Origin of the sequence: Dokdonia sp. 4H-3-7-5, assembly GCF_000212355.1 — a bacterium.
Lineage (GTDB): Bacteria > Bacteroidota > Bacteroidia > Flavobacteriales > Flavobacteriaceae > Dokdonia.
Window position 1 is genome coordinate 230,687 of sequence record NC_015496.1, and the last position, 57,671, is coordinate 288,357.

The window sequence follows — 57,671 nt, forward strand, 5'->3', positions numbered from 1 at the left end:
CCCAAATAACATCGCTTGGATCTCTGGCTATTGCGTCAAAAACGAGTACGTCTAATGGACCTTCTAAAATTTTTCCGTTACCATGTGCTGTGCCTTTTCCCCAAAAAAGTAAGTCGCCTTTTCCTGCAACAACAGGACCTTGATCTGCAACATAAAATTCTGCTTTGCCGTTTAAAATGTAGAGGTAGGCATCAGATTTTGCGTGGTAGTGCATAGGCACTTCGTCATATAATCGAAAGATTCTAACACCTGCGTGCTCGCGGTCTATTAATCTGATGTCTTTGATGATACCGTTGTGTTCTTTTGGTAGTAAATCAACATATTCATCTATGTTAATTACACCATAAGAATTGCCAGAAGAAAGTCCCTTACCATCTTGTGCAAATGATGTAAATCCAAATGAAATTATTGCTAATACTAAGAGTAGTGTCCTTGATGTTTTCATAATAATTTGTTTTTAATTGTTGGATACAAAATTCTATGAAAACAAAGGGGTGTGCGAGGACATACCTCACAGTTTTAATGTGAGGTAGATCAATATAAAAATGTGATTTAGATCACTTTTAGCTATTAAAACGACTTAAAGTCTCTCTAGAAACGCCTAAATAGGAAGCTATTAATTTTTTAGGCACGCGCTGTATTAAAGCAGGTAGTTTAGTAACTAGGTATTGATACCTATCTTCTGCAGTCATTGTAAGTAATGACAACACTCTTTTTTGCAGGTTTATATAACCGTGGTTTGATTTAACTCTAAAGAAATTAGCAACAGCTGGCACTGCAAGACAAATCTTCTCCCTATCTTCTAATGACAAGCAGAAAAATTCAGAATCTTCTAGACAATCTACAAATATAGTTCCTGGTTCTTGATGCTGAAAAGCACAGTGATCACTCACCCAGTATTTCTCCATTGCAAACTGGAGAATGTGCTCTTTACCTTTATCATCTATGTGATAGGCTTTCACAAGGCCATTGATAATCCAGTATTCAAAATTGACAGCCTGCCCTGCTTGAATTAAAAATTGATGCTTTTTTAATGTTTTAAAATGAAAGTGTGGCTCAATAAAATTCCACTCTTCATCTGTCAACGAGTATAACTCTTCAAAATGTTGCCTTAGTGAATGAAACTTGTTTTCCATAGTTCAAAATTACACTATTTACTAGAATCTTAATTAAAGATAAATGCTCATTTGCTATAGATTAACACGCCTCCATCCCAGGAAAGGCAAGCATTTGCCCCATCCCAACTGTAAAAAGCCAGTTACCATACAGTGCATGTTCTATAAACACCAGCGTGGTAGATCTTGTTTTCTTAAAGGTATAAGCAAATAATAGTCCTCCTAAAAATGTAAGCACAATCACTAAGGTGTTACGCAAGAATAAATGCGCCATTGCGAACATAATCGCATTTACTACAATAAGCAATCGCTTGTCTTTAAAGAAACTGCCATAACGATTAAAGAAAAAGGTTCTATAAATCAATTCTTGTGGCCATACTGACAGAAAAGTATAAAACAATAATATCATCACCCACAATCCTGGATTGCTTAATGGCACGCAGAATAAACTTGAAGGCTGCACCACATAAACATATATGGTTGTAATAATTGCTATAGCAATAAGTTTCACGGTAGTCTTCTTTATAAAAGAGTGCCAATTTATAGAGCGCTCCAGTTTGAAACTTACAGAACCACTCTTAAAAAGCATTACAAGTAAATAGGTGAAACCTATGAGTACACTAGCTACTTTTATTTTGAAATCATAAGGCAGCAAGAGGCTTAATGGTAATAACACAAAGAGTACAAAAAACTCCGAAAGCACGTAGTATTTACCGTTCATTATACGGAGATTGTTGTGGTATTCTTCACCTCACTTATCGTAAAGGAACTCTGCGTGCTGCCTATATACTTAAGCGTAGTAAGCTTGGTTACCATAAAATTACGAAAGTGCTCCATATCTCTCACAAGCACCTTGAGTAGATAATCATAATCGCCACTTACGTGAAAACACTCTAGCACCTCATCTAATGCTCTTACTTCTTTCTCAAAAGAATCTATAGCATCTTTCGCATGTTTTTCTAGTTTCACATGACAAAACACTTGAAAACCAAGTCCTACTATCTCCTTATTAATGAGTGTGATATATTGTGAAATAACACCAGAGCGCTCCATCTTTTTTACACGCTCATAAATAGCAGTTACAGAAAGGTTCAACTTTGCAGAGAGTTCTTTATTTGTGATTTTGGCATCATGTTGAAGGTAACCTAGTATCTTTTTGTCTATCTCGTCTAGTTTCATGGTAGAAAAATTATCAGTGAGGATTATTATTTTACGCTTTCGCGAAAGCTAAATTCTATTTTTTATCAAAAATACAGTTTTAAAATCTATAATTAACCCCTTACGTTGACTATAAATCTACAATCACATAAATTTACTAAACACAATCACAAGATCCCCAGCTTAATAACTAAAAGACAATTACTTTGATCCTGTAACACTAACAACAAATGTAATAGAACACCTCAACAGGTCTCTATTACAAAAACCGATATCAACCATGAAATTTAAACCAGCGAACGAGATTCAAGATTTACAATATTTTGGAGAATTTGGAGGAGTAAACCCTTCTATTTCAGACAGCTCTACTTACACATTCCTTTCGGCAAAAACAATGTTTGACACCTTTGAAGGAAATGCAGATGGATGTTATTTATACTCTAGACACAGCACTCCATCAAACTTATATCTAGGTGCAGCTCTTGCCGCAATGGAAGGAACAGAAACGGCAAACGTTGCCGCCAGTGGAATGGGTGCTATCACACCTGTGCTGTTACAATTATGCCAAGCAGGCGATCACGTAGTTTCTAGTCGTACTATTTACGGAGGAACGTATGCATTTTTAAAGAATTTTGCACCAAGACTTAATATTACAACGAGCTTTGTGGATATCACAAACCTTGAGGTTGTTGAGGCGGCAATTACAAAAGATACAAAAGTATTATACTGTGAGTCTGTGAGCAATCCGCTTTTAGAAATTGCAGATATCGCTGCTTTATCAGTAATTGCAAAAAAACACAATCTTACATTAGTGGTAGATAATACGTTCTCTCCACTTTCTATTTCTCCTGTACAACACGGAGCAGATGTGGTGATACACAGTCTTACTAAATTTATAAATGGATCCTCAGACACTGTAGGAGGTGTGGTTTGCGGTACTCAAGAATTTATCGATGCACTACGCAATGTAAATGATGGAGCAAGTATGCTACTAGGTCCTACAATGGATAGCTTGAGAGCTGCTTCTGTTCTTAAAAACTTACGTACACTTCATATACGTATGATGCAACACAGTCACAATGCTATGTATCTGGCAGAGCGTTTTGAAAAGTTAGGGTTAAGAACTGTATATCCGGGGCTTACATCACACCCAAGTCATGAGGTTTTTAATAGACACATGAACGAAAAATATGGTTACGGAGGAATGCTCACAGTAGATGTGGGCTCTCTAGACAAAGCAAATGCATTAATGGAATTAATGCAGGAAAAGAATCTTGGATACCTAGCGGTGAGCTTAGGTTTTTATAAAACACTTTTTAGCGCACCAGGAACCTCAACTTCGTCAGAAATCCCAGAAGATGAGCAAGCAGCTATGGGACTTACAGATGGCCTTATACGATTCTCAATAGGTCTTGATGCAGATATAGAGCGCACTTTTGAGATGATGAAGTCTTGCATGGAAGAAGTAGGAGTTTTGCAAACTGTCGTGGCTTAATTTTTTTCAATTTTATTGATATGCGAGGATAAAGCATAACTGCTTTGTCCTCGCTTTTTTTTTGAATGTATCTATTTTAGACACTTTAAAGACTAGTGATTTGAAACAACTCAATAAGATAGCGCTTTGAGTTATTTTTATTTAAAATACTATGTAATCTTACATTGCTGGTTTTTGAGCATACACCTTGCAGAATACCTCCTATTATTGTAACATTACGGATAGAAACCGCACAGTCTTATGAACAACGAATTGGAAGATCAAAAAAACCATCATACTGTTGAAAATCGTGAATTAAATATTTGGGAAGCACTCATACCTATCATTGTTCTTGTTGCGATGCTAGCATTTAATGTGTACGTTTTTGGTGATGATGCATTGAGTGGTTCTAATCAATTTATACTAATTATAGGTGCAGCTGTAGCTGCGATTGTGGGTTACTTTAACAAAGTGGGCTATGAGACAATGGTTGAGGAAGTCTCTCAAAATCTAAAATCTACAACTGGAGCTATACTCATATTATTAATGGTAGGTGCTCTAGCAGGTACTTGGCTTGTAAGTGGTATTATACCGACAATGATATACTATGGGCTTCAAATACTAAATCCAACCATATTTCTACCTGCTTGTGTAATAATTTGTGCAGTTATCTCAATTGCAACAGGGAGTAGCTGGACCACCTCTGCAACAGTAGGTATAGCTCTCATTGGTATTGCAGAGGCTTTGGGGATTTCTCTAGGTATGACAGCCGGGGCAGTACTATCTGGAGCTTATTTTGGGGACAAGCTTTCACCTATGAGTGACACCACAAATCTAGCACCAGCAATGTCAGGGACAGATCTTTTTACTCATATAAGATATATGACACTCACTACAGTTCCCACTATAGTTGTTACGCTTATTGTATTTATTATTTTAGGCCTTACCCTCGATACATCAGGACCTACTGATACCTCAGCAATTCTGAGCGATATAAGAACTTCTTTTAATATAACACCGTGGCTGTTTACAGTTCCAGTGCTAGTGATATTTCTAATTATCAAAAAAACTCCACCACTTATTGCACTTCTAGTAGGAACTATACTTGCAGCTCTTGCAGCACTTATTTTTCAACCGGATGTCATCATTTCGGTTTCTGGCGGTAATGAACTTAACTTTACTAACGGATACAAAGGGGTTCTCAATGCAATTACTGTAGATACAAGTGTAGCTACTGATAATACAATTCTCAAAGACCTATTCTCTTCAGGGGGTATGGCTGGAATGCTCGGGACTATATGGCTAATAATATGTGCTATGGTTTTTGGTGGAATTATGGACGCAATAGGTGCACTTGCTACCATAAGTAAAGCCCTGTTAAAGCTGTTTAGTACTACTTTTGGACTTTTTGCTAGTACTGTAGCAAGTTGTCTAGCTCTTAATTTAACAGCTAGTGACCAATACCTTGCTATTGTCGTTCCTGGTAAAATGTATAGTAAAGCTTTTCAAGATAAAGGTCTAGCGCCAGAAAATCTTTCCAGAACCTTGGAAGATTCTGGGACTGTCACTTCTGTGCTTGTACCTTGGAATACTTGTGGAGCATATCAAAGTGGTGTACTTGGGGTCTCTGTGTATGATTACTTTGTATATGCCATCTTTAACTGGCTTTCTCCATTTATGACTTTACTATTTGCTGCTTTTAATATTAAAATTAGACAACTTAAAGATGCTCGTTCGGCGGCTTAATGGTCTTAAAATTACGCTTTCGCGAAAGCGTAACTACAACATTTACAATACCTAAAGCACAAGCATAAGTGAAATCAATACTACTATAAGATTATCCCATTTTCAAACATCTTAATTCACTCTTTTTCTAGGTACTTTTGCACCCGAATTAAAAAACCTAGAAAAATGACTTTAGTCGGTAAAAAATTTCCAAACCTTGCTGTTGACGCAATGGATGAAATGGGAGATACTTTTAAATTAAACATCTTAGAAAAAGCTAAGGAAGAAGGAAAGAAAATCATTCTTTTCTGGTACCCAAAAGATTTTACATTTGTTTGTCCTACTGAGCTTCATGCTTTCGAGGCAGCTAAACAAGCATTTGCAGATCGCAATACGCTAGTAATAGGAGCTTCATGTGATACTCCAGAAGTACACTTTGCGTGGTTAAACACTGCGAAAGATAATGGAGGTATAGAAGGTGTAACATACCCTATTCTTGCAGATACTAACCGTAACCTTGCAAACCAACTTGGAATTCTTGACGTGACAAACGAGCGTTTTGATGAAGAGACTGGAACTGTAATGGTAGATGGTGACAATGTTACTTATAGAGCGACTTACCTTATTGATGAGGAAGGAACTGTTTTTCACGAAGGTGTAAACCATATGCCTCTTGGTCGTAATGTAGCTGAGTTCTTGAGACTCGTAGATGCTTACACGCACGTACAAGAAAAAGGAGAAGTTTGTCCTGCAAACTGGGAAGATGGAAAAGATGCAATGAACGCAAACCGTGATGGTGTTGCCAGCTACCTTGCTGCACACGCAAACTAAATAATAAAGAAGCTATGATTCAAGAATTAAATCAAGATAACCTTAACCAGATTGTTGCAGATAATAATACTGTTATTGTACAGTATAGTGCAACATGGTGTGGTAACTGTCGCATTATGAAGCCTAAGTTCAAGAAACTAGCTTCAGAAAATGAAAATGTAAAATTTGTAATAGTAGATGCAGAGAAGAATCCAGAGTCACGTAAAATGGCAACGGTAGATAACCTTCCTACATTTGCAACATTTACAAAAGGAGCATTTAAAAATCAAGTGCAAACTAACAAGTTTGACATACTTAAAGATCTCGTAAATGAAGTTACCAGTAATTAAACACCTCGTAAGTTTTATAGAAGAAAATGATCAAGATTTTCTTATTGAGACTGTGGAGACTTTAGAAAACCTTACAGAAGTTCCCTCTCTTAAAGATGAAGAGCTAGACGTTATAGGCGAACTCATCTCAAATATGTATGGTGCGCTTGAAGTGCACAAAGACATACAAAGTGGTACTGCAAAGAAAGAAGCTCTCAACGGCTTCATGCAACGAGTAATGGGATCTATAGACAATTAAGTCTACCTAAGTACATAAATTTTAAAATGCGATGTCTTACAGACATCGCATTTTTTTTATACGTTCTTTAAAAGTTATCTTTAGAATAAAAATGAAAAAAGCACCTAGCTGGATACTAGAACACCGCGACTCTTGGGAATATAGAGGTCAAAAAAGACCGCCATTTGCAATCACCCCTTCTGAGGGACAAGAATCTGTATGGGATTACCCAAGACCACCAAAAATTACAATAGATCAAAGGCAGATTATTGTAAAGCACAAAGACATTGTTATCGCTGCTACTACTAGAGCTTTTAGAATTACTGAAACTGCTAGCCCGCCCACATATTATATTCCGCAGGAGGATATAGATATGGAATTGCTTGAGGAGGTCGTTGGTAGTTCGCACTGTGAGTGGAAAGGAGCTGCGGCTTATTGGGATATTATACTACCATCTACTACATTTAAAAATGCTGCATGGAGTTATCCAGATCCATATGAAGAATTTCAAGAGATAAGTAATAGTATCTCGTTTTACCCAGCGATTCTAGATTGTTATATAGATGATGAAAAGGTACGCCCACAACCTGGAGGTTTTTATGGAGGATGGATTACTGATGAGATTGTAGGTCCCGTAAAAGGCGAAATACCAGAAGCATCCTTATAGATACACTCTATTTCTTAAAAATTTCTTTACCATACTTTTAATAAAATTGCTCTCGCATTTCTGTACTTTTACGTAACCAAAAAAAATAATATGGCAAATATCACTTTAGGCGGAAACGCTGCAACAACGATAGGAGAACTTCCAAAAGTAGGAACAACAGCTCCAGATTTTTCACTTTCAAAAAATGACATGTCTACTGCAAGTCTTGCAGACTTTAAAGGAAAACGTGTTGTATTAAATATATTCCCATCGGTGGATACTGGTGTTTGTGCTCAATCTGTACGCACCTTTAATGAGAAGATTTCAAGTGCAGAAAACACAGAGGTACTTTGTATTTCTCGTGACCTACCATTTGCACAAGCTCGTTTTTGTGCAGCCGAAGGTCTAGAAAATGTACACACACTTTCTGATTTTAAATCTGGTGATTTCGGAAAAAACTATGGGGTAACTATAGAAGGTGGAGCCTTTGAAGGTCTTCATTCAAGAGCTGTAGTCGTACTCGATGAAGCTGGAAAAGTAATTTATACAGAGCAAGTACCAGAAGTAGGTCAAGAACCTAATTATGAAGGTGCAATGAGCGCTATTAAATAATATCCATACCTTTAATGCTGAGTGTATCACAGACTGATATACTCAGCATTTTTTAACTATATACCTCCACTCCATTGCCTATTAAATTTATTACTGGAAGACTTAAGGGAATGAAATATTCTCTTCAAGGAGGTATACAACTTATACGCTCTGAGGCTAGTATTCAAGTACAGTTTGGCGTTGCCATACTAATTACTATTGCTGGATTATACTACAACATCTCACGCACAGAGTGGATTGCCCAAATATTATGCATAGGCCTCGTAATGACCGCCGAAGGTCTCAATACCGCCATAGAAGGAATTGCAGATTTTATACATCCAGACTTTCATGAGAAGATAGGTCGCATTAAAGATATTGCTGCAGGTGCGGTAGGTATCGCAGCACTAGCGTCTGTTGTTGTGGCTGGGATTATATATGTGCCACGTATTTTTTAGATAATAGTTTATCTTATTCTAGTTTTTCTAATAAAAGGGCGAGTATTTAGCTAAGACCAGTGTCTCTTGTTTGATAATAAACTCTAGTAATCCTTAAAGATTATTCACCCCACCTAAATTAATACTATCGTTAATTCAGAAAGATTTTAATCTGGAAAATTTACTTTGTAAGTATCAATAAATGTACATAATACCTATATTGAAGTTTGTAATCTAAAAATAGACATACGTCTAGATTATTTTAAGTTATTAAATCCAATCAAGGCGCATAACAAATGAGGTTTCTACTATTACTATTTTTAACGACCTCTTATTTAAATGCTCAGAATGACTTTACCAAATCAGGTAAATTAAGTAATCTATATCAAGTACAACTTATCAACTACCTAAATGAATATGGACTGAATGTAATTCCAAAAGACACACTATTAATTGATTTGGGCACTATCAGTTCTAATATTCGAAATATGACTAGTGGGCATTATGAAAATTACAAAGCCTTAATAGCTTCAAAAAACTCCATTAAACACATTGAATTTATCAATGAAATTCCAAAAAGAAAAAAAGATCGAAAAAAATTCAAAAATCAGATTATAGATCAAAAATCAATATTGAAAAAAATCTTCTTCTCATCTCATAATTCAACTCAAGAAGGCAATAAAACAATCAATGCTAATACAGTTATTGTTTATCCAGATAGAACATTCTTAATAATGCCCACTGACGACATTCTAACTACCCGAGATTTTTTAGAAAAAATGTACTAATTAATAATTTATCAATTTTGAATTTATCTTTAAACGTACGTACGATTATTGTTTTTATAATTAGCTTATTTATTTCTTCTATAATATATGCACAAGAGACGTATACATTTGACTATCAAATTGAATATGACGTCTCATATAGTAATGATTCTTTGTATTATGCCAAAGGAATTACGAAAAACCCTGACAGGAGACCAAAAATTATTTACTTAACAAATTCCAAAGACAACTCCTATTATTTGAAAGTTGTTAAAAAAAATGAATTAGTAGTACAGCTTTTTTTTCGCAACAATGAAAAATTTTACACCAATGATGTTATGGGAAAGGAAAATTTTAATGTTGCCGATGTTATTGAAATGAATTGTGACATAAGTCAGCGGTATAGAAAATTTTGGAATTCATATAATAATCCAGAATACTATGACTTAAAAAATATCCCTGACACAGTTAGCAACGATTATAATTTCAAACGATATGATTTCTCGATAATAAAACATAAACTAGATAGAATGCAAAGCAGAGAGGAATACATTGTAGATACATCAGGTGTTAACCATCTTCCCTTACTTACATCAAGAACTCAATATTCGCTATGGAAAGAATCTCAAAAATTACCAAATAAAATTTTTCTAGAGAAACACTCAATTAATGAGAAAGGAGAAATCTGGAGAACTGCAAGGTTATCAAGTATAAAATCTAGAATACTAAAAGTTTCTTTCAAGAGTTCATGTTTTAAAAAACAGAGATTTTGAGCAAAATTTTTACAATAACTTCTTAAAAATAGTGTCAACTTAATAAACAATACCACATTACCCTGCTATAAGACTCTATAAATACGCCTTATACATTTTACTTACTTTCCTTTATATAGTAATTACCTCTATAACGCTTCAAACAGTTTATGCTCTCGTTTTTAATATTATACTTTTTTATAAAATTATAGGATGATAGTAAATAACATCAAGCTTAATTATATTTTAGTACCTCTTACCTCTAGCAGAAATAGTTATAGTTATCGATATTTACAACTACCTACATATTAAGAACATTAAATTCTGCATTATATGAAAATCATTCTCTTACTATTAATTTTATTCTCATCAAATATTCTAGCACAAAAAAAATATGTCTTTGATCGGATAAGTACATACAGTAGAGAAATAGTAAAACCTGGCGATAGTAAAAAGGGCAAAAATGATAGTATTACAAAGCGGGAGGTAATCTATTTAACTCAAGAAAGTGACAATAGCTACTTCGCACAGCTTACTAAAAAAGACTCCCTTAATTTCACTCTCAAGTTGACAGACCGTAATGGAATTAAAATAACAATGGACATTTCAAGAATTCAATTTGAACAGCTAGAAACACTCGAAGCTACTTGTAAAAATGTCTCTGAGTATATGAATCCATATAAATATCAAGTTAAAAATTACGATTTTACAGACATTAAAGATACCATAATAGAAGGTATAGCATATAGCTCATATAAGCTTACTTCTAATAATTCAAAAAGAGCCAAAAGAAATAAATTAGGAACTAATCTATATATTATTGATAAACGTATTGCTGAGCACTTACCCTTACTCACATTTGCAACGGCCTATGAAGAGTGGAAAACTGAACGAAACATTCCAAATGGACTATTTATCGAAAAACACATGTTATTTTATTCTGGAAAAACGTTTATGAAAGAAAAAATAGTAAGTACCCATAAAATACAAAAGCAAATAATTATAGCATCTCCTTGCCTTTAATGTAGTGACTTTTAAATTTCTTCACCACTTACATTAAAGGAGATTATTCACCCACCATTATAAGTATCTATATTTAAAAACTACTCATCTTCGCCAATAAATACGGATCATAAACCAAGAAAACTTCCGTTTCAATATTGTACTTTTATCTCCCACAAAAAAACAACCTTGAACGCTTCTATGGCAAAAAAGAAATCCACGGCTAAAAAAACAAATACTAAGACTCCTAGAAAATCTATTTCCTTTAAGTTGACGCGCCAGCAGCAGATCATTTTAGGAAGTTTTTTATTCTTACTTGGTCTCGGTTTGCTGTTTTCTTTTATCTCATACTTATTTACTTGGAAAGTAGATCAAAGTCTTATCGCTACAGGAACCAGAGATGACGAAGCTTCAAACTGGCTCTCTCTTGTGGGTGCCCGTATTAGCCATTTCTTTATCTATAAAGGTTTTGGTATCCCGGCCCTCGCACTTTGTATTCTCACAGCACTTACTGGTATACATTACTTTTTTGATTACGCAAAGACGTCATTAAAAAGATTTTGGTTTTGGGGAATATTGCTCATGCTTTGGCTAGCGGTATTTCTTGGATTTTTCCATAAAAAGAATGACATCCTTGGAGGCACCGTAGGTTATGAAATCAATGACTTCTTACAAGATTATTTGGGTCTTGCGGGAGCAATCATCGTGATGGCTTTTCTAGCGATTGTCTATCTAGTTGTACGTTTAAAACTTACACCAGAACGTATATCTACTTTCATTAACAAACAACGTAGTGATCTCGCTGGTGAGTTTTCAGAAGATGGAAAGGAACCTATTATAGTAGATAACTCCTCTACTTACGAAGCCGAAGAGTTTTTAAAAGGAACTAAGGTTGAGGATGAGACCGCTTTCGCGAAAGCGGAAACCACCACACCTACTAAGCCATCTACCTTTGAACAAAACGTTCAAGATTTACAGCCTACACTTACCAAAAAAGAAGCGGAATCTACAAGCAGCTTCCAAGTAACGAAAGCTCCAGAGGAAGAAGTTGTCGTACCTGTGGAAGAAGTTGCTGTAGAGGTAGAAAAACCAATTGAAGAGGAAGAACTCACAGATAATTTAAGCTCAAAGCTCGTTGCAGATTTTGGCGAATTTGACCCTACGTTAGAACTTGGCAAATTTAAGTTCCCTCCTATCGATCTATTAAAAGATTATACAAACGGTCAAGGAATTACTATTAATCAAGCAGAGCTTGAAGAAAATAAAAATCGAATTGTTGAAACGCTTAATAACTATAAAATAGGCATCTCAAACATTAAAGCAACCGTAGGACCTACGGTGACATTATATGAGATTGTACCTGAGGCTGGGGTTCGTATTTCAAAAATTAAAAACTTAGAAGATGATATTGCGCTATCACTAAGTGCACTAGGTATACGTATTATTGCTCCTATCCCTGGACGTGGAACTATAGGTATCGAGGTGCCTAATAAGAATCCGCGTATTGTGAGTATGCGCTCTGCAGTGGCTAGTAAGAAATTCCAAGAAGCAGAAATGGAATTACCACTTACACTAGGTAAAACCATATCAAACGAAACTTTTGTGGTAGACCTTGCCAAAATGCCTCACCTACTCATGGCAGGTGCAACAGGACAAGGTAAATCTGTTGGTCTTAATGCAATCCTGACTTCGCTACTGTACAAAAAACACCCTGCCGAAGTGAAATTTGTACTGGTAGATCCTAAAAAAGTGGAGCTTACTTTATTCAATAAAATAGAACGACACTATCTAGCAAAACTTCCTGACACAGACGAGGCAATTATCACAGATAATTCTAAGGTAATTAACACGCTTAACTCTCTATGTATAGAGATGGATAACCGTTATGACTTGCTTAAGGATGCCATGTGTCGTAACATTAAGGAGTACAACGTCAAGTTTAAAGCACGTAAACTCAATCCAGAAAATGGTCACAAGTTCTTACCATATATTGTACTAGTAGTAGACGAGTTTGCAGATCTTATTATGACTTCTGGAAAAGAAGTAGAAACACCAATAGCAAGGCTTGCACAGCTTGCTCGTGCCATTGGTATTCACTTAATCATTGCAACACAACGTCCTTCTGTAAACGTGATTACGGGTATTATTAAAGCAAACTTCCCAGCTCGTATCGCTTTTAGAGTAACTTCAAAAATAGATAGCCGTACTATTCTTGACACCTCTGGTGCAGACCAGCTTATAGGTCGTGGTGACATGTTGTACACTCAAGGTAATGACGTGGTGCGTATACAGTGTGCCTTTGTAGACACCCCAGAAGTAGAACGTATTGTAGATTATATAGGGAATCAAAAAGCATATCCAGACGCTCACTTATTGCCAGAATATGTAGGTGAAGAGAGTGGCACAAGTCTTGATATAGATGCTTCAGATAGGGATGCACTTTTCCGAGATGCTGCAGAGGTTTTAGTAATTGCACAACAAGGAAGCGCTTCTCTATTACAACGTAAATTAAAACTAGGATATAATAGAGCTGGAAGAATCATAGATCAACTAGAAGCTGCAGGTGTAGTAGGTCCTTTTGAAGGAAGTAAAGCACGTCAAGTACTAGTTCAAGATATGGCTGGACTGGATCAACTCCTAAATAACGAATAAATCAAAATGAAAAAGAAACTTATTTTTTGGCTGGCTCCTATCCTTTTTAAGAAAGTGTTAGTTCCTGTCGCAGTAAAAGGTTACCGCAAATTTGCAAAACGTGCAATGCCTGTGGTATTGTTATTATTTATGACCGCTTTCGCGAAAGCGCAAACAGCACAAACCCTTCTTAAAGAGGTAGACACCAAGGTAAAAAGCTATGACAACATCGCTATTGATTTTAAATATGCCTTAAGTAATGAAGCCGAAGGGGTAAATCAAGAGACTAAAGGAAACGTAGTAATGGCTGGTAACAACTACAAGCTATCTCTTATGGGGACTACGCAATTATTTGATGGAAAGAACGTTTATACTATTGTTCCTGAAGATGAGGAAATCACCATTAGTGCAATGAGTGATCAAGATGAAAATGCAATCACACCTTCAAAAATGTTATCCTTCTTTAATGAAGGTTACACTCAGAAGATGGACATCGTGCAAAAAGTAAACGGTAGAGAAATACAGTTTGTAAAGCTTACTCCTATGGACTCTAATAGTGACGTAAAATATACGTTATTAGGTGTAGATGCACAGACTAAGCATATTCACAAGCTTATTATCACACAAAAGAATGGTACTAAAGTGACTATTACTGTAAATTCATTTAAGCCTAATCAACCTTTGGCAAAGAATGTATTTGTTTTTGATAAGACGAAGTACGCAGATTATTACATCAATAAATTATAATAGTATAATACTAGTAGCAAGGGCACAGACTTCTTATTTTTGTTTGCGCCCTCAGCTTTTTACATGAAAATACTAGACCGATATATTCTTTTTACGTTCGTAAGAACATTCCTGAGCATCTTCACTATTTTGATGTTCATTTTTGTTTTACAAAGTGTCTGGTTATATATACAAGAACTAGCAGGTAGAGACCTTGACTTTGATGTCATTATAAAGTTCTTACTTTTTGCAATGCCCAGTCTGGTAACGCTAGTACTTCCACTCTCAGTTCTTCTTACAAGTATCATGACCTTCGGTAACTTTGCCGAAAACTATGAGTTTGCAGCAATGAAATCTACGGGTATCTCGCTACAACGCGCGATGAAAAGTGTGATTTACTTTGTGATTTTTCTTGCGATAGGTTCTTTCTTATTTGCAAATCATATAATCCCAGCTTCGCAAATTGAATTTAGAAATTTACGCAGAAATATTGGTAAACTTAAACCTGCAATGCTCATACGCAGCGGGCAGTTTAATGAGATTACTGAAGATTTTAATATGCGTGTGGCTAAGAAATATGGCGATAGAGATCAATACCTCAGAGATATTGTAATTCATCAAGCCGAAAAAGGTAGAATGGGTAACTATACTGTTATTATAGCCTCTGAAGGCGAACTAATAAGTTCTATAGACTCCCCTACACTTTCCTTAAAACTTACGGACGGTAATTACTATACCGAAGTTCAAAAGAAAGATTATAAGGAGCGTAAGAAAGAACCGTTTGCAAAAAGTTATTTTGAAACATACACCCTCAATATTGACTTGAGCGAACTAGATGCTGTTGACCTTGACGATAAGGATATCAATAACAGCTACCAGATGATGAATATCGTTTTATTAGACTCTAGCATCACAGAGCTATCAAAGCGTTACGTAGAAGACAGAACCACATTTAGTGATAAGTACATACACAAAGCAAACTTAACATCCCTAGACTCACTTTATTCTGGAGTTCCTGCTCAAGATATAGAGATTAAAGACACGCTTCTAGATAATTACGAGGTAAGAGACCGTGTGCGTATACTAGAAATTGCAAAGTCTAATTTAAATAATACCGTCGCAGATCTTGAGAATCGAAAGAACAAACTCAAAGTAGATGTAAAACGCCTAAGTAAATTTGAAATCTCACTACACGAAAAGTACGTACTAGGGTTTAGCTGTATTCTACTATTCTTTGTGGGCGCTCCACTAGGTGCAATTATTCGTAAAGGAGGATTAGGTCTTCCTATTGTAATAGGTGTTGTAGTATTCCTTACCTTTCATTTTATAGGAATTTTTGCAAAAAATAGTGCAGAAAACAACTCTATAAGTCCCTTCGTTGCTAGTTGGCTTAGTACTTTTATACTATTACCGCTAGGTATTTACCTTACCTATCGAGCTACTACTGATCAAGGAATATTTGATGTAGATATTGTTCCTAAGCCTATAAAGAGATTATTTGCTAAAAAGAAAAAAAAACTTATCATTCCTCCTACGGTAGATAAATCATACGTGCTCACTGAAGATGAGATTAAATTATTAGACTCCTTTTCTTCTAACCAACTTAAGGACGTAGTAAAAAACCACAAAGATCTTGGGTACTCTAACGATATACGTTTAGCCGCCATAGACAGACTTGACCAATTAGGCATCACCATAGAAAACCTAAGAGTCCAAGGATATTATCGAGACTGCAAATAACTTTTTGCGCTTAAAACTTATACACAAAACAAAGGTGTTCCCGTATCTTTGTACAAAATATTACCTATGCAAAAGACAGCATCTACAAGCATCCAACTACATACTATTGAAGAAGCCATTGAAGATATTAAAAATGGAAAAGTAATCATTGTAGTAGATGATGAGGATCGTGAGAATGAAGGAGATTTTCTGGCTGCTGCAGAAGCAGTAACACCAGAAATGATCAATTTTATGGCTACTCATGGTCGTGGTCTTATATGCACACCTATTACAGAAGATCGTTGTGAAGAGTTACATCTCAACATGATGGTAACGAGTAATACAGATCCTATGGAGACCGCTTTTACTGTTTCTGTAGATCTTAAGGGTAATGGAGTTACTACTGGAATATCTGCCTCAGATAGATCAAAGACAGTGCAGGCTCTAATAAACCCGAATACAAAACCTTACGATTTAAGTAGACCAGGACATATCTTCCCGCTTAAAGCGAAAGAAGGAGGTGTATTACGTCGTACTGGACACACAGAAGCTGCTATAGATTTTGCAAGGCTTGCTGGTTTTAAACCAGCTGGTGTGATTGTAGAGATCATGAATGCAGACGGGACGATGGCTAGATTGCCACAGCTTCTAGAGGTGGCCAAAACTTTTGACCTAAAGATAGTTTCAATTGAAGACCTCGTGGCTTATCGTATGAATCACGATAGCCTTATTGATAAAAAAGAGGACTTTGAGATTAAAACACGTTTTGGAGATTTTAGACTTCGTGCGTATGAGCAAACTACAAATGATACGGTTCACATAGCACTTACTAAAGGTGGCTGGGAAGATGATGAGCCCGTACTTGTACGTGTAAACTCAACTCAAATTAATAATGACTTACTAGGCACGCTTACAAACAATCCAGATGCAAAACTAGATGATATGTTTCGCGCAGTTAATGAAGCTGGAAAAGGAGCTATTGTTTTTATTAACCAAGAGAATGCAAGTGCAAATCTTTTAGGAAGATTAAGCGAACTAAAAACGTTACAGAAAGAAGGAGAGATGAAAGCTCCTAATGTAGTAATGGACTCAAAAGATTTTGGCATAGGTGCACAAATCTTACATGATCTGCGCATATCCAAGGTAAAACTAATGACTAATAGTGAAGGTCTTAAACGTATAGGCATCGTAGGCTACGGTCTAGAGATTGTAGAGCGTGTAGGGTATTAAACACTCATACATCATAAATTAAAAAGCCATCTCATTATAAGATGGCTTTTTTTTTAAATCTAAATACGCTTTCGCGAAAGCTTAAAAAACAAAATCCCAAATTTCAATAGCTTATGAAATTTGGGATTCTTTATATATAGTGTCAAATTGCTTGACTTGTGCGCACAAAAAATGGCAAGCTACCTACATCACACCGCTACGACCATCTACCCTTGCTGCGTTCCCACCCTGGGGGATTCGACAGGAGCTGGTTGTGTAGGACTTGCCGCTGCAAAGATATAGCTTCTTTGAGAAGTCGCAAGGTTTTTTTGCCCGATTTTTTGTTTTAAATTGCCTTAAAATTCAACATCACATGACAGCATACGCTAAGCACCTCATTCTATTACTTTTACCACTTCTTATCATAGGCTGTGGTGATAAAGGATCACTAGATGGAAACTTCACAATCGAGACTAGTGCCATTAAAAGTTCTATAAAAAACGGTGGAAAGATTGCTATTTCGCTTAAAGCGAAAAAAAATATAACAATAGACTCTGTCGTTTATGATCTTGATGGAAAGCGCTTGGGTAGTACTAATGGCACAGGTAAATACACCACTACGCTTACTTCGCCAAAATTAGGTGGCAGAACCTTAACCGCAACTATCTCTACTCCAGATGGAACGACAACTGCTACTCAAAAAATAAATATACTGCACACTAAAGCTCCTAAAGTATATGGTTATAAAATCATAAATAGATACCCACATCAAACAGATGCCTACACACAAGGACTAGAATTTGTAGGAGATACACTTTATGAAAGTAATGGCAGCTACGGAGAATCTACACTGCGCAAACTTGACTATAAAACTGGCGAAGTACTTAAAGAAGTAAAGCTAGACAACTCTTATTTTGCAGAAGGCATGACGATCATAGGAGACAATATCTACCAACTCACATGGCAGAAAAATACAGGCTTTATTTACAACAAAGATACCTTTGAAAAAACAGGCACATTTGCTTACAATCAAAGTAAAGAAGGCTGGGGACTTACTAATGATAGAAACGTTATTTATAAGTCTGACGGAACTAGTAAAATCTGGACGCTAGACCCTTCTAATCTTTCAGAGCAATCTTATATAGAGCCTACAGACAATTCTAAAGTAACGAGTAGACTTAATGAACTTGAGTGGGTAAATGGCAAAATTTATGCAAATAATTATCAAGTGGATTTAATTTCAATTATAAATCCTATATCTGGAGCTATTGAAGGACTTATAGATTTACGAGAACTTAAAAAAGAAGTACAATCAGGGCTTGACCCTGATAATGAAGTTCTCAATGGAATCGCTTATAAAGCAAATGAGGGTCGTCTTTTTGTTACTGGAAAACACTGGAACACCTTATTTGAAATAGAGATTGTAGAAAAATAGTCTGTTTACTCACCGTAACCGCGCGTTTACTCATTATGACTATTGGCAAGATGCTTGATTAACTAGATTTACATCAGTTAATCAAGACATTATGAAAAAGCCTATCGCCATTACAATCCCAAAGCCATGTCATGAAGACTGGACTAAAATGACTCCTACCCAGCAAGGAAAACACTGCGCTGTATGTAGTAAAGAGGTCATTGATTTTACAGCACACACTACAACACAATTACGTGATCATATAGTGAGTGGAGATTCGATTTGTGGTCGTTTTAGAAAAGACCAGCTAGGTACACCCCTATCTTTATCGCATCATAAAGGCCGTAGTTTTGCGCAATATGCAGCTTCTTTGTTAGTGCCTATCGCTACACTTTCGGCTGGAGATGCGGCATCTCAAACCACAGAAGAGGTATTTATCACTGGAGACATAGCACCCGTTGAATTACCAATTAATGCATATGATAGTTCAGGAATTGGTTCGCTTTCGCGAAAGCATAAAACTCCACAAAAACTAGTAACCATAAAAGGCACTGTTACTGATATGGTTGGCCCGCTTCCTGGAGTGAACATAACCGTTCATGGAACTTCAAGAGCTTATCAAACAGATTTTGAAGGAAATTATAGTCTCAAAGTGTATCCTGGAGAAACGATTAAGTATAGCTTCTTAGGTTACGAACCACATACAATACTCGTAGGCTCACAACTTGAAATAAATGTGAATTTTAAAGATGAGGATCAAAACATTCTTTTAGGAGAAGTTCTCATACTCGATTACAAACAAATTAAGAAAGAAGAGAGAAGAGAAAAAAGGCGTCTCAAGAAAGAAAAAGGACACTAAAAACACTACACTTAATGCTTTATATTTGTTACAAACTACATTCACATGCGCAGTATATACCTACTCATCGTCCTTGCTGGAATTATAACCTTTAGCTCTTGTCGTAATGATTTTGAAACGACAGCAAGCACGGGTAATCTTGAGTTCTCTAGAGATACTATTTTTTTAGATACTGTTTTTACAAACATAGGGTCGAGCACCTATAATCTTAAAGTATATAACCGCAGTGACGAGGATATTTCAATTCCTAGTGTGCGCTTAGGACTAGGTGAATCTTCAAACTATAGACTCAACGTAGATGGAGTGCCTGGTAGAACTTTTGAAAATGTAGAGATTCTTGCAAATGATAGCATCTTTGTTTTTGTAGAAACTACGCTGGATATAAATAGTGTAGGCGATGGCTCTAATGAGTTTTTATATACAGATATTATCGAGTTTAATAGCACAGGAACAACGCAACAAGTAGATCTTGTAACCTTGGTTAAAGATGCTATATTTCTTTTTCCAGAACGTGATGGAGCTACTGGAATAGTAGAAACACTTACGGTAAATAATGTAGAAACTTCACTAGAAGGACGCTATCTCATGGATGATGAGCTTACTTTTACAAATGATAAGCCGTATGTAATTTATGGATATATGGCTGTAGGAGATCCTAATGGAATTGACGCTAAAACGCTCAACATAGAAGCTGGCGCACGCATTCACTTCCATGCAGATAGCGGCTTACTCATTGCAGATAATGCATCGCTACAAGTAAACGGATTATTAAGCACAGATAGCGTACTTCTTGAAAATGAAGTGATTTTTGAAAGCGATAGACTTGAGACTGTTTTTTCTAATGTTCCAGGACAGTGGGGAACTATATTACTTACGGATGGAAGTATTAATAACAGCATCAATCATGCGACTATTAAAAATGCCACGGTAGGAATTCTTAATGAATCTAGCGCTAACAACTCAGCTACCCCAGGTTTGACACTTAGCAACACTCAGATTTACAATGCATCTGCTGTGGGGTTACTCAATAGATTTTCGGCAGTGGAAGCTTCTAATACTGTGATTAATAACTGTGGCCAGTTTGCTATGCTTATACAATTAGGCGGTAGCTACAATTTCACGCATAGCACCTTTGCGAATTACTGGACGCAGAGTTTCAGAAATACACCCGCAGTATTTATAGACAATACCCTTCTAAGTGGAGACACTCTTTTAGTAGGCGAACTTGCTCAAGCTAATTTTACAAATTGTATTATATACGGTAATCAGGATGAGGAGCTAGGTTTTAATAAAGATGACAGCGCTCCGTTTAACTTCAAGTTTACAAATACTCAGATTCGTTTTGATGATGATTTTGGAGATTTTAATGAAAATCCGTTATTTGATTTTACAAACGTAAGTTTCTATCAAGACATTATAAGAGGTGGAGATCCAGATTTCTTTGAGCCAACAGAAAACATGCTCCAAATAGGAGAAAACACAGCAAGCAACGGCCTCGGACTTCAAAGTGCTTCAAACCAATTCCCGTTAGATATTATAGGCACGAGCCGCACAAGTAATTCAGACTTTGGGGCGTATGAAAGTGTTGTGTTTCCTGAATAATCTTAAAAGATCAAATAATGAAAAGAACAACTTTATTACTTGCCCTAATTTGCGCAGTCATGTCTACATCTGCTCAAAGTGAACAGTTTGATATAAAAGCTTATGGAGAATTCATAGCAAATGGATATGACTTTTTTGTAGATAATAATGAACCATACCCGATAAGCATCAAAATAAATTTTGACCTTACTAATTTAAAAAGTAAAGATAAAAACGGTACTGTTTATGTTATTCCAGCTCACTCAAAAAGACAGCTCACTAATTCACTAGCCATAATAAATAAAGTAAAAGCCTATAAATACTCTTACAAAACCTTTTTTAATAAAGGTAATCACCATAAAACGTTATATGATGAAAATCACATATATGACCTACCATTTAAAAAAGGTGAGGAGTATCTTTTATTTCAAGGTTACAATGGGAAGCAAACGCATCAAAATGAGAATTCATTAGACTTTAGCATGCCCATGGGGACGTCTATCACTGCGGCGAGAGGAGGCATTGTTACTACGGTCATAGTAAATAACAATAAAACGTGTTTTAAGCCAGAATGCAAACAGTTCAATAACAAAATAACCATCTATCACGATGATGGCACATTTGCAGATTATGCACACCTAAAATTTAAAGGATCTACTCTCAAGAAAGGCACTGTAGTAAAACAAGGAGAATTAATAGGATACAGTGGTAATGTAGGCTATAGCGATGGACCACATCTACACTTTGTAGTTTATAGGCAAGAGATACAAGATAGACATACCATCAAAACTAAATTTAAAATTGATTCAGGTGACACAGTGCAATTTCTAAAAGAAAAAGAAAATTATAAGAAAGGTTATTAAAAGAATTTTACAAGCTCAACCCTATCAGAAACGCACCATCATTACCTCCTAGCGCTCCTTGACCATACACATAGTCAAAACGCAATAGCCTAAATTTACCCCAACCTACATTTCCTATTCCTACGGTGAACTCTCTGTAGAATGGACTTTCATTTGTGCTAAGTACGTGAGCTCCTGCTATAAGATTGAAGTTTAGTTTATTTACAAGTGGAATCTTCCCTAGTATCCACCCTTTAAAATTATGCTCGGCATGTCCTTCTACATACCCTTGGTTTGTACTACGTTCATAATAAGGTAAGACATTAAATCGATTGAGGCGTGATGGCTCAAAAAAGAGCGAGCGATTACCATTAAAATGCTGTCTATCTATAAAGCTCACACCTTTTGCGGTGCCTAAGAAGGTCCCAGCGCGCACATCATAAGACATTCTACCCTTATTACTCACATTAAACTCTTGTTGAGCGACAACGCGTAGTTGGTCAAAGTTATAATCTGCTATAGAAGCTCCAAAACCTTTTTCATACACTAAGGTAAGTGATGGATATTTTTCTGAGGTAACATTAAATTTCCCGCTAGGATAACTGTAGTATTTCTGACCAAAATTTGCCGTGGCACTTATAAACAACTTCCCTAAAGAGTGCGCTTCAAAAGCTCCATTCTCAGTATCAAAAGAATTGAGCGGATTATTACTAGTATACTCACGATCCTCTTTTGGGAAGAATGTTTGGTCTGTAGTGTTGAAAACAGGATTACGCTGCTCGTAAGCAATAATGGCGTTTGCTCGCAAGCCATTCACTATTTCTTGTCCATAGTATAGTTGTGCAAATTCCTTTTCGTAATATTTTGCAAAGTTCTTTTCCTGAGTTAATGTGAGATATGAATTTATAATAGGGCGTATAGGGTCTGCATTATTCACTTGTAAAATATCAACTCCTCCCGTAGCACTTATAGTGGCTCTATTAGTACGATTAAAACGTCTAGTAAATCCTAATGTATAACGCAAACGATCTTCTGAAAATCCATAGTTCGCTTTCGCGAAAGCGGAAAGAGATTTACTATAATCTTCATCACTCCAACTAGAATAAGTTGCCTGCATGGTTCCGTTCCAACCTTGAACAGTATTAAACTGAATATTCTGGATAGGTGGCGTGATTCCAAATCGCCATTTATTATAAGTATCTGTATAAGAATATCCAAAGATGGGTGAAGTAATCTTAAATCGATTGCCTCGGTCATCTATAGAATCTAGATACTTCTTTGATTTTCTTATAACCTGTATGCTATCTTTCTTTACATAATCATTTATTTCAAGTGACGTTAAAGGCACGGGACGACTGCGCTCCCAGAACACACTATCTTTTTTATTTGCCTGATCTGCAAAAGACAAAATCTCTGCCGAAAAAGAGCCCTTCGTAAACTGAGGAGCAAACTCATAATCAGAATAAGCTGCTGTAAATCTACCATCACCTTTAAGTCCTAAAAAACCAAAGCTAAAGTCTATGACTTGTGATATTTTTACCCACTGACTAAGTGAGGATTCATATTTAAAATTCTGCTTAAAGTTGAGATTTTCAATAAATGGCACTTGAATCGCACTACCATCCGTTTGTAAATCTACGCCATAAAGTTGCCATGAATCTTCTACAATATAGATGGTTCCAGTAAATACCCGGTCGTTTTCTCTACGTGGTGTTACCGTTATTTTATTGATGAGTTGGTCGTTTTCAAAAAACGTTCCTTCAAGATTATACTTGTAGTAAGAGAATGCATTACTAGCGATAGGAGAAATGATCTGCGTATTGAGATCTAGGGTATTTTCATAAAAAGAGAAGTTTGCATCGCTCGCAGTATTAAAGCTAAAACCGTTATCATCTCCACTTACTTTACTCGCTACAATTACCTCGCTAAAATTATCTGGACGCTGATATTTAATATTTGAAATAGTCTCACTTAAATATATTATACCTGTTCGTGTAGAGTCCAGACCACCGCCTAAATCTCCTACTTCTTGCCCTAAAATTTTATCTGGTGCATCTTTTACCTGCCACAGACCTCTAGAGTAAAAGGAGGCCGTATACGCTCCTATCTTCTGTAAATTCTTTTTTCTTGAGGCTACTGCTCCTTGTATAATGCGATCTGCGGGATTTATACCACCTTGCACGATTACTTCATCTAGGGATGTAGAAGATTCTTCCATTACAACAGAAACTGTCATTTCTTCAGAATTTACCTCCACTTCCTTTATAACCGTTGCATAGCCTAGAAACTGAAAGCTGACATTTAATGTTTCTCCTTGATCTATTACCAGTAATTCTAGAGCGTATTGCCCATCACCATTTGTGGTAGTACCTCGGTTAGTATTTTCTATAAACACATTTACAAATGGAAGCGCCTCACCTTCTTTACTTACTACAGTACCTGTAATCTGTGCAGCTGTAACAAAGTAAAAGAGTAGTATAATAACTAATGTAAAGTATGTGCGCATGTAATTGTCTTAGAAAATGAAAAATTATGAATTACTAAAGATAAGATACTGAGCACAAAGCCATATACGAATCTGGTCTTCATTATCTTTCTTAAGTAATGCTGTGATGTTTGGGTGGTCCACCAGCTCGTTAAAAAATCGCTTAACCTCGGTATCGTCTATCTCAAACCTATCTTTTACAAAATAGGCATGATATTCATATAGACTTTCATAAACGGCGATTTTCTTATCTATTTCTACATAACGTTTAAGCCTTTTAGTACGGCCAGTAATAGCATTAATTATAGGGTCTACTTGTAGACTGCCACCTAATAAACTAAGTAGATGAATAGGTTTAAAATCTCCTGCTGTATGTAACCTACGTTCATTTGCAGTTGGAATTTTTTGTTCTCCCTGTATAATACCTACGCTCTGTACTGTTATATCTGGCTGTTCTTTTATAATCACTTCATCTAGCTCATTTCTTTGTACTTCTAATGAAATAGATAACAAAGGTTCATTTGCAAGCTGCTTGTGTATGATAACAAATTTCTCTTTGGCCGAAACATGGGATACAAGTAATACATCACCCACATCTACTTGTAGCCAGAATATTCCGTTATTATCTGTAGTGGTACTCCCCTGTGAGTTGAGATTAGTCACGTGAGCAGACTCTAGAATTTTATCTTCAAGAGTAACCTGTCCTTGCATAGACATAGGAAACTGTGCAACAACTTGGAAGGTGATAAATAATAAAAGTAGAAGTAATCTTAAACGCATAGAGAATAGTACTCTATAAAAGACGTTATAAAATTATAAATAGTTGCCTAACATAATGTTAAACTGAGAAAATGAGTTTTAATTATTAAAAGACTTCTTGATGCGATCTAAGTTTTTCTTGTTATCTCGATCTTTTATAGTTTCTCGTTTGTCGTAGGTTTTCTTTCCTTTTGCAAGTGCAATTTCAAGCTTTGCAAATCCTTTCTCGTTTGTAAATAAACGTAGTGGTACAATAGTAAGACCTGATTTATTTACCTCACGTTCCCATTTTTTGAGTTCGCGTTTATTAAGTAATAACTTACGTTGATTTTTAGGCTGGTGATTAAAATAGGTAGCATGAGAATATTCTTGCACCGTCATATTAATCACAAACATTTCTCCATGATCATTAAACTCACAAAAACTCTCTGCGATGGAGGCTTTACCTTCTCGTATTGCTTTAATCTCTGTACCCGCAAGTACGATTCCAGCAACGAGCTTATCGAGTAATTCATACTCAAAGCGCGCCCTTCTATTCTTTATGTTAACCGTATTTGACATTATAACAAATGTACAAAGTTGAAAAGAAATCTAACCTGAAATTAATCTTCAAATCAAAAAAATCATCTCTTGACTCCTAGTCTTATTTTTAACAACAAAGAGATTGTATTTTTGTAGCCTTAACACAAGCCATTGTAAGAAGTAATTATTTCTAACGACCACACCACTCAGAAAACCCTTTATATGTTTCGATTTCTTTCGGCGATTATTTTATTATTCATTATCACAAGTTGTTCTCAAAAAACACCTACTGCACAAGAGATTGTAGATAAGGCCATAGCAGCTTCTGGAGGTGCTCAAATTGAACATGCTAGTATTCATTTCAAGTTTAGAAATTTCTACTATAGAGCCACTCGCAATGAAGGTTTACGCACCTTAGAACGTTGTACGGATGCTGAATGTCAGGTACAACAAGACGTTATTAAAGATAATGGAGAATTTGTACGCTTTCGCGAAAGCGCACCTATCCCAGTAGCAGATAGCATGAAAAATCGTTATGCAAATAGCGTTAACTCTGTTCATTACTTTTCTGTACTTCCATATGGGTTAAATGATCCAGCAGTAAGAAAAAATCTAGTGGATGAAGTTACCGTAAAAGGCGAGTCTTATTACCGTATTAAAGTAGCATTTGCAAAAGAAGGTGGTGGTGAGGATTTTCAAGATGAGTACATGTACTGGATTCATAAAGAAAATTACAACGTAAATTATCTTGCCTATAACTATCAAACTTCTGAAGGTGGCACGCGTTTTAGAGAAGCTTACAATGAACGTATCATAGAAGGAATACGCTTTGTAGATTATCGCAATTACAAACCTGAAGAGCAATTTCCTGCGCTTACCACGCTTGATAATCTCTTTGAAAACAACAAGCTCAATCTTTTAAGTAAGATTGAGCTTGAGAATATCACTGTAACTATCTGTCCTGATAATTGCTAGTCTACTACCGTTGAAATATTTTTTCTATCGATTATCTCTCCCGTTTCATCATTTACAACAAGTTGTACGTGGTAAAGATGGAAATACTCAGACTCATCAATATCTTTAAAAGAGTTTTCACCTAATGCAGCATTTGCAAAATTAGGAGTGGTATTGCTATGACCTACCACTACGATATTTTTACCTGCAGTATCCATTTTAAAATCTTCTGAATATAAATCTGCTGGGTTATAGGATTGTATCTCAACATTATTTGCCATAGCAGTAGGTGCTGCAGTGCGCATTGTACGTATATAGTCTGTTGAGTACACAGCATCAATATCCTTATCTGTAAAATAAGCCTTCCATCGCTCTGCTCTTTCTTCTCCTTCTTTTGTCAGGTCTGGATTACGATTACTAGGATCACTCAAATCTTTTTCTGCATGACGAATAAAGTAATAATTTGTTGTAATCGTATTAGAAGGTGATTCCTTCTTTTTCTGACCGTCACAGCTTATGGTTGTTGCAGTAACAACAAAGAGAAATAATAGAATGCGCATCATAATAATTTATTTTAAACTCAAAGATACATTTTTGTAAGGTCTCTTATAACCAACCGACATATATAGTGTCTTTCTACTTAGTTTAAGTAGCATAGACAAAATCTGCTATGAAAAAGCAAAATCCGCTTCCATAATTGGGAGCGGATTTTGTGGTTTATAGGTATTGCAAGACGTTGAGTTATGCGCAAAAAAAACACAACTTACGTTGTGTTTTTTTTCATTTACTCTACATAGAGAAATACTGTACTAGCGCGTAAGAAGTTATTAAGAATGTGGAGAATATTACATATACCCCTAAAATTAAATTTCTTTCTTGCCTAGGATTCTGTAACTGTGTTGTGTGTACTTGAGTTTTCATAATGTCGATTTTTAAAGATTGATTGATACTATAAAGACGACACTATGCTCAAAATGTTACAATTATGAATCTGATGTCTCTTCAGCCTCTTCAGTTTCGGTTGTTTCTTCCTCCTCTACTTTCTGGCTTTCTGTGATTGCCATTCTGAGTTTACGTAACTTAGATTTCCACATATTTAAATCTTCCTTATGGCGTGCAATATTCTTGTGAACCTCTGCAACCATAGGGTTATCATCTGCTACATGCTGGAAAAAGCCTAGATTATTCTCTAGCTGATTAATCTCTGCTTTTACCTCATCTATCTTCTTACGAATAAAGAAACGTTCTCTCTCAATAGCTCTTTCATCATCACTATCAACCATAACACTCATACGGTTCTCGTATTTGATAAGCTCTGCTTCTTTTTTATCTATATCAAGTTGCTTGAAAAGACCGTCGAGAACTTTATTAAAGTCCTGATCGATATTTTTCTTTGCATAAGGAACACGGCCTATAGCTTTCCACTCTTCTATAAAAGCCTTGATTGCTATGAGATCTGCATCTCGCTCGCCAGTCATCTTAGCTTCTTTTACAGTCTTCATTAAAGCTTGCTTCTTCTCTAGGTTGTCTTGCTCACCAGCATTTGCTTGCTTCTTAGAATCCTTCATGCGATCAAAGAAGTGATTACACGCCTCTTTAAATGCTTTCCAGATCTTATCGCTATCCTTACGAGGTACGTGACCTACTTTTTTCCAGTCTGCTTGGATGCGTTTCATTACATCTAGCGTTCCAGGAATATCGTCACTATCCTTGTGCTCTTGTGCTATTTTTACAAGTGCTTGTTTCTTTGCAAGGTTATCGTATTGTTCCTTCTTTTGAGACTTGTAAAAATCATTCTTCTTGTGGTTGAATAATTTTGTTGCCTCTTTAAAAGATGCCCATGTCTCCTCGTTATTTTCTTTAGGAACTTTACCAGCCTTAAAGAATTCATCACGTAAAGCCTCTACCTTCTTGATTTTGGCTTGTACTGTTTTGTGAGCCTTGATATCATCTTGAGCTACCTCTTTTATTTTTGCAATGATTTCATTTTTCTGTTCAAGATTTTGAACCCATACAGCCTCTACTTCCTTCTGTTTCTCATCACGTGCATCATGAATTTTCTTTGTTGCCACGCTAAATTTGTCCCAGATCTCATCACTATACTCACGTGCAACAGGACCTATCTCCTCTTTCCACATGCGGTGCAGCAATTGTAATTCTTTAAAAGCTTTATTGATATTAGGCTCTGCTCCTAGCTCTTCTGCTCTTTCTATAAGAAGTAATTTCTTATCAAGATTTTCTTTAAAGTGCTTATCGCGGAAATCACGGTTTAAGTGCAACAACTCATAAAATGCATCAATATGGAAGTAGTAATCGTTCCATACCAGATTGTAACGATCTCTTGGGATGTTACCTGCATTATTCCAGCGTTCTTGGATATCCTTAAATTTATTGAACGTAGTGTTTACACTCTCTGCACCTCCTAGTTCATTGCGTAATGCTTTTACCTCTTCTATTAAGTCCTGACGTTCTCTAAGGTTTGCATTTTGATCTTTACGTTTGCGCTCATAAAATTCTTGACGCTTATTACGGTACTCGTAATACACCTCATTAAACTCCTTTTTAAGCGGAGAGAAAAATCTAAAATCAATAATATTTCCACCTTCGGCAAGAAATGCTTGTTTAGCCTCCTCTTGCGCTGCGTCAAACTGAGCATTAATCAAGGTATTAATTTCTTCTACTTGATCTTTTATATCTGTAACTCTTTCATTTTTGATCAGTAATTGCAGCTCTGCAATTAACTCCTCTTTTGAAAGAACGGTATAATCTTTTTTTGGTACTTCCTTTTTTTCTACAGGCGCCTCCTCAGTAACTGCTGTAGTTTCAGCAGGTGGAGCTTCTGTCGTGGTAGTAGCGTTTCCACTCACTTCCTCTGTAGATAACTCAGTATCGTTTGCCTCGGCAGCGAGCGCTTCTATTTCTGCATTCATAGTTCGATCTGCGGCAGGAGCCGTTTCTTCTAGATGCTCTTCAATACTTGGATCTTGGGGTTTCTTCTCTTCAGACATTTCTTTCAATGTTAGGGTTCTATTTGAATATAGGTAAATATACTATTTAGCGGGCACATATGGGCATAATGCAGCTTTCTAGCTGTTCCATATTGACCATGAGGCCTCTGCTTGCAATTCTAGCATGCGCAAACCATTAATTATGGTCGCTCCTTGCTCGCCTGCATATCGTAAAAAAGAAGACTCTGCCGGATTATAAATCAAGTCAAATGCAACATGTGTTTCATTTAAAAATAAATATGGAATATCTGGGGATTCCTCTACATCCGGATAGGTGCCTAGCGGCGTTGTATTCACTATAAAAGTCTGGCTCTCGATGAGTTCTCTATCTAGATCTTCGTAGGTTATTGTTGATTCTTTACGCTTTCGCGAAACAAAAACACATTGCACACCAAGCTGTTGCATTGCATAGTGTACCGCCTTTGATGCTCCTCCTGTTCCTAAAATAAGGCATTTTAAATCTCTACTTTTAAAGTTTGGTGTGCCAAAATCTTCAAAAAGAGAGTCTCCAAAGTGCTCCAATAAGGTATCTCTAAAACCAATAAAATCCGTATTATAACCAGTTAATGTTCCATCACTTTCAACTCTTATGGTGTTTACAGCTCCAATAGCTTCGGCATCTGAATTGAGATTATCTACTAAGGGTATTACATCTTGTTTATAAGGGATGGTTACATTATAACCTTTCGCGTAAGCGGGAGAAAAAAGATCTTTTAAGGCTTCTTTCTCGGGAACATCAAAATTTACATATGTTGCCGCTATCGCTAGCTTGTCAAACTTATTTTTAAAATACCCTCTAGAAAATGAGTATCCTATATCTTTTCCTATGAGTCCGTACTTATCCACGAGCTTTTGTTCTTGTTCCATATTTCCCTAATGCCACGACCATAAAAATACCGGTGAGGATAAAAAATACCGCGAGCACATTTTCTATATTAATATCTGTAGGCATGTAGCGATCATAATTATCTAATATGGGGCTACCATTTCTGTCTATCGCTATCTCCCCTAAGGAGTCCCTTTTAAAAACTTCAAGCTTCCACGGCCAGACTACGCCAAGAGAGCCTATAATAAAGCCTAGAATCGCAGCATTAGTCGCCCATCTAAATTTCTTGAGTAAGAAACTTAAAAAGTGAGATAAAGTCACGAGACCTGTAAGAGAGCCCAGCGAAAAAACGATAAGCACCGTAAGTAATCGCATGTGCTCTGGATCATCTATAAAAGTGAAATCACCACCAAAAACGCTAGTCATCGTCACGAACAATGCATTTACAGCGTCTACAAGGAGCAGCACATAATTACCTAGAAGTATAAGGATAAACGAGCCTGAGAGCCCTGGCAATGTCATACCAGAAACACCTATAATACCACATATAAATACAAAAAATAGGTTGTCATTTTCTTGGGCTGGCTCCATAAGGCTTATAGCAACACCAAATATAATTCCCGAGATGAGCATCACAATATTACGCCTTGTCCACTCTTGAAAATCCTTTGCGATATAGTAAATGGAACCTATAATCATTCCAAAAAAAGCACTCCATACGAGTAAAGGATAATTGCGAATGGCAATATCTAATAGTAGCGACACGCTAAAATAGCTGATAAGCATACCAAGTATAAGTAGCCCTAAAAACTTACCGTTAATATATCTCCAGAAGCTCTTGAGACGTCCTCCAAAAAGTAACTTTAAAGCTTTACCATTAACTTTTTGAAGTGAGTAAATAAACTCTTCATAAAAACCTGCTACATATGCGACTACACCTCCAGAAACTCCAGGCACCTTATTTGCGGCACCCATAGCCAGCCCTTTGAGAACTAGCCAGACTTTATCAGAAAGTGATCTAGTCTCAGTCTGCATATACATTTTTTTTAACCGCAGCTCTTTCTAGTAATAAGATTAGTGCAAATCCAATTACGGCAAACACCACCGCGTATAACACTTGAGGATCACCATCAAAAGAAGATGGTAAAATACTTACAGCCTCTACAGGAACTTCCTCTCCGTGTCTATCTATTCGAGTAGATAGCACTTCCTTCCAAGGCCAGATTTTATTGAGCGAACCAATCATAAAGCCAGTGAGTACGGCTAGCGTGATTTGCTTTTTGTGTTCAAACATCCATTTGAGAACTTTTGAAAATAACTTGAGCCCAACGATACAGCCCATTCCAAAAAGAAATATTTTAAATATTGCAGCGCGTAATAATGCCCAATCTTTTGCTAACAATGCATCTTGAGCATCTGTAATAGTTCCTAAAACCATTCCATACGAACCTAACAGCACTAATATAAATGAACCAGAAACTCCAGGAAGTATCATTGCTATAATGGCTATACAACCAGAAAGGAAATAAAACCACCATACATTTGGCGCTTCAGATGGTGCGGCAATGGTAATAAAATAAGCTACAGCTACACCTAGAATTAGTGCTATAATTACTGTGGGATTCCACTTAGTGATTTGTTTACCTATGTATAAAATACTAGCGAGTACTAAGCCAAAAAAGAATGACCATACCATTATTGGATACACTTCTAATAAGTACTTAAAAACGCGTGCAAGTGATAAAATACTGATGGCAACCCCAAGAAAAAGGCTTCCTAGGAATTTAAGATTATACTCCTTGATAGCTGCTTTGATTCCTTCCTTCTTCCACACTTTAAGAACACCAAAATCTAACTTATCAATCGTTTCAATAAGCTCTTGATAGATTCCAGATATAAATGCGATGGTTCCTCCAGATACTCCTGGAACAACATCTGCCGCTCCCATGGCCATACCTTTTAAAATTACAAGTAAATAGGAAGCTGATGGTTTAGGCATAGGTTTATATTTTTCGCGTCAAGCTAAAATACTAGCTTTCACAATAAGCACCTACATTTAATCAAGATTTTAGAATAGTATTAACCTAAGTATTGCTGTACTAGTTCAAGCACTTCTTTTTTACTTGCAGCATAAGGGAATAGTTCGCCTAATATAATTGAGAATTCTGGTTCTATCTTTAAACCGTTAATTAAAAAATACCGTCCTTGGATATCATTACCATTGCTATAGTTAAGTCCTGCGAGTCTAAAAGCAATCTCTGCACTTTCAGGATAGAATTCCATTGCCTGCGTAAGATTTGTAATAGAGGCGTCTGGCTCTCCTAATTGCACAAGAATATCACTTCTCTGTAACCAAGTTTCAAGCTCATAATTACCAAGTTCTAAGGTGCGACGATATCCTTCCTCTGCTGCTTCTAGAAATTTAAGCTTATGATTTATGGTAGCATAGCGTTTCCAGTATAACACATTATCACTATCGATATTTATTGCTTTATTTATAAAAAACAAAGCCTTCTGATAATCTAGTCTCTTTTGATAAAAATCTGTAATTGCCATCCACCCATTATCTAGTAATGGATCTTCGTGTACACAACGTTCAAAATGCTTAATTGCAAGCTCATCGCTTCCTAGCTTATCATAGCATTTACCCATACGTAGTAACGCAAATGAGGTAGGATCTTCTAGCTCTAAAGTAATTTGATAATTTTCGAGCGCCTCATTGTATCGTCCTAGCTTTTCTAGCACTTTTCCTTTTTCAAGATAAGCACCTACAAAACGATCATCACTAATGATTGCAAACTCATAAGATGATAATGCTTTCTCGTAATTTTTAAGTCCGAAGTATTGCTTCCCTATTTGATGCCAAGCTACTTCACAATACGGATTATTATCTAAAAACATATTTAAATAATCTATCGCTCCTTCGTGTTCCTCTAGAAAATCAAAACAGTAAATCACATTATATAACGCGCTATAATCTTGATCATCTACCTCAAGGCACTTCATGAAGTTAAGCTTTGCATTCTGAAAGTCTTCTAGAAATAAATATTCCATCCCTATAAGAGAATACACATCTGCAGGGTCGTCTGTAAGATCTATTGCTTGTTCAAGCAGGTGGATGGCCTTCTCATGGTCATCCTGCTTACTGTAAATATTTGCTTTTTGAATATAAACTTCTTCGTTATGAGGATCTAGCAAGTGAAGCTCTGTAAGGATAGCATCTGCTTTGTCAAATTTATTTTCAAAAATAAAAAGTTCGGCTTTAAAAAGTCTCAAATTTGAAGATGTAGGATGCTGGTCTAGTCCTAACTTGACAGCTTTTCGCGCAAGCGCAATCTTACCACTTTCAATATAATGATTAGCAATATCCTCAAATTCCTCAGCATCAAAGAAAATCACGTCATTAGTCTTTAACATAGACTCAAAGCGCGTAAGCGATATACTATTTCCTTCTTGTCCAAAATCCATAAACGACATTTTTGAATTACACTTTATATAAATGTAATAATACTTAAGAGTACTGCTTTAAAACTAAGACTTAGTTGTCAACATAATAATGAACAGCCAAAAATCGAGCCAAATACAACATGTGACAAAATGCACGTCACAACACTGAAAATCAATTGTTAAAATAGAATACAACCACTAGCTAACCGTATTATGGTTAATGTTTTAAAATCAGTAATTTTCAATATTACAAATAACAAGCATTATCAATCATGAGAAAAATACGCTACAAAGAGACGCAGCCATTTCATCTAATTGTGATTATATGTGCAATCTCGATTGCACTTATGACCTTTTTTATTATCAAGCAATTGATTAATAATGATACCATTCCCTATACGCTAATTGCTTGCTGCCTTCTTTTTATTGTTATTCTCATATTATTTTACAAGCTAGAAATCATCATTACAAGTCGGTATGCTATTGCTAGTTTTGGAATAGGACTACTTTACAAAAAGATTGCCATTAATGAGCTAGATATTACCACTGCGAGAGGTGTAAAGATACCTTGGTACTGGGGTATAGGCATCAGGTTTACTCCTGAAGGAACTTTATATAATACTCATACTGGAGGTAATCTCCATATTAAAACTAAAAATAAAATGAATGAGTTTTTTGTAAGCACTAGCAATGCTTCATCTATAATAACCGCTCTAAGAGAAGCTCAAAACGCTAGTAATACTTAGACTTCCCTAAGTACGCTTTTATAATTTCATTCCACTCATTACTTATGCGAGCTGCGGTTGTGTATGGAATTTTATACAATGCCTCATAATCTGTATATCCAGTTTTGAGAAGTTCTTCAAGATAAAACAACGTAGCATTTACGTCACCTTCTCTTGCACTTAAGGATATTGATTGAATAAATGCATCCTGATTATTTGGATTCACAAGTGATCTCAATACGTTGGCAAATAGCAATTGCTCGATTTTAGCATCCTTACGCTGTAATATTTTATACTGCAATTCAACCTCAGATTGCACAAATCTCTTCAAACGCATCGCCGACTTGCGTTTTATAATAGCATTATCTGTACTGTCTATTTGCATATCAAGTTCGTCCATCTGGTAACTCCACCACCCTAAATTATTAAAGTAACTATTATTCATATCCTCCCGGATGTTATATTGAAACTCCTCTGCCATGAGGTCTTCTCCGTAACTATAAATAGTATAGAGGTCACGATTTGATCTATAATTCTTAAGTCTTTTAATATTTTTTAAAAGCTCTTTTTGCTCGTCGATGTCCAGTCGCTTTTTATACTTGTCTTTAAGCGTTGATACAAAATCATAGGCTTCTAGACCTTCTTGCTTTCGGTACATTGTTTTACCGAAAGCAAGATCACTATTGTAATAAGATTGAAGTTTCTCATCACTCGTAGTTTCATCTATCAAAATAGCAGTCAGCGCTTCTGCAGTATAGCCTGCACTAGGCCAGTCTACACCATCATAAGTGTGATAACTTACTAGATTCTTTCTCAGTCCATAATTACGGCTGTAAGACCTCAACTTGTAATACTGACTACCTTCATCTGGAGAGAGTAAAGCTATTTTAAGATTCTCATTACTACGCATGCTTTTTTTATCTAAAAATGCATTTCCTATTCCGATGACACCATAAATCGATTTATCACCCTGTGCTTGAGCCGTAACAACAAGACCATCCCTACCATATCCAGATAAGATAATTTTATCCTCATTAACGGCATACGTTTGAGATAGCTTTTCTATAAATTCTTTACTTTGATCAATAGCTACAGAAAGGGTATCATTTAACCTGTAGTTAGGACTAGCCACAATACTTTCAGTTAATCCTGCACCTATAGAAAATTGCTGTACCGCACTAGCTCCTCGCCCTAGTTCATCATAAATCACAACTACAGGATACGTAGCTGTTTCCGTATAATTTGCGGGTAAAAACAAAGAATAATCATTTGTTGCATTATCAAAAGTTACCTGTGGGATAACTACCCCTTTTATAGGTGTAGATTGTGCAACTGCAAGTGATGAAATAAACAAGAATATGTAAAAGTACCGCATAGCGTTTTTTTGATGAGTCTAGCAGGTATCAAAAACCGTGCACAAATAAAGGTAGCACAAAAACAATATTTTTCAGGCACCGATTGTGCAAAATTTATTTCTGTATTTTTAAGGAATTAAACCAATCCAAATGAAATACAAAATTCTAGTTGTAAGTGTTTTAGTATTCGCTTTCGCGAAAGCGTTATCACCTCAACTACACGCACAAGTGTACTTTACAGGAAAGTACGGACCTTTTGACGCTGCAATCCCGTCTCCGGCACAATATCTTGGTTATGAAATAGGTGAGCAACACACGCGTCACGATCAGATAGTCTCCTATTTTGAAAAACTAGCCGAGTTATCGCCTAGAGCAACGATAAGTGAGTACGGAAGAACACACGAGAACAGAAAACTTGTGATGCTTACCGTAACAAACATAAATAATCAAGAGAACCTACCTGCCCTAAAAAAGCAACACCTCGCTTTTGTAGACACCAAGCAACGTGCGACTAATTATGATGATATTCCTGTTTTTATACAACTTGGGTATAATGTACATGGCAATGAGCCATCCAGCTCTGAAGCCGCCTTGCTCACGGCATATACACTTGTTGCTTCACAACATCTAGAAATAAAAAAATATAGAGAGAACAGTATCATATTTATAGATCCTACCATAAATCCAGATGGGCGTGATCGACATACACAGTGGGCAAATAGCTATAAAGGTAGTCCCCTGGTATCTGATAATATAGACGCAGAGCATACCGAGATGTGGCCCCGCGGACGTACTAACCATTACTGGTTTGACTTAAACCGTGACTGGCTACTTGCGATAAATCCAGAAAGCCGTGGTAAACTAGATTGGTATCACGAGTGGTATCCAAATGTAGTTACAGATTTCCACGAGATGGGAACAAACAGCAGTCACTTTTTTGAGCCTATGCTGCCTATTGGGAGTATGAATCCTATTATGCCCAAGGAAAACTATGAAGACCTCAACAACCTTTTTGCTCCTTACTTTTCAAGTGCGCTTGATGAGATAGGTAGTTTTTATTTTACAAAGGAATCTTTTGACGGTACCTACCCTGGATATGGATCTTCATATCCGGATCTTCAGGGAGCACTGGCACTTCTTTTTGAACAAGCGAGCAGTCGCGGGCATCTTCAAGACACAGATTTCGGAACTATAAGTTTCCCTTTTACCATAAGAAATCAGTACACCTCTGGGATGGCAACTGTTAAGGCTGCAGTAGAGAATAAAGGAACCTTGCGCAAATACCAGCAAGATTTTTTTAAGTCCGCTTTCGCGAAAGCAAAAACAGATCAAGCCTCCGCTTATGAATTTGGAGACCCTTATGACGCAAACAGAACCAAGGCTTTTATAGACAAGCTACTCAAGCATCGCATTAAGTTATATGACAAAGGCGATGGACGTTATGTAGTACCTACACAACAAGCACAAAAAAGAATGGTACAATCCTTCTTTGAAACCTATAAAACATACAGAGACAGTGTTTATTATGACGCAAGTGCATGGTCTGTGGGCAACTTCTATAATATGCGTTACAAGGGATTGTCTAGCCCACCGAACTTAGGTAACGAAGTTACGTCTACAGATGAGCTCACTAAAGTTCAAATGGTAACAAAAACAGATTATGCATACCTCATCGATTATGATGATTATAATGCGCCTGCTTTGCTTGCTTATTTACAGCGTGAAGGTCTAACAGTGGCGACGGCATTTAAACCTTTTACTGCAAAAACAACGAGTGGTAATCGTGACTTCAACTACGGAACGCTTATGCTGCCTGTAAGCCGTCAAGAAAAAACTTCAGAAGAAGTGTATCGCATCGTAATAGCTGGACAACAGCAATTTCAAGTACCTATCTATGCGGCAAATACAGGTTTTAGCATCAAAGGAATTGACTTAGGTAGTCAGAATTTTCAAAAAGTGGATACTCCTAAAGCGCTTATGATTATAGGAGATGGGACAAGTTCATACGAAGCTGGTGAGATATGGCATTTACTTGATACACGTGTCCACATGCCTATTACAAAAGTGATGAGTAATAACCTTAACAGAGTAGATTTAAGCAAGTACAACACAGTAGTAATGGTTTCTGGAAGCTACGGGGATTTATCAAAGCGATTTCAAGAAAATCTCACTTCATGGGTTTCACAAGGGAACACATTGATTACTTCTGGAACCGCTAGCAGCTGGGCTATCAAATCAAAAATAGCTACTGGAAAACTTACTAAAGAAGTCAAGAAAGATTCTACAAAAACTATTAAGAGAGAGCCTTACGTTAATCAAAGACCTAATCGTGGAAAGGAGCGTCTAGGTGGAGCTATTTTTGAAGTAGACCTAGATCTTACTCATCCGCTAGCATTTGGTTATCGCTACAAGCAACTACCTGTGTATAAAAATAACAATGTCTGGTTACAACCTAGCAAGAACGAGTATAACACTGTTGCACAATATTCGGCAACGCCTCATATTGATGGTTACATTTCTGATAAAAACCTCAATGACTTTATGAAAAAGAGCGCATCTATTGTGGTCTCTCCTAAAGGACGAGGACGCATAGTGATGTTTGCAGATAATCCTAACTTTAGAGGAAGCTGGTATGGAACCAATAAGCTCTTCTTAAACGCAATCTTTTTTGGGAGTCTCATTGATTAATTGCTAGCGCAACGTTTGTTAATGAGATGTGTTTTTTATGCTTTCGCGAAAGCGGGATGTTAAAAATCACAATAAGGCACTACAAGAAACGTTAAGTTAAGATTACTCTTACAGAAAATTAATATTCTCACACGCAACCTTTTATATAGTTTTGCATCTATATTTTATAACTAACATTATTTCAAGATGCAAGTAGAAATAAAAAACAAACCTATCCTTATTGTTTCAGTAATTGTTCTCTCATTATGTGCGTTATTTTTCTTCTTTCTTTAAGAACTTAAAATAACTACCTAATTAAAATAAAAATGCCCAGTACTCCTTCGAGTATTGGGCATTTTTGTTGCTAACTGCGAGTACTTACGATCTCACTAGTTTTTTATACTTGATACGCTTAGGCATTAGATCTCCACCTAATCTCTTCTTCTTATTCTCCTCATACTCAGAGAATCCTCCTTCAAAGAAATACACTTGGCTATCTCCCTCAAAAGCAAGAATGTGTGTACAGATACGATCTAAGAACCAACGGTCGTGACTAATTACTACGGCACAACCTGCAAAGTTTTCTAGTCCTTCTTCTAGCGCTCTTAATGTATTTACATCAAGGTCGTTTGTAGGCTCATCCAGTAGCAGTACGTTTCCTTCTTCTCTTAGTGTCATTGCAAGGTGTAAGCGGTTACGCTCACCTCCAGATAGTGTTGCAACTTTCTTATTTTGCTCACTTCCTGAGAAGTTAAATCTACTTAAATACGCTCTAGAATTTACTTCCTTCCCTCCCATCATAACAAGCTCTTGCTCGTCTGAGAAGTTTTGCCAGATAGTTTTATCTGGATCTATGTTACTGTGACTCTGATCTACATATGCGATTTGAGCAGTATCTCCTACGGTAAAGTTTCCTTTATCTGGAGCTTCTTCACCCATGATCATTTTAAAGATGGTAGTTTTACCAGCTCCGTTAGGTCCTATCACTCCTACAATACCAGCTTGTGGAAGGTTGAAGTTTAAGTCTTCATACAGTAATTTATCACCAAAAGCTTTACTCACTCCTGATGCTTCAATCACATTTGTACCAAGACGTGGCCCATTAGGGATGTAGATTTCTACTTTTTCATCTACTTGCTTCTGGTCTTGACTCATCATTTTGTCATAGTTCTGTAGACGCGCTTTTTGCTTAGTCTGACGACCTTTTGCTCCTTGACGTACCCAGTCAAGCTCACGCTCTAAAGTTTTTTGACGTTTTGAAGCTGTTTTACTTTCTTGTGCCATACGCTTAGACTTCTGATCTAACCAAGAAGAGTAATTTCCTTTCCAAGGAATTCCTTCTCCTCTATCTAGCTCAAGAATCCATCCTGCTACGTTATCAAGGAAATAACGGTCGTGCGTTACTGCAATCACCGTTCCTTTATATTGTGCTAGGTGGTGCTCTAACCAGTGTACAGACTCTGCATCAAGGTGGTTAGTAGGCTCATCTAGTAATAATACATCTGGCTCTTGTAATAATAATCTACATAAAGCAACGCGACGTTTTTCTCCACCAGAAAGTACACCCACTTTTTGATCTGCAGGAGGCGTACGTAGTGCATCCATTGCAATCTCAAGTTTTGTATCTAGTTCCCATGCTCCGCGTGCATCTATCTCATCTTGTAAGACAGCCTGGCGTGCCATGAGTTTATCCATCTTATCGGCGTCAGAGTATACTTCTTCTAGTCCAAAAGAGTCATTAATCTTATTGTACTCATCAAGAATAGCAACCGTTTCGGCAGCTCCTTCTTTTACAATCTCAAGTACAGTTTTTTCTGGATCAAGCTGAGGCTCTTGCTCAAGGTATCCTACAGAAAATTCTTTATCTGAAGTTACGTCTCCTTGAAAGTTGGTATCTAATCCTGCGATGATTTTCATCAGCGTAGATTTACCAGAACCGTTAAGACCTAAAATTCCAATTTTAGCTCCATAAAAAAAGCTTAAATAGATTTTCTTAAGTACTGGTGTTTGTGCGCCTGGAAAGGTTTTTGTAACCCCAGACATTGTAAATATTATTTTTTTATCGTCGCTCATAGTTTTACTTTAGGCTCTTAGCTGTATGTTTTAAGCTAGTTGGTTTATTGTTAGTACGCTTTCGCGAAAGCGCACTGCGTATTATATCTATAATTGTAAAATAGTATTCTACGATGCAAAGGTAATTAGTTACTCAATCATCCCTTAGCATTAATTGGAATATTATGCTGTGTTAATTGTCTGAGCATTTCTGGTATATCCGCAGGCTCTAAGTACAAGTTCTTTATTCTCTTATTCTTCAATCTTAAAATCAGAGATCTATGTCCCGTAAAAGCTGTTTTATCTTGAACATAAGCAATTTCCGAAAGGTCAATCTCTTTCTGCCATGAAATGCGAAAAATACTTGAAACACTCAATATTAAAAGTATGCCGCCTAATGATCCAGTGATAATAGTGAGAATATCAACATCACTATTATTAAAACTTTTGTAAGCATATAACAAAAGAAACAGCGAAGTAGATAGACTACTAAAGAGTAATAGTTTATCCATGTGCTTATCGTTAATGGATATGCTTTCTTCTTTGAGTTTTATATTTTCTAATGTATTTGCCATAAGTCGTTTAAAGCACTAATTTACAAATCTCCTTCTAAAACTGCACGCATCGCTTTTGCTTTAAGCAAGCATTCTTCGTACTCACTATCTGGATCTGATCCTGCAGTGATGGCTCCACCTACGGAGTATGAGATATATTCATTTTCTGCATTGTATAAAATACTACGTATGACCACATTAAAATCAAAATCTCCATCTGGCGTAAAGTAACCTACAGCGCCACTATACAATCCACGTTTTGACTCTTCTTGTGACTCAATAATTTGCATCGCTCGCAACTTTGGAGCGCCTGTCATGCTTCCCATTGGGAAGGTACTTCTAATCGCATCTACCGGAGAAATACCAAGACTTAGCGTCGAGGTTACCGTAGAGATCATTTGGTGCACTTGCTTAAAAGGATAAACTTCGCATAGCTCTTCTACAATTACAGATCCTTTTTGGGCGGTTTTTGATAGGTCATTTCTTACCAAATCTACTATCATGATATTTTCGGAGCGCTCTTTTGAGTTTTCTTGTAACGCTTTCGCGAAAGCGGTATCCTCCTTTTCATCCACTCCTCGCTTTGCCGTACCTTTTATGGGCTGTGTAACGATCTTACTCCCTATTTTCTTAATATATCGCTCTGGAGAAGCCGAAAGTAAAAACTGATCCTCAAGCTTAAGATAAGTGCCAAATGGCGGCGAACTAATCGCATTAAGGCGTTTGTATATTTTTAATGGGTTTATGGTTCCCAGCGCATAGAACTCTTGACATAAGTTTGCCTCATAAATATCTCCACGATAAATATGCTGTAACATGCTGCGCACTTTTTCCTTGTAAGCCTCTTTGTGAATCTTAAGTTTTATGGATAATGGTTGCGCTTGGGAGTTAGTTTCAGAAGATTTGGTGGCAGTTATTTCCTCAAAATCTTCATCCATCTCATCATCTACCATCCCTAGATATAACATCTCGAGTGTGTTTCCTTTGAGTAAGAATAACTTTTTAGGTTGAAAAAAATGAAGGTCTGCAAAGTCTAGCTTATCATCATTTTTTGAGGTTAAGCGTTCTGTGTCATTCTTAAGGTCATAACTTAAATAGCCAAATATCCAATCCTTTATCGTACTTTGATACTCCTCCAGCTGATCAAAAGCACCTTGATAATCAGTCTTTAAACTTGTAAAAGCATCTACTGCAAGAATTGCTTCATACTCGGGATAATTCTGACGTTCGTAGCTATTACTATCAAGCCAAACGACCTCTTCAAATTGTTGAGACCACGATAACAATTGCTCTTTAAGCACTGTTATATCACTAATAGAAATAATTTTTGAAGTACGATTCATTACTGTAAAAATACATAAGAATCTGTCGCAATTAAATTGATGTTAAAAAACAATTATTAAGTAATTTGCACATAATCCTACCGACTAAGTAGACTTATAAAAATCTAACGACTAACATACTGATATTATGGTGTCAAAAACACTACAAACCACTTATAGAGAACGCCTTTTTAGACATCTAGACGGTATTGTGACAGCGCCATCTGCGTTTTCACTATATAAAAATGGAGTAACCGATTTTATTTTGCAAGAAAAAGAAGTGAGCCTAACTACTTTGAGCAACGCTTTTACTGTAAACGAAGGCTACTTGAACGTAGCATTACGTGTGCTTGCATCTCAAGGATGGATTGAGCAATCTTTGAATAATGAGGATAATGAAGTGGTTTATAAGGTAAACGAATTATCTCCAATTGCTTTTGCACTGTTTCCACTATATGAAGATGTGACTGCATTGCAAAAGCTTTCTGAGAATTACCATTTCAGAAAATTTGAGGCAGCTCCATTTAAGAAACTCCAAGATATTTTTGAGAAATACAAAGACGCTTATGGCCTCAATTTATCTTCAAATACTCAAGAACGCGAAATTCAAGAGCAGATACTTGCGCATATAGAAGGAAATATTCTAGGCCCAACGCTTGTGCACTTATCAATGAATGGTGCCTTTCATAAATACTTTATGCAAGCCAGCTTTAAGCCTGAAGAGTTTCATGCAGACGGAGAAAACTTTAAAAAGCTTCTTGACATACTCTCGTATTTTGAACTTTTTAATAAGAAAGGACAGACGTATCAGTTTACAGACAAAGGACTATTCTTTGCAAAAAGAGCAAGCTCTTACGGAGTGACTGTATCGTACATACCAACATTACGCAAACTTGATAATCTTATTTTTGGCGATGCATTGAGTGCAAAAAACCATGGCGATGGCGAACAAGAAGGCCATGTAGACAGAGCTATGAACGTCTGGGGAAGTGGTGGTGCACATGCTACCTATTTCAAAGTGGTAGATACCATCATCTTAGATATTTTTAATAAACCACTAGATGAACAACCTAAAGGTATTCTCGATATGGGCTGTGGTAATGGTGCATTTTTAATTCACCTTTACAACCTCATCGAGCGTCATACTCTACGAGGTAAACATCTAGATGAATACCCACTCATACTAGTAGGAGCAGACTACAACCAAGCTGCCATAGATATTACTAAGCAAAATGTAATACAATCTGAAATCTGGGCAAAAGTAATGTGGGGAGATATAGGTGATCCAGAAAGACTGGCGACAGATTTACAAGAGGAGTATGATATCACGCTAGGCGATTTATTAAATGTACGCTCCTTCTTAGACCACAATCGTGTATGGAAAGCACCAGAGAAAAAGCTTGAGCATGCAAGCACCTCAACGGGAGCATTTTCATATGAAGGGAAACGACTATCTAACAATGACGTGGAGGCATCTCTTGCAGCTCACTTTAGTAAGTGGTCACCTTACGTAGGGAAACATGGGTTATTACTTATAGAACTACACAGTATTCCTCCAGCAGTAGCCGCTCGTAATATAGGACGCACAGCAGTTACGGCTTATGATGCTACACATGGATATTCTGATCAATATATTGTAGAAGTGCCAGTCTTTCATGATACCCTTGCCGCTATTGGAATGAAAAGAGATGAAACCTTAAGTGCTAAGTTTCCAAATACAGAAGCAGCTACGGTAACGGTGAATCTTTTTAGACAATAGTTTCTTTTATCTTTGCAGCCTATGGAAGAGAAAAAAGCACAACCTAACAATCCGCTGCACGGTGTAAAGCTTGCAGATATACTTGAATTTCTAGTTGAAAAATATGGCTGGAAAGAAATGAGTTTGCAGGTAGATATTAATTGTTTTAAAAAGGATCCTACCATAAAATCTAGCTTAAAGTTTTTAAGAAGAACTCCATGGGCAAGAGAGAAAGTAGAGTATTTATACTTACAGTCTATATAAAGAAATAGCGCACTGCTTTACACAGTGCGCTATTAATCATCCACAAAAAAAACACTACTCTTAAACAGCAGTTTGCACACCTGCATACTGCTCTATAAATCGCACCATTAGATCATTAAGCTTTTCTACTTTAAAACTTTCTGTAGTGGCTTCTATGTGATCATTTCCTATACCACTGTCGTCAGTTAAGAACACATATGTTGCACTAGTTGACACACTAAAGGATCTCATTAAAAACTCTACTTCCTTATTTGCTCCACTGGCAACTACTGGAATAATTTTTATACCCTGCTCTTTTGCTTTTGCAATTTGACTTTTAATCATCGCAACGTTTTCTTGGTTAAAATGAGGTGGAGCATCTAACATCAAAAAGAGTATTCTAGCTTTTGCTTTCTCGTTCCATGACTGTGACAATGATACCTTAAGTGCCTCCTCTACTGCTTCTTCATAATCTCCACCACCTGCAGCATGCTGCGCCGAAAGGAAGTCTTTTACTTCATTTACATCACTACTAAAATCTATTGCACGAGTTACATAATCATCACCATGGTCTCTGTACACAGTAAGCGCTACTCTCTTTTGCTCAACACTAGCATCTATCCTGCTCATTATATTCTTGAGCTCTGATTTGAGATATGAAATCTCATCACCCATGGAACCTGTAGCATCTACTGCAAATAATATGTCGATAGCATTACTAGCTTGATGCTCATTAATTGTAAAAGAGACTTGTTTCTGATTTCTAGAAATTTTCTTTCCTTCTATTTTTCCACTATAATACAGTTGTACTAAATAAGTATCAGTTGGACTATTTTTTCCTTTAAACAGCATACTCATTCCCGAAGCATCTGTCATTCCTTTCATTAAGAGGTTATTATTTTTATAAAGAGCAACACCAACGTTTGCTATTGGCAGTCCGCTATTATCGGTTACTTGGATATCAGTTCTACCATCATGATTAAACTCCCACTTCTTTGCGATTTCCTTTGCTTCTCCGGAGTTGTAGATTTTTACAAACTCAGCGTATTTCTCTACATCATTTTAATTCACCAGCTGTTAGTTGGCCATAAGCTGGATCATTCTGAGAAATTCCAGGTGAAGGTTTTCCATCTGTAATATGTATTCCAGATACTTTGCCCTTTAAGCGCTCTGAAGCGACAATACTTACAGATGCCGTCGTCATTGTCTTAGTACGTCGTCCGTATCCCATTACCACTACTTCGTCTAACACACTACTCTATTCTAAAATGACATTTATAGTAGTCTGAGCATACAAGAATCTCTTTTGATTTAAAACCAACGTACGTAAAAACTAATGTATCTGTGGCAGCCGCTTTAATCTCGTAGTTTCCATCAAAGTCTGACTGAGTTCCTACTACACTGTTTTTTATAAGAATATTAGCTCCTGGAAGAGGTTCGCCATCATCTGATACCGTTCCTGAAATTGTTATTTCTTGCGCATGTACTTCTATTATAAATAGGAGCAGCGTTATGAATGTGCTAAGTGTTTTCATATCCTTTGGTTTTTAATTATGAGGTGAAATTAGAGTAGACACCACCTTTTAAAAACCTAGATTGAGGGAACAGGATGTTTGAGTGAGGGAAGTAGACCTCAAGTTGAAGTTGAAGTTGAAGTTGAAGTTGAAGTTGAAGTTGAAGTTGAAGTTGAAGTTGAAGTTGAAGTTGAAGTTGAAGTTGAAGTTGAAGTTGAAGTTGAAGTTGAATATTAATTACTTCTCAAAATATTTCATTAAAAACCGATTACAACTTCTTAGCCTCTTCCCAAAAAGCATCCATTTCTGCCAATGTCATGTCTGAAAGGTCTTTGCCCAGCTCTTTTGCTTTACCTTCTAAGTATTGAAAACGTTTTATAAATTTCTTATTAGTGCGTTCTAGTGCGCTTTCTGGATCTACTTTTAAGAACCGTGCGTAGTTAATCATTGAGAACAGCACATCACCAAACTCGGCTTCAATCTTTTCTTGATTGTTTTCGTTGACTTCGTGCTGTAGCTCCTCAAGTTCTTCTTGTACTTTTTCAAATACTTGTTGAGGCTCTTCCCAGTCAAATCCTACACCTGCTACTTTATCTTGAATTCGGCTGGCTTTTACAAGTGCTGGCAATCCCTTTGGAACTCCTTCTAGTACAGACTTCTTACCTTCTTTAAGCTTAAGTTTTTCCCAGTTGCGCTCTACTTCCTTAGCATCTGCCACATCAATACCTCCATAAATATGAGGGTGGCGAGAAACAAGTTTATCAGAAATACTATTTGCAACATCTGCGATATCAAAATCCTTAGTCTCGCTTCCTATCTTGGCATAGAATACAATGTGTAATAAGAGATCACCAAGCTCCTTTTTCACCTCTTCTAGATCATTATCAAGAATAGCATCGCCTAGCTCATAGGTTTCCTCAATGGTGAGGTGACGCAAGCTTTCCATGGTTTGCTTTTTATCCCAAGGACAACCTACGCGTAGTTCGTCCATTATGGTTAGTAATCTATCAAAGGCTTTTAATTGCGTCTCTCTTGTATTCATAGTCAGGGTGGTAATTGCAGGAATAATTTACTATTACCTTAAGTTAATGTTATTTATGGTGTGGGTGCTTATCACATTTTCGCAAAAGCGTACTCATCTTTAAAACTAAAAAAGCCTTTACAAATAAACTGTAAAGGCTTTTTAATATTATAAAAAGTTATGCACTATTCCTCTTCTCCGCTTGCTGCTGCGGGAGCTGCTGGCGCGTCAAAGTTAAGCATATCTTTTGCTTGTAAAATGTTGTACCACTGTACTACTTTCTTAATGTCACTAGCATATACACGATCCTCGTCATAATCTGGAATCACATTGAAGAAAAACTCTTCAAGTTCATCTTTTGAGACCTTATGATTAATAGTAGGCGCTCCATTTTCCTTGTCTTTTATGGCTTGTAACACCTCTCTAAGTGGCTTCTCCTCACTTAAGGTGTAGATAGCAATTTCAGAAAGTACACTTACGTTATGACGGATACCTACGGTAATTCTCTTACCATCTACTAGAGATTCTGCCACAAAACCACTGCGTGTTTGTTGCTTTAACTCATATATTCCAGGCTTTCCAGCGATTGCAATTACTTTATCTAAACTCATATATTATTCAAATTGGGTGGCAAAGATGCACTTTGCGATACATATTTACAAATTTTGTTTGCAAGGATTCGTTAATCTTTACACGAGACTTTAAGAATACTAGCGCTTTTTTGACGCTGCTGGAAAACGCATGCGATACTCTGCATTACACTTACCTTTTGAGATATTTACAAGCTTTCCTTTTATTAAGCGCTTTTTAAGACTTGAGAGTTTATCTGTAAAAAGGACCCCTTCTATATGATCATACTCATGCTGGATTACTCGAGCAATAAGTCCATCATAAGTCTCTGTGTACTCTTTAAAGTTCTCATCTCGATACCTAATAGTTACCTTAGGTTTTCTAAAAACATCTTCATTAATACCAGGTATGCTCAAGCAGCCTTCAGAAAATGCCCACTCCTCTCCTTCTTCTTCAAGAATCTCTGCATTTACAAAGGTTTTCTTGAAGTTTGCAAGCTGTTCCTGCTCTTCTGGAGTATAACTTTCATCTTCTGCAAACGGTGTTGTATCAACTAGAAACACACGTATAGGTAAACCTATTTGAGGTGCTGCAAGCCCTACACCGTGAGCTTCATACATCGTATCATACATATTCTCTATGAGCTCGCTAAATTTAGGATACTCCGGAGTAATATCTTTTGCTTTTTTCTTAAGTACGGGATCTCCGTACGCCACAATTGGTATAATCATATCTACTTATTATACAGGTAATCCTGAAGGATAATCGTTGCACTTATTTGATCTACAAGTGCTTTATTTTGTCTTTTCTTTTTACCGATACCACTGTCTAACATGGTCTGGAATGCCATCTTTGAAGTAAACCTCTCATCTTGTCTAATGATGGTTAACTCTGGATGTTTTTTTTCTACGCTTTCGCGAAAGCGTACAATATCTACCTCCACATCACTCGCCTCATTATTCATGCGCTTAGGCTCACCTATCACCATAGCCTCTACCTTCTCTTCTGAAAGATATTTCTTTAAAAAGGTGAAAATATCTTTTGTTTCAACCGTTGTAAGACCTGAAGCGATCATCTGCAACTCGTCTGTCACTGCTATACCAGTGCGCTTTGTTCCGTAATCTATTGCAATGATGCGTGCCATCTGTAAAATTTGTGCAAAAATAAGGAAAAACAAGCTATAAGGTTGTGCATCGCAATAGCTTTCATAATAGCAAGGTCTTGCAATCACAAAAAAGCAGCTACTTACAGAGTGGTCTATCTTTTAACAGCTAAGTTACTTCATAGCTTCACAATGCACATTACGAGAGCGCACCACTTGTTTTATATATAACAAGAAAGCCTTAACTTGTTTAAGTTTTGCACCACTAGAAACTATCAAAAAGCATTTGAAACTTTATCTTTGAACATCCATTAACGATTACTGAGAAGAGCTAACTTATCTTACTCAGCGCTTAAAAATATCAAATGACACAACTTAGAAACATCATCGAAGAGGCTTGGGAGGATCGCTCGCTCCTTACTAATCCAGTAACAATAAATGCTATACGTGAGGTAGTAGACATGCTAGACCGTGGTACGCTACGCGTTGCAGAACCTACAGAAGACGGATGGCAAGTAAATGAGTGGGTAAAAAAGGCGGTTGTACTTTATTTCCCTATCCAAAAAATGGAAACTCTGGAAGCTGGAATCTTTGAATATCACGATAAAATTCCATTAAAGAGAGACTTTGCAAATCGCGGTATTCGTGTAGTGCCTAATGCTGTTGCACGTCACGGAGCTTATATCTCTAAAGGGGTAATCTTGATGCCAAGTTATGTAAACATAGGAGCTTATGTAGATGAGGGAACTATGGTTGATACATGGGCAACCGTAGGAAGCTGCGCACAAATAGGTAAAAACGTACACCTAAGTGGTGGTGTAGGTATAGGTGGTGTTCTAGAACCACTACAAGCATCTCCAGTAATTATAGAAGATGGTGCTTTTATAGGATCTAGATGTATTGTTGTAGAAGGTGTACACGTTGAGAAAGAAGCTGTCTTAGGCGCAAACGTAGTACTTACAATGAGCACAAAAATTATTGACGTTACTGGTGATGAGCCTGTAGAAATGAAAGGACGCGTACCTGCAAGATCTGTAGTAATCCCTGGAAGTTATACTAAGAAATTTGCTGCAGGAGAGTACCAAGTTCCTTGTGCACTAATTATAGGTAAACGTAAAGAGAGCACTAACAAAAAGACGTCTCTTAATGATGCCTTAAGAGAGTACGACGTAGCAGTTTAATATGACAACGGAGCAAACTAATGACATGATTATAGATGCGGTTATCACATGGGTAAATGGTGATGACTTAACATGGCAACATAAAATCAATACGTATCTAGATACTAAAATTGATTTCTCTAAAAAAGCAGAAAGTACTCGCTACAATGCAATAGGCGAAGTGCAGATTGCAATAGCATCGATTATCAAGTTTGCTCCGTTTATTAAAAACATATATGTCGTTACCGACAACCAGGTACCACAAGATTTTGATGTCTTATCTACAAAGGCTCAAGAACAAGGTGTCAACCTAAAAATTATAGATCACACGGTGATTTTTAAAAATTATGAAGAGGCTTTACCTAGTTTCAACTCTATTTCTATAGAGATAATGCTCTATAGAATCCCAAATCTATCTGAGCATTTTGTGGTTTTTAATGATGACTTCTTCTTAATGAGAGCTACGGCCCCAGAAGATTTCTTTATCAATGGCATGCCCGTATTGCGTGGCTCATGGGAAAAGTTTAATGAAGATAGAACACTTAGAGTATACTATCAAAAGCTGCTCAAGCTTATAGGAAAGGAACCTGACCCAAATAGACCAAGCTTTAAAAGGCTACAGCAGCAAAGCGCTATGCTAGCTGGCACAAAGAAGTATGTCAGAAGATATCACACCCCTATGAGTGTAAGAAAATCTACCCTAGTAGATTATTTTAACGCACATGAGGACTTGCTCAAAAATAATATTTCATTTAGATTCCGCGATAAGAGTCAGTTTTTATTGTCCTCTTTATCTGAGCATCTCGAAATTAAAAAAGGAACCTTTCACTACTCAAAAGACACGCGACTAACTTATTTCAGATCTTACAAGAAACCTTCAAGTGTAAAAAAGAAGTTGGCTCAATTTATAGAAGATCCATCTAAAATATTTATCACCTTCCAGAGCTTAGAAAGAGCAGATCCTGCTTTACTTACACATATTAAAAACTGGATATCTAGTAGACTAGATCAAGATCTCCGCTAGGAAATTAATTTTTGATAGAAAAAAGAACTTTCTATGCAAAGTCATAGAAAAACAAATCCATGATACACAAAAAGATTCCTACTTTTCTTTTAAGTCTATATTAAAATGTAACGCTAGGTTTTCCCACTGTACTCTATTTCGATCTTCGTTAACGTTTGTTTTTTTAAGAGCAACCTTTTGACTACCTACTAGTGGTATAGGGTCTTCCACAGTATATGGTGCAAATCGAGATAATGTCCCATTTAAAAGTGCCATTGTTTTAAACCAGAGATCATCACTTTTGGGAGATAATTCTTGAAAAAGATCTACATTTAAAACTTGTTTATTAAGAGATCCTACAGGATATAAAACTCCACATACTCCTACAGGCATCATCGTCATATCTTCTCTGGAAGAAGAGGTTACATGTTTCCATTGTTTATAAGGAAGGACTTCTCCTTGTTCATTGTATGATATACTTCTTACTCTATTTGCAATAACATCCTTTGGATATTCTAGGTGGGACTTATACAATTGTCCTAATAAATTAGGATGATACATCACATCATCGTCAACGGTCACGATTATTTTATCAGGAAAAAGCTCTAAAGAATGGATAAGCTTTCGGTGAGAAAAAGTATAGGGCGAGTATCTTATCTCAAACACATCACCTTCTAACGCTTTGAGTCCTGCTGGCACAGCACTTTCTAAGTCTTCGTTAAGCCAAAGAATAATTTTATCTGGCTGAGGATTTGCACAAAGCAGACTCCTCACTGTATATTGAACAAGCTTAAGACGAGAAGGAATTGTGGTAAGTGACACAATCAATGGCACCGTATTCTTGTTTCTTGACTTAATCTTACTAACAGATTTGTTTTTTAACGCAAAACTTTTAAGTATGGATGGAAAATATTCTTTTAACTTCATAATTCAATAAAAATAGCGGCTATCTAAATAGTAACATCATGATTTTTATTGATACCATGAATTGCGTAAGTCACTTTATTGTCACGAGTATTTTTTCTAATAGCGGCATTTTTGTCAAGAGTTTCTTGTGTCTTGTATCCCCTTGCGTGATCTAAATGAACACAAATTGCAGTATAACGTATCTGAATGGATTTTATGCCAGAATTCATCAAGCGCTCACCAAGTTCTCTATCTTGTCCTCCGTACTGCATGCGCTCATCAAAACCATTTACCCTCACAATATCTTCTTTCCAACCGCTAGCGTTGTGACCATTCCAACTAGCATTTGTAGGAGTAAGAAAATTTAGGGCTCTTGAAGTAAATTTGCCAGCCGTGAGTTTTTTGTTTTTAAATGAAGATTTTAAACCACGTTCTTTTAACCAGTTTACATCAAAACAATTTTGATTCTGGATATCTGGTAAATTTATTGAATTTGATATATCTAAAGGAAGTTTGAAATAACCTCCCGAAAGAAAATAACCTTTCCTTCTATGTTTTAAATGCTCTTCAACAAAGTTATTTTTTGGTATACAATCACCATCACTCATTAATATGTAATCCGAGTTACAGGCAACTATTGCTTTATTGAGAATACGGGATTTTTGAAAACCCTCATCTTCCTGCCATACATGTATAATAGGAACTGGAAAATCTTTTGAAAATTCTTCTAAAAGCTCTTTTGTCTGTGGTCCAGATCCATCATCTGCTATAACAATTTCAAAATCAAAGGTGGTTTGAAATTGATATCCCCAAAGTGTTTTTTCTAACCAATCAACAGCATTATACGTGCTTAATATGACGGAAACTGATGGCTTAAGTGATTTCATAGGCAGGAGACAAAACTAGCTAATTATTCATAAAATAGCTAGCATATTTAGTACAATAGAACAACGTACACCATAACACAAAGCATTAACTCTATTGCTAAGTGATGATGCCCATTTTAATCAATATATTATTCAAAGGAAAGCAAAAAAAAAGCCTCTCAGTTTCCTGAGAGGCTTTTAGTATAAGAACTAGATGGTGAGAATTACTCTCCTCCTTCCATTTTCTTTTTAAGAGCTGCAAGAGCATCGTTTGCATCACCTAAAGTAGGCTTAGACTCATCTGCTTGAGTTTTAGCTTTCTTAGCTTGTTGCTTAACGATCTTAGCTTCTTCTTCTTTATGGATAACCATATGTGAAGCAACTACACGCTTGAAGTCTTTGTTGAATTCAATAATTTGGAATTCTGCTTCTTCTCCTTTTCCTAATTTAGTTCCGTCTTCTTTTTCAAGGTGACGAGTAGGAACAAATGCAGTAATATCCTCGTTAAAATCGATAGTAGCTCCTTTGTCTACAATCTCTGTGATTGCAGCTTTGTGAGTAGTACCCATTTTGAACTCATCCTCGTACTTATCCCAAGGATTTGCTTCGATTTGTTTGTGACCTAAAGATAATTTACGTCCATCTACGTCAAGCTCAAGAACCACTACTTCTAGTTTATCTCCTACCTCACAGAATTCTGATGGATGCTTCACTTTCTTAGTCCAAGAAAGATCTGAGATGTAAATTAATCCATCAATACCTTCTTCTAGTTCTAAGAACACACCGAAGTTTGTAAAGTTACGTACGATACCTTCGTGACGTGAACCTACAGGGTATTTTGAAGTAATATCTGTCCATGGATCTTGCGTTAATTGCTTGATACCAAGACTCATCTTACGATCTTCACGATCTAAAGTAAGGATTTGAGCATCTACTACGTCTCCTACTTTTACGAAGTCTTGAGCGCTACGTAAGTGCGTAGACCATGACATTTCTGATACGTGGATAAGACCTTCTACTCCTTCTTCTACTTCGATAAATGCACCGTAATCTGCGATTACAACTACTTTACCTTTTACATTATCACCTACTTTAAGCTCTTCTCCTAAGGCCTCCCATGGGTGCTTAGAAAGTTGCTTAAGACCTAACTGGATACGTGTTTTATCCTCATCAAAGTCAAGGATTACAACATTCAGTTTCTGATCAAGCTCAACGATTTCATTCGGGTGGTTGATACGTGACCAAGAAAGGTCTGTAATGTGTACCAGTCCATCAACACCTCCAAGATCAACAAATACACCGTATGAAGTGATGTTTTTAACAACACCTTCAAGTACTTGTCCTTTTTCAAGCTGCCCGATGATCTCCTTCTTCTGCTCTTCGATATCTGCTTCGATAAGCGCTTTGTGAGATACTACAACGTTTTTAAACTCGTGGTTGATTTTTACAACCTTGAATTCCATCGTTTTGTTTACATACTGATCGTAATCACGTATAGGCTTCACATCAATTTGTGAACCTGGTAAGAATGCTTCGATACCGAATACATCTACGATCATACCTCCTTTAGTACGTGCTTTTACAAATCCGTTTACGATAGTTCCCTCATCGTGTGCAGCGTTAACGCGATCCCAAGCCTTGATAACACGCGCCTTACGGTGTGATAATATCAATTGCCCAGTTGCATCCTCACGTACATCGATAAGTACTTCTACTTTATCACCTACTTTAAGGTCTGGATTGTAACGGAATTCATTAAGAGAGATTACCCCTTCAGACTTAGCGTTAATGTCAATGATTGCATCACGATCAGTAAGTGTAATTACTGTTCCTTCTACAACATCGTCATCAAGTGTATCTACAAAGTTACTTGCTACAAGCGCTTCAAATTCTTCAAGTTGCTTGTCATCTACTGTATCGATTCCTTCTTCGTACTTCTCCCAGTTAAAGTCTTTAAGAAATTGTTCTGGGTTCTCTTGAGCTGGAGATAGCTCAACTTTTGGTGCTACTACTGCAGCTTCTTCCTGAACTTCAGGATTTTTTGTTTCTTCAGCCATTTGCTAAAATTTACATCTACCTAAAAACAAGCGTTTTATAGACAGATGGGTTTTGTATTTTACGTTTCTGCGAAAGCTTAATAAACCTAGAAACCGTAAAAGGGTTTGTTTTGTTTTTTAAATACCTCACTGGCAGCTTTCTAAAGGTGGCCAAAAAGGAGTGCAAAAATACACCCTTTATCTTGATTTACAAAGGGGTTTTGAGATAAAAATTAGCACTGCTAATTATGCTGTATTCTTACAACTATCAGTTTAACTAATTAATAAACTAACCAGTACTAATCACAACAATGCTATATACTCCTTAAATCCCATTCAGACAAAGCTCTACATAACTCATTATTGTAAATTTCATTGTATATTTAGAATCATTAAAAACCTTTAATAAAGAAAAGCCGTCTAATAGATAATTGTAATAATTACCAGTAATTTTTTGAACAAAACAACCTTGCTTTGGTCTACAGCTTTCTTCTGTATTTATTATAGCGCTTAGATGAACAATAAGATTAATTCTATTTTAACGCTTATCGTAGTTAAAAAGAGAATTAGTACTAAAATTAAATTGCAAGTAATGTTAGGTAAATAGCTAGAGACGGAATTTATGCACACTAATAATCTTATATAGAATAAAAGTAGCAACAAACGCATTATGTATCCTTCCATACTTAATTATAGAACTTTAATGAGACAGGTTAAGACATTCTACTCTTTTATATTGCTAATTATTACTTGCTTGAGCTGTTCGCAAGATGATTATTCAAATAATAATGTTGCTGAACAAACCACTGATCCTTTTACTATTTCTGGACCACATCTACTTTACAATATGAAATCACTTTCTACAAAGGAGTTAATGCAATGCAAACCTTTGGTTTAGTAGACCCTGGTTTGATGAATGAATGGAAGGTAGAAATTGTAAGAGAGTTTGTTGGAAATCTTCGTGAACAACCTATTGATAGCGACCCTATTCAGGCTAGTGATAACAAGTGGTACCACTCTCTTCAGACTATTGTTAATCAAAATCGAGACAACAATAAAATTACAATAATTTGTCCTTTCGGCTGGGTTGATAATGAAGGACACCAAATACTCTTTACTGGTCTAAATCCCTCTTCGCAATACTTTTATGCTGATTATAAAACAAAAATGAAAGAAATAGCCGAGCATTTTAAAGACCAACCAGATGTCTGGATTGAAGTTTGGAATGAACCGTATCATTGGAATAATGAAAATAATTATACTCATAATTTGTGGCTGTCAGATATGACAGACATGGTAGAAAATTTGAGGCAAGTGCCCGGTTTTCGTAATATAGTAATCGTTCCTGGAAATGAACAAGGTCAATCTGAAGAAGCTATTCTTGCAAAAGGAAATACTCTTATAGAGGATAAGTTTAATGTATTATTTGATCTACATGCTTATGAGAAGTGGCTGGTTAATACTACTGAGTCTCAAATTATTTCTAGACTCAATAATTTAAAAGAAAATGATATCCCTTTCTTTATAGGCGAGATTGGGGTCAAAAATGTGGGTGATATCATGCCTATTCAAAATTTCCTAAATGCCGTTAATTCTGAACAAGTAAGCACATTAGCATGGTTATGGAATCAAAATAGTAATTATAGTAATGCTTTATTAACTAATGACGGATTACCGAACTCAAATTTTAATAATAATTATTGGGGATTGACGTACAAGGAATTTCTTGATGATTAATAACTGGTCACAAAAAACAGAGCCACGTAAAACTTACTACTTTCTTATCTTATTCGAAAAGATAAATGGTTGCAAACATTAATCAAGAGAATCTGAAAATAATACTTGCATAGCGATTACTTAAAGAAGAACTTTTTTACTTCAAACAAACTCCACCGAGGCTAGTTTCTTTCTCGAACCTTCCATTATCTTTTATCTATAGTTCTAAAGCTTAGCTTTCTATAGTATAACATTGAATTTACTAAGAAATAACACGTCTAAAGGAAAACCTTAAGGAAATGTGAGCACGTAATTGTAGATTAGCTCTATCAAATTGACTTCGTCTAACACATAGATTACAGCTTAATTTTTTACGCTTGCGCGAAAGCGTAAGTTGTTTAATAAGCAGTCAAAAAAACATAACTATGAAACTCTTTCTATACCTAATTTTAGCTTGCACACTCCTACTTATCTCTTGTGGTAGTGATGATGATACCACAAATATCGATAACCTATCAACTCTAACAGACTTGAATGGTGAAACTGGTTTATCTTATGAAGAAAGTTTAAGCAAGTGGTCAGACTTAAAAAGTAATCATGGAAAATCATACATCTATCAAACAGATATTATCTCCTTTACAGGTGATGGAAGCACCACAGAAATTAAAGTAATAGAAAACAGTGTTGTCTCTCGAGTATATCAAACTTTTACCATAGATGGTGAGACTGGGGAGCGATTGATTACAGACACCTATTCTGAAAACGAAGCTGCATTAGGAACAAACCAAGAAGGCGCTGCTCCGCTCACAATAGACGAGTTATATGATTCTTGTGTAAGCGAATACCTCGTAGTAGACCAGGAGAACAACACGATATACTTACAGACTGAAGTAAATGGGTTACTTACATTATGCGGTTTCATACCTAATAATTGTGCAGATGATTGTTTTAGCGGCATTTCTATAAAAGCCTTTGGCTGGATTAACTAATCTTACTTTAAAGTATTGCATATACTTATGAAGTGGACTACTTCAAAAAAATATTTCCTAGTGTGACACATCTATCAGCAGCTCCATTAAAAGAACTACAGTTACC

The 57,671-nt window shown here is 36.4% G+C and carries 56 protein-coding genes and 1 other RNA gene (1 of these 57 cut by a window edge); 29 read left to right on the forward strand and 28 right to left on the reverse strand.

Annotated features, from left to right (window positions below):
• From KRODI_RS00955 to KRODI_RS00970, 4 genes are all read right to left on the reverse strand, one after another.
• Positions 1-445: the 5' portion of a cupin domain-containing protein gene (locus KRODI_RS00955; RefSeq protein WP_013749691.1), read on the reverse strand. Its footprint begins 38 nt before the window's first position; 445 of the gene's 483 nt are visible here — the first part of the coding sequence; it begins with the start codon at positions 443-445; the stop codon falls past the left edge of the window.
• Positions 446-563: 118 nt separating this feature from the next.
• On the reverse strand, positions 564-1,136 hold the full coding sequence (locus KRODI_RS00960) for a Crp/Fnr family transcriptional regulator (RefSeq protein WP_013749692.1): 573 nt from the start codon (positions 1,134-1,136) through the stop codon (positions 564-566).
• 61 nt (positions 1,137-1,197) lie between these two features.
• Positions 1,198-1,836, reverse strand: coding sequence for a CPBP family intramembrane glutamic endopeptidase (locus tag KRODI_RS00965; RefSeq protein WP_013749693.1), 639 nt, complete (start codon positions 1,834-1,836; stop codon positions 1,198-1,200).
• Positions 1,836-2,294, reverse strand: a complete 459-nt coding sequence (locus KRODI_RS00970) for an Lrp/AsnC family transcriptional regulator (protein ID WP_013749694.1) — start codon at positions 2,292-2,294, stop codon at positions 1,836-1,838. The genes KRODI_RS00965 and KRODI_RS00970 overlap by 1 nt, the downstream gene beginning before the upstream one ends.
• Before the next feature lie 259 nt (positions 2,295-2,553).
• Between KRODI_RS00970 and KRODI_RS00975 the strand changes: the two genes are divergently transcribed.
• The 15 genes from KRODI_RS00975 to ribB all read left to right on the forward strand — a co-directional run bounded on the left by KRODI_RS00975 (position 2,554) and on the right by ribB (position 17,350).
• Entirely contained in the window at positions 2,554-3,768 is a 1,215-nt protein-coding gene (locus tag KRODI_RS00975) for an aminotransferase class I/II-fold pyridoxal phosphate-dependent enzyme (protein ID WP_013749695.1), read from the forward strand.
• 240 nt (positions 3,769-4,008) lie between these two features.
• The gene (gene nhaC / locus KRODI_RS00980; RefSeq protein WP_013749696.1) at positions 4,009-5,493 is read left to right on the forward strand and encodes a Na+/H+ antiporter NhaC; all 1,485 of its coding nucleotides are present in this window, start codon (positions 4,009-4,011) and stop codon (positions 5,491-5,493) included.
• Positions 5,494-5,658: 165 nt separating this feature from the next.
• Positions 5,659-6,303, forward strand: coding sequence for a peroxiredoxin (locus KRODI_RS00985; protein ID WP_013749697.1), 645 nt, complete (start codon positions 5,659-5,661; stop codon positions 6,301-6,303).
• Positions 6,304-6,317: 14 nt separating this feature from the next.
• A complete protein-coding gene (locus KRODI_RS00990) occupies positions 6,318-6,632 on the forward strand; it encodes a thioredoxin family protein (RefSeq protein ID WP_013749698.1) in 315 nt (104 codons plus the stop codon).
• Complete coding sequence (locus tag KRODI_RS00995; protein ID WP_013749699.1) at positions 6,613-6,870, forward strand: DUF6952 family protein; 258 nt, start codon at positions 6,613-6,615, stop codon at positions 6,868-6,870. The genes KRODI_RS00990 and KRODI_RS00995 overlap by 20 nt, the downstream gene beginning before the upstream one ends.
• A 91-nt stretch (positions 6,871-6,961) precedes the next feature.
• The gene (locus KRODI_RS01000; protein ID WP_144783422.1) at positions 6,962-7,516 is read left to right on the forward strand and encodes a DUF427 domain-containing protein; all 555 of its coding nucleotides are present in this window, start codon (positions 6,962-6,964) and stop codon (positions 7,514-7,516) included.
• A gap of 90 nt (positions 7,517-7,606) precedes the next feature.
• Complete coding sequence (gene tpx / locus KRODI_RS01005) at positions 7,607-8,107, forward strand: thiol peroxidase (RefSeq protein ID WP_013749701.1); 501 nt, start codon at positions 7,607-7,609, stop codon at positions 8,105-8,107.
• A 110-nt stretch (positions 8,108-8,217) separates the two neighbouring features.
• Positions 8,218-8,544, forward strand: a complete 327-nt coding sequence (locus KRODI_RS01010) for a diacylglycerol kinase (protein ID WP_049783458.1) — start codon at positions 8,218-8,220, stop codon at positions 8,542-8,544.
• A 275-nt stretch (positions 8,545-8,819) separates the two neighbouring features.
• Entirely contained in the window at positions 8,820-9,311 is a 492-nt protein-coding gene (locus KRODI_RS01015; RefSeq protein ID WP_013749703.1) for a hypothetical protein, read from the forward strand.
• Positions 9,312-9,328: 17 nt separating this feature from the next.
• Positions 9,329-10,063, forward strand: a complete 735-nt coding sequence (locus tag KRODI_RS01020; protein WP_013749704.1) for a hypothetical protein — start codon at positions 9,329-9,331, stop codon at positions 10,061-10,063.
• Between the two features lie 312 nt (positions 10,064-10,375).
• Positions 10,376-11,065, forward strand: a complete 690-nt coding sequence (locus KRODI_RS01025; protein ID WP_013749705.1) for a hypothetical protein — start codon at positions 10,376-10,378, stop codon at positions 11,063-11,065.
• A gap of 180 nt (positions 11,066-11,245) precedes the next feature.
• Positions 11,246-13,696, forward strand: coding sequence for an FtsK/SpoIIIE family DNA translocase (locus KRODI_RS01030; protein ID WP_013749706.1), 2,451 nt, complete (start codon positions 11,246-11,248; stop codon positions 13,694-13,696).
• A gap of 6 nt (positions 13,697-13,702) precedes the next feature.
• On the forward strand, positions 13,703-14,422 hold the full coding sequence (locus KRODI_RS01035) for a LolA family protein (RefSeq protein WP_013749707.1): 720 nt from the start codon (positions 13,703-13,705) through the stop codon (positions 14,420-14,422).
• A 63-nt stretch (positions 14,423-14,485) separates the two neighbouring features.
• Complete coding sequence (locus tag KRODI_RS01040) at positions 14,486-16,141, forward strand: LptF/LptG family permease (RefSeq protein ID WP_083811812.1); 1,656 nt, start codon at positions 14,486-14,488, stop codon at positions 16,139-16,141.
• A 66-nt stretch (positions 16,142-16,207) separates the two neighbouring features.
• On the forward strand, positions 16,208-17,350 hold the full coding sequence (ribB, locus tag KRODI_RS01045) for a 3,4-dihydroxy-2-butanone-4-phosphate synthase (protein WP_013749709.1): 1,143 nt from the start codon (positions 16,208-16,210) through the stop codon (positions 17,348-17,350).
• A gap of 169 nt (positions 17,351-17,519) precedes the next feature.
• Here ribB and ffs read toward each other — a convergent pair.
• An RNA gene (gene ffs / locus KRODI_RS15195) (signal recognition particle sRNA small type) lies at positions 17,520-17,618 on the reverse strand.
• 84 nt (positions 17,619-17,702) lie between these two features.
• Here ffs and KRODI_RS01050 point away from each other — a divergent pair.
• The 4 genes from KRODI_RS01050 (at position 17,703) to KRODI_RS01065 (ending at position 22,046) form a co-directional block, all read left to right on the forward strand.
• A complete protein-coding gene (locus tag KRODI_RS01050) occupies positions 17,703-18,764 on the forward strand; it encodes a glutaminyl-peptide cyclotransferase (RefSeq protein ID WP_013749710.1) in 1,062 nt (353 codons plus the stop codon).
• 91 nt (positions 18,765-18,855) lie between these two features.
• Entirely contained in the window at positions 18,856-19,602 is a 747-nt protein-coding gene (locus KRODI_RS01055) for a carboxypeptidase-like regulatory domain-containing protein (RefSeq protein ID WP_013749711.1), read from the forward strand.
• Positions 19,603-19,647: 45 nt separating this feature from the next.
• Positions 19,648-21,204 (forward strand): hypothetical protein, encoded by a 1,557-nt coding sequence (locus tag KRODI_RS01060; protein ID WP_013749712.1) that lies wholly within the window; start codon positions 19,648-19,650, stop codon positions 21,202-21,204.
• Positions 21,205-21,221: 17 nt separating this feature from the next.
• Positions 21,222-22,046, forward strand: coding sequence for a M23 family metallopeptidase (locus tag KRODI_RS01065; protein ID WP_013749713.1), 825 nt, complete (start codon positions 21,222-21,224; stop codon positions 22,044-22,046).
• A gap of 7 nt (positions 22,047-22,053) precedes the next feature.
• Here KRODI_RS01065 and KRODI_RS01070 read toward each other — a convergent pair whose 3' ends face one another.
• From KRODI_RS01070 to smpB, 3 genes are all read right to left on the reverse strand, one after another.
• Positions 22,054-24,531 carry a DUF5686 and carboxypeptidase regulatory-like domain-containing protein gene (locus KRODI_RS01070; RefSeq protein WP_013749714.1) on the reverse strand — a complete coding sequence of 826 codons (2,478 nt, stop codon included), beginning with the start codon at positions 24,529-24,531 and terminating at the stop codon, positions 22,054-22,056.
• A 24-nt stretch (positions 24,532-24,555) separates the two neighbouring features.
• Positions 24,556-25,290, reverse strand: coding sequence for a hypothetical protein (locus KRODI_RS01075; protein ID WP_013749715.1), 735 nt, complete (start codon positions 25,288-25,290; stop codon positions 24,556-24,558).
• Positions 25,291-25,368: 78 nt separating this feature from the next.
• The gene (gene smpB / locus KRODI_RS01080) at positions 25,369-25,830 is read right to left on the reverse strand and encodes an SsrA-binding protein SmpB (protein ID WP_013749716.1); all 462 of its coding nucleotides are present in this window, start codon (positions 25,828-25,830) and stop codon (positions 25,369-25,371) included.
• Positions 25,831-26,013: 183 nt separating this feature from the next.
• Between smpB and KRODI_RS01085 the strand changes: the two genes are divergently transcribed.
• Complete coding sequence (locus KRODI_RS01085) at positions 26,014-26,766, forward strand: DUF6503 family protein (protein ID WP_013749717.1); 753 nt, start codon at positions 26,014-26,016, stop codon at positions 26,764-26,766.
• Here the strand turns inward: KRODI_RS01085 and KRODI_RS01090 are convergent.
• The 6 genes from KRODI_RS01090 to KRODI_RS01115 all read right to left on the reverse strand — a co-directional run bounded on the left by KRODI_RS01090 (position 26,763) and on the right by KRODI_RS01115 (position 34,047).
• Positions 26,763-27,308 (reverse strand): SixA phosphatase family protein, encoded by a 546-nt coding sequence (locus tag KRODI_RS01090; RefSeq protein WP_013749718.1) that lies wholly within the window; start codon positions 27,306-27,308, stop codon positions 26,763-26,765. The genes KRODI_RS01085 and KRODI_RS01090 overlap by 4 nt on opposite strands.
• Positions 27,309-27,728: 420 nt before the next feature.
• Positions 27,729-29,753 (reverse strand): DUF349 domain-containing protein, encoded by a 2,025-nt coding sequence (locus tag KRODI_RS01095; RefSeq protein ID WP_013749720.1) that lies wholly within the window; start codon positions 29,751-29,753, stop codon positions 27,729-27,731.
• 78 nt (positions 29,754-29,831) lie between these two features.
• Positions 29,832-30,620, reverse strand: a complete 789-nt coding sequence (locus KRODI_RS01100; protein ID WP_013749721.1) for a shikimate dehydrogenase family protein — start codon at positions 30,618-30,620, stop codon at positions 29,832-29,834.
• The gene (locus KRODI_RS01105) at positions 30,592-31,614 is read right to left on the reverse strand and encodes a DUF368 domain-containing protein (RefSeq protein WP_013749722.1); all 1,023 of its coding nucleotides are present in this window, start codon (positions 31,612-31,614) and stop codon (positions 30,592-30,594) included. Before KRODI_RS01105 ends, KRODI_RS01100 begins: the two co-directional genes overlap by 29 nt.
• Positions 31,604-32,578: a DUF368 domain-containing protein gene (locus KRODI_RS01110; protein WP_013749723.1), complete on the reverse strand. Its 975-nt coding sequence runs from the start codon at positions 32,576-32,578 to the stop codon at positions 31,604-31,606. Before KRODI_RS01110 ends, KRODI_RS01105 begins: the two co-directional genes overlap by 11 nt.
• A gap of 80 nt (positions 32,579-32,658) precedes the next feature.
• Entirely contained in the window at positions 32,659-34,047 is a 1,389-nt protein-coding gene (locus tag KRODI_RS01115) for a tetratricopeptide repeat protein (RefSeq protein ID WP_013749724.1), read from the reverse strand.
• Positions 34,048-34,298: 251 nt separating this feature from the next.
• Between KRODI_RS01115 and KRODI_RS01120 the strand changes: the two genes are divergently transcribed.
• Positions 34,299-34,772: a hypothetical protein gene (locus KRODI_RS01120; protein WP_013749725.1), complete on the forward strand. Its 474-nt coding sequence runs from the start codon at positions 34,299-34,301 to the stop codon at positions 34,770-34,772.
• Here the strand turns inward: KRODI_RS01120 and KRODI_RS01125 are convergent.
• Positions 34,759-36,126: a hypothetical protein gene (locus tag KRODI_RS01125; protein WP_013749726.1), complete on the reverse strand. Its 1,368-nt coding sequence runs from the start codon at positions 36,124-36,126 to the stop codon at positions 34,759-34,761. The two genes, KRODI_RS01120 and KRODI_RS01125, sit on opposite strands and share 14 nt — an antisense overlap.
• 130 nt (positions 36,127-36,256) lie before the next feature.
• Between KRODI_RS01125 and KRODI_RS01130 the strand changes: the two genes are divergently transcribed.
• Entirely contained in the window at positions 36,257-38,794 is a 2,538-nt protein-coding gene (locus KRODI_RS01130; protein WP_013749727.1) for a M14 family zinc carboxypeptidase, read from the forward strand.
• Positions 38,795-39,151: 357 nt separating this feature from the next.
• Here the strand turns inward: KRODI_RS01130 and ettA are convergent, their stop codons facing one another.
• From ettA to pabB, 3 genes are all read right to left on the reverse strand, one after another.
• On the reverse strand, positions 39,152-40,846 hold the full coding sequence (gene ettA / locus KRODI_RS01135; RefSeq protein ID WP_013749728.1) for an energy-dependent translational throttle protein EttA: 1,695 nt from the start codon (positions 40,844-40,846) through the stop codon (positions 39,152-39,154).
• A 137-nt stretch (positions 40,847-40,983) separates the two neighbouring features.
• Entirely contained in the window at positions 40,984-41,400 is a 417-nt protein-coding gene (locus tag KRODI_RS01140) for a hypothetical protein (protein WP_013749729.1), read from the reverse strand.
• Between the two features lie 20 nt (positions 41,401-41,420).
• Positions 41,421-42,722 carry an aminodeoxychorismate synthase component I gene (gene pabB, locus KRODI_RS01145; RefSeq protein ID WP_013749730.1) on the reverse strand — a complete coding sequence of 434 codons (1,302 nt, stop codon included), beginning with the start codon at positions 42,720-42,722 and terminating at the stop codon, positions 41,421-41,423.
• A gap of 127 nt (positions 42,723-42,849) precedes the next feature.
• Between pabB and KRODI_RS01150 the strand changes: the two genes are divergently transcribed.
• Positions 42,850-44,460: a class I SAM-dependent methyltransferase gene (locus KRODI_RS01150; protein WP_013749731.1), complete on the forward strand. Its 1,611-nt coding sequence runs from the start codon at positions 42,850-42,852 to the stop codon at positions 44,458-44,460.
• A 21-nt stretch (positions 44,461-44,481) separates the two neighbouring features.
• Complete coding sequence (locus KRODI_RS01155; protein ID WP_013749732.1) at positions 44,482-44,703, forward strand: VF530 family DNA-binding protein; 222 nt, start codon at positions 44,482-44,484, stop codon at positions 44,701-44,703.
• A gap of 60 nt (positions 44,704-44,763) precedes the next feature.
• Here the strand turns inward: KRODI_RS01155 and KRODI_RS01160 are convergent, their stop codons facing one another.
• The 3 genes from KRODI_RS01160 to KRODI_RS01165 all read right to left on the reverse strand — a co-directional run bounded on the left by KRODI_RS01160 (position 44,764) and on the right by KRODI_RS01165 (position 46,217).
• Positions 44,764-45,567, reverse strand: coding sequence for a vWA domain-containing protein (locus KRODI_RS01160; protein WP_013749733.1), 804 nt, complete (start codon positions 45,565-45,567; stop codon positions 44,764-44,766).
• 172 nt (positions 45,568-45,739) lie between these two features.
• Positions 45,740-45,934, reverse strand: a complete 195-nt coding sequence (locus tag KRODI_RS15035; protein ID WP_049783416.1) for a hypothetical protein — start codon at positions 45,932-45,934, stop codon at positions 45,740-45,742.
• Between the two features lies 1 nt (position 45,935).
• Complete coding sequence (locus KRODI_RS01165; protein WP_041295581.1) at positions 45,936-46,217, reverse strand: carboxypeptidase-like regulatory domain-containing protein; 282 nt, start codon at positions 46,215-46,217, stop codon at positions 45,936-45,938.
• A 78-nt stretch (positions 46,218-46,295) separates the two neighbouring features.
• On the opposite strand from KRODI_RS01165, the gene KRODI_RS15560 reads away from it, so the two are divergent.
• The gene (locus KRODI_RS15560) at positions 46,296-46,433 is read left to right on the forward strand and encodes a hypothetical protein (RefSeq protein WP_158306995.1); all 138 of its coding nucleotides are present in this window, start codon (positions 46,296-46,298) and stop codon (positions 46,431-46,433) included.
• Between the two features lie 31 nt (positions 46,434-46,464).
• Here KRODI_RS15560 and mazG read toward each other — a convergent pair whose 3' ends face one another.
• The 4 genes from mazG to ruvX form a co-directional block, all read right to left on the reverse strand.
• Positions 46,465-47,238, reverse strand: coding sequence for a nucleoside triphosphate pyrophosphohydrolase (gene mazG / locus KRODI_RS01170; RefSeq protein WP_013749734.1), 774 nt, complete (start codon positions 47,236-47,238; stop codon positions 46,465-46,467).
• Between the two features lie 164 nt (positions 47,239-47,402).
• Positions 47,403-47,828, reverse strand: a complete 426-nt coding sequence (locus tag KRODI_RS01175; protein WP_013749735.1) for a DUF5606 domain-containing protein — start codon at positions 47,826-47,828, stop codon at positions 47,403-47,405.
• Positions 47,829-47,927: 99 nt separating this feature from the next.
• Entirely contained in the window at positions 47,928-48,518 is a 591-nt protein-coding gene (def, locus tag KRODI_RS01180) for a peptide deformylase (protein WP_013749736.1), read from the reverse strand.
• Positions 48,519-48,520: 2 nt separating this feature from the next.
• Positions 48,521-48,931 carry a Holliday junction resolvase RuvX gene (ruvX, locus tag KRODI_RS01185; protein ID WP_013749737.1) on the reverse strand — a complete coding sequence of 137 codons (411 nt, stop codon included), beginning with the start codon at positions 48,929-48,931 and terminating at the stop codon, positions 48,521-48,523.
• Between the two features lie 323 nt (positions 48,932-49,254).
• Between ruvX and KRODI_RS01190 the strand changes: the two genes are divergently transcribed.
• Both KRODI_RS01190 and KRODI_RS01195 read left to right on the forward strand, forming a co-directional pair.
• Positions 49,255-50,070, forward strand: a complete 816-nt coding sequence (locus KRODI_RS01190) for a 2,3,4,5-tetrahydropyridine-2,6-dicarboxylate N-succinyltransferase (RefSeq protein WP_013749738.1) — start codon at positions 49,255-49,257, stop codon at positions 50,068-50,070.
• Between the two features lies 1 nt (position 50,071).
• Positions 50,072-51,073: a Stealth CR1 domain-containing protein gene (locus KRODI_RS01195; RefSeq protein WP_013749739.1), complete on the forward strand. Its 1,002-nt coding sequence runs from the start codon at positions 50,072-50,074 to the stop codon at positions 51,071-51,073.
• Positions 51,074-51,151: 78 nt separating this feature from the next.
• Here KRODI_RS01195 and KRODI_RS01200 read toward each other — a convergent pair whose 3' ends face one another.
• The 3 genes from KRODI_RS01200 to rpsA all read right to left on the reverse strand — a co-directional run bounded on the left by KRODI_RS01200 (position 51,152) and on the right by rpsA (position 54,881).
• A complete protein-coding gene (locus KRODI_RS01200; RefSeq protein WP_013749740.1) occupies positions 51,152-51,979 on the reverse strand; it encodes a hypothetical protein in 828 nt (275 codons plus the stop codon).
• Between the two features lie 23 nt (positions 51,980-52,002).
• Positions 52,003-52,845 carry a glycosyltransferase family 2 protein gene (locus KRODI_RS01205; RefSeq protein WP_013749741.1) on the reverse strand — a complete coding sequence of 281 codons (843 nt, stop codon included), beginning with the start codon at positions 52,843-52,845 and terminating at the stop codon, positions 52,003-52,005.
• Positions 52,846-53,048: 203 nt separating this feature from the next.
• On the reverse strand, positions 53,049-54,881 hold the full coding sequence (gene rpsA / locus KRODI_RS01210; protein ID WP_013749742.1) for a 30S ribosomal protein S1: 1,833 nt from the start codon (positions 54,879-54,881) through the stop codon (positions 53,049-53,051).
• Positions 54,882-55,739: 858 nt separating this feature from the next.
• Between rpsA and KRODI_RS01215 the strand changes: the two genes are divergently transcribed.
• Together KRODI_RS01215 and KRODI_RS01220 are read left to right on the forward strand one after the other, a co-directional pair.
• Positions 55,740-56,597 (forward strand): cellulase family glycosylhydrolase, encoded by an 858-nt coding sequence (locus tag KRODI_RS01215; RefSeq protein WP_013749744.1) that lies wholly within the window; start codon positions 55,740-55,742, stop codon positions 56,595-56,597.
• A 404-nt stretch (positions 56,598-57,001) separates the two neighbouring features.
• On the forward strand, positions 57,002-57,565 hold the full coding sequence (locus tag KRODI_RS01220; RefSeq protein ID WP_013749745.1) for a hypothetical protein: 564 nt from the start codon (positions 57,002-57,004) through the stop codon (positions 57,563-57,565).
• Positions 57,566-57,671: the final 106 nt, after the last annotated feature.

Coding starts and splice junctions, on each gene's coding strand:
- ribB (WP_013749709.1), top strand. CDS start 16,208: ATGCAAAAGACAGCATCTACAAGCATCCAACTACATACTATTGAAGAA.
- KRODI_RS01000 (WP_144783422.1), top strand. CDS start 6,962: ATGAAAAAAGCACCTAGCTGGATACTAGAACACCGCGACTCTTGGGAA.
- KRODI_RS00990 (WP_013749698.1), top strand. CDS start 6,318: ATGATTCAAGAATTAAATCAAGATAACCTTAACCAGATTGTTGCAGAT.
- KRODI_RS01150 (WP_013749731.1), top strand. CDS start 42,850: ATGGTGTCAAAAACACTACAAACCACTTATAGAGAACGCCTTTTTAGA.
- rpsA (WP_013749742.1), bottom strand. CDS start 54,881: ATGGCTGAAGAAACAAAAAATCCTGAAGTTCAGGAAGAAGCTGCAGTA.
- KRODI_RS01160 (WP_013749733.1), bottom strand. CDS start 45,567: ATGAAAGGAATGACAGATGCTTCGGGAATGAGTATGCTGTTTAAAGGA.
- KRODI_RS01075 (WP_013749715.1), bottom strand. CDS start 25,290: ATGCGTTTAAGATTACTTCTACTTTTATTATTTATCACCTTCCAAGTT.
- tpx (WP_013749701.1), top strand. CDS start 7,607: ATGGCAAATATCACTTTAGGCGGAAACGCTGCAACAACGATAGGAGAA.
- KRODI_RS01115 (WP_013749724.1), bottom strand. CDS start 34,047: ATGGATTTTGGACAAGAAGGAAATAGTATATCGCTTACGCGCTTTGAG.
- KRODI_RS01010 (WP_049783458.1), top strand. CDS start 8,218: ATGAAATATTCTCTTCAAGGAGGTATACAACTTATACGCTCTGAGGCT.
- KRODI_RS01070 (WP_013749714.1), bottom strand. CDS start 24,531: ATGCGCACATACTTTACATTAGTTATTATACTACTCTTTTACTTTGTT.
- KRODI_RS00995 (WP_013749699.1), top strand. CDS start 6,613: ATGAAGTTACCAGTAATTAAACACCTCGTAAGTTTTATAGAAGAAAAT.
- KRODI_RS01120 (WP_013749725.1), top strand. CDS start 34,299: ATGAGAAAAATACGCTACAAAGAGACGCAGCCATTTCATCTAATTGTG.
- KRODI_RS01030 (WP_013749706.1), top strand. CDS start 11,246: ATGGCAAAAAAGAAATCCACGGCTAAAAAAACAAATACTAAGACTCCT.
- KRODI_RS01085 (WP_013749717.1), top strand. CDS start 26,014: ATGTTTCGATTTCTTTCGGCGATTATTTTATTATTCATTATCACAAGT.
- KRODI_RS01125 (WP_013749726.1), bottom strand. CDS start 36,126: ATGCGGTACTTTTACATATTCTTGTTTATTTCATCACTTGCAGTTGCA.
- KRODI_RS01175 (WP_013749735.1), bottom strand. CDS start 47,828: ATGAGTTTAGATAAAGTAATTGCAATCGCTGGAAAGCCTGGAATATAT.
- KRODI_RS01100 (WP_013749721.1), bottom strand. CDS start 30,620: ATGGAACAAGAACAAAAGCTCGTGGATAAGTACGGACTCATAGGAAAA.
- KRODI_RS01140 (WP_013749729.1), bottom strand. CDS start 41,400: ATGGCAAATACATTAGAAAATATAAAACTCAAAGAAGAAAGCATATCC.
- KRODI_RS01025 (WP_013749705.1), top strand. CDS start 10,376: ATGAAAATCATTCTCTTACTATTAATTTTATTCTCATCAAATATTCTA.
- KRODI_RS01195 (WP_013749739.1), top strand. CDS start 50,072: ATGACAACGGAGCAAACTAATGACATGATTATAGATGCGGTTATCACA.
- KRODI_RS01105 (WP_013749722.1), bottom strand. CDS start 31,614: ATGCAGACTGAGACTAGATCACTTTCTGATAAAGTCTGGCTAGTTCTC.
- KRODI_RS01015 (WP_013749703.1), top strand. CDS start 8,820: ATGAGGTTTCTACTATTACTATTTTTAACGACCTCTTATTTAAATGCT.
- KRODI_RS01050 (WP_013749710.1), top strand. CDS start 17,703: ATGACAGCATACGCTAAGCACCTCATTCTATTACTTTTACCACTTCTT.
- KRODI_RS00970 (WP_013749694.1), bottom strand. CDS start 2,294: ATGAAACTAGACGAGATAGACAAAAAGATACTAGGTTACCTTCAACAT.
- def (WP_013749736.1), bottom strand. CDS start 48,518: ATGATTATACCAATTGTGGCGTACGGAGATCCCGTACTTAAGAAAAAA.
- ettA (WP_013749728.1), bottom strand. CDS start 40,846: ATGAGCGACGATAAAAAAATAATATTTACAATGTCTGGGGTTACAAAA.
- KRODI_RS01155 (WP_013749732.1), top strand. CDS start 44,482: ATGGAAGAGAAAAAAGCACAACCTAACAATCCGCTGCACGGTGTAAAG.
- ruvX (WP_013749737.1), bottom strand. CDS start 48,931: ATGGCACGCATCATTGCAATAGATTACGGAACAAAGCGCACTGGTATA.
- KRODI_RS00985 (WP_013749697.1), top strand. CDS start 5,659: ATGACTTTAGTCGGTAAAAAATTTCCAAACCTTGCTGTTGACGCAATG.
- KRODI_RS01130 (WP_013749727.1), top strand. CDS start 36,257: ATGAAATACAAAATTCTAGTTGTAAGTGTTTTAGTATTCGCTTTCGCG.
- pabB (WP_013749730.1), bottom strand. CDS start 42,722: ATGAATCGTACTTCAAAAATTATTTCTATTAGTGATATAACAGTGCTT.
- smpB (WP_013749716.1), bottom strand. CDS start 25,830: ATGTCAAATACGGTTAACATAAAGAATAGAAGGGCGCGCTTTGAGTAT.
- KRODI_RS01095 (WP_013749720.1), bottom strand. CDS start 29,753: ATGTCTGAAGAGAAGAAACCCCAAGATCCAAGTATTGAAGAGCATCTA.
- KRODI_RS00975 (WP_013749695.1), top strand. CDS start 2,554: ATGAAATTTAAACCAGCGAACGAGATTCAAGATTTACAATATTTTGGA.
- KRODI_RS01110 (WP_013749723.1), bottom strand. CDS start 32,578: ATGCCTAAACCATCAGCTTCCTATTTACTTGTAATTTTAAAAGGTATG.
- KRODI_RS01035 (WP_013749707.1), top strand. CDS start 13,703: ATGAAAAAGAAACTTATTTTTTGGCTGGCTCCTATCCTTTTTAAGAAA.
- KRODI_RS01090 (WP_013749718.1), bottom strand. CDS start 27,308: ATGATGCGCATTCTATTATTTCTCTTTGTTGTTACTGCAACAACCATA.
- KRODI_RS01065 (WP_013749713.1), top strand. CDS start 21,222: ATGAAAAGAACAACTTTATTACTTGCCCTAATTTGCGCAGTCATGTCT.
- KRODI_RS01200 (WP_013749740.1), bottom strand. CDS start 51,979: ATGAAGTTAAAAGAATATTTTCCATCCATACTTAAAAGTTTTGCGTTA.
- KRODI_RS01060 (WP_013749712.1), top strand. CDS start 19,648: ATGCGCAGTATATACCTACTCATCGTCCTTGCTGGAATTATAACCTTT.
- KRODI_RS00960 (WP_013749692.1), bottom strand. CDS start 1,136: ATGGAAAACAAGTTTCATTCACTAAGGCAACATTTTGAAGAGTTATAC.
- KRODI_RS01040 (WP_083811812.1), top strand. CDS start 14,486: ATGAAAATACTAGACCGATATATTCTTTTTACGTTCGTAAGAACATTC.
- KRODI_RS00965 (WP_013749693.1), bottom strand. CDS start 1,836: ATGAACGGTAAATACTACGTGCTTTCGGAGTTTTTTGTACTCTTTGTG.
- mazG (WP_013749734.1), bottom strand. CDS start 47,238: ATGAATACAAGAGAGACGCAATTAAAAGCCTTTGATAGATTACTAACC.
- KRODI_RS01215 (WP_013749744.1), top strand. CDS start 55,740: ATGCAAACCTTTGGTTTAGTAGACCCTGGTTTGATGAATGAATGGAAG.
- KRODI_RS01205 (WP_013749741.1), bottom strand. CDS start 52,845: ATGAAATCACTTAAGCCATCAGTTTCCGTCATATTAAGCACGTATAAT.
- nhaC (WP_013749696.1), top strand. CDS start 4,009: ATGAACAACGAATTGGAAGATCAAAAAAACCATCATACTGTTGAAAAT.
- KRODI_RS01190 (WP_013749738.1), top strand. CDS start 49,255: ATGACACAACTTAGAAACATCATCGAAGAGGCTTGGGAGGATCGCTCG.
- KRODI_RS01165 (WP_041295581.1), bottom strand. CDS start 46,217: ATGAAAACACTTAGCACATTCATAACGCTGCTCCTATTTATAATAGAA.
- KRODI_RS01055 (WP_013749711.1), top strand. CDS start 18,856: ATGAAAAAGCCTATCGCCATTACAATCCCAAAGCCATGTCATGAAGAC.
- KRODI_RS01220 (WP_013749745.1), top strand. CDS start 57,002: ATGAAACTCTTTCTATACCTAATTTTAGCTTGCACACTCCTACTTATC.